Origin of the sequence: Acinetobacter sp. MYb10, from assembly GCF_002980175.2 — a bacterium.
In the GTDB taxonomy this organism is placed as follows: Bacteria; Pseudomonadota; Gammaproteobacteria; order Pseudomonadales; family Moraxellaceae; genus Acinetobacter; species Acinetobacter guillouiae.
On record NZ_CP058272.1, the window covers coordinates 748756 to 806426 of the forward strand.

The 57671-nt window shown below is 37.2% G+C and carries 59 protein-coding genes (2 of these 59 only partly in view); 28 read left to right on the forward strand and 31 right to left on the reverse strand.

Annotation, left to right across the window (positions count from 1 at the left end):
• Positions 1–684: the 3' portion of a cupin domain-containing protein gene (locus CQZ96_RS03570; RefSeq protein WP_105712731.1), read on the forward strand. 480 nt of this gene lie to the left of the window's left edge; 684 of the gene's 1164 nt are visible here — the last part of the coding sequence; its start codon lies beyond the left edge, outside the window; it ends in the stop codon at positions 682–684.
• A gap of 231 nt (positions 685–915) precedes the next feature.
• Here CQZ96_RS03570 and CQZ96_RS03575 read toward each other — a convergent pair whose 3' ends face one another.
• Together CQZ96_RS03575 and CQZ96_RS03580 are read right to left on the reverse strand one after the other, a co-directional pair.
• The gene (locus CQZ96_RS03575; protein ID WP_105712732.1) at positions 916–1371 is read right to left on the reverse strand and encodes a DUF6896 domain-containing protein; all 456 of its coding nucleotides are present in this window, start codon (positions 1369–1371) and stop codon (positions 916–918) included.
• A gap of 99 nt (positions 1372–1470) precedes the next feature.
• Positions 1471–1686, reverse strand: coding sequence for a hypothetical protein (locus CQZ96_RS03580; RefSeq protein ID WP_034610331.1), 216 nt, complete (start codon positions 1684–1686; stop codon positions 1471–1473).
• 186 nt (positions 1687–1872) lie between these two features.
• Between CQZ96_RS03580 and CQZ96_RS03585 the strand changes: the two genes are divergently transcribed.
• The 3 genes from CQZ96_RS03585 to CQZ96_RS03595 all read left to right on the forward strand — a co-directional run bounded on the left by CQZ96_RS03585 (position 1873) and on the right by CQZ96_RS03595 (position 4971).
• Positions 1873–3543, forward strand: coding sequence for an FMN-binding glutamate synthase family protein (locus CQZ96_RS03585; protein ID WP_004720693.1), 1671 nt, complete (start codon positions 1873–1875; stop codon positions 3541–3543).
• 204 nt (positions 3544–3747) lie between these two features.
• Positions 3748–4371, forward strand: coding sequence for a hypothetical protein (locus CQZ96_RS03590; RefSeq protein ID WP_105712733.1), 624 nt, complete (start codon positions 3748–3750; stop codon positions 4369–4371).
• Between the two features lie 12 nt (positions 4372–4383).
• Positions 4384–4971, forward strand: coding sequence for a hypothetical protein (locus CQZ96_RS03595; protein ID WP_105712734.1), 588 nt, complete (start codon positions 4384–4386; stop codon positions 4969–4971).
• Positions 4972–5027: 56 nt separating this feature from the next.
• Here CQZ96_RS03595 and prpC read toward each other — a convergent pair whose 3' ends face one another.
• A complete protein-coding gene (gene prpC, locus CQZ96_RS03600; protein ID WP_105712735.1) occupies positions 5028–6164 on the reverse strand; it encodes a bifunctional 2-methylcitrate synthase/citrate synthase in 1137 nt (378 codons plus the stop codon).
• A gap of 4 nt (positions 6165–6168) precedes the next feature.
• Entirely contained in the window at positions 6169–7053 is an 885-nt protein-coding gene (gene prpB / locus CQZ96_RS03605) for a methylisocitrate lyase (protein WP_105713019.1), read from the reverse strand.
• A gap of 243 nt (positions 7054–7296) precedes the next feature.
• Here prpB and CQZ96_RS03610 point away from each other — a divergent pair, with 243 nt between their 5' ends.
• The 4 genes from CQZ96_RS03610 to ppk1 all read left to right on the forward strand — a co-directional run bounded on the left by CQZ96_RS03610 (position 7297) and on the right by ppk1 (position 11877).
• On the forward strand, positions 7297–7950 hold the full coding sequence (locus CQZ96_RS03610) for a TetR/AcrR family transcriptional regulator (protein WP_004720703.1): 654 nt from the start codon (positions 7297–7299) through the stop codon (positions 7948–7950).
• A gap of 128 nt (positions 7951–8078) precedes the next feature.
• On the forward strand, positions 8079–8999 hold the full coding sequence (argF, locus tag CQZ96_RS03615; RefSeq protein ID WP_105712736.1) for an ornithine carbamoyltransferase: 921 nt from the start codon (positions 8079–8081) through the stop codon (positions 8997–8999).
• Positions 9000–9094: 95 nt separating this feature from the next.
• Entirely contained in the window at positions 9095–9565 is a 471-nt protein-coding gene (locus tag CQZ96_RS03620; RefSeq protein WP_004720706.1) for a hypothetical protein, read from the forward strand.
• Between the two features lie 206 nt (positions 9566–9771).
• Complete coding sequence (gene ppk1, locus CQZ96_RS03625; protein WP_105712737.1) at positions 9772–11877, forward strand: polyphosphate kinase 1; 2106 nt, start codon at positions 9772–9774, stop codon at positions 11875–11877.
• Between the two features lie 147 nt (positions 11878–12024).
• Here the strand turns inward: ppk1 and CQZ96_RS03630 are convergent, their stop codons facing one another.
• The 3 genes from CQZ96_RS03630 to CQZ96_RS03640 form a co-directional block, all read right to left on the reverse strand.
• A complete protein-coding gene (locus CQZ96_RS03630; protein ID WP_105712738.1) occupies positions 12025–13254 on the reverse strand; it encodes a CaiB/BaiF CoA transferase family protein in 1230 nt (409 codons plus the stop codon).
• A 77-nt stretch (positions 13255–13331) separates the two neighbouring features.
• On the reverse strand, positions 13332–14648 hold the full coding sequence (locus CQZ96_RS03635) for an MFS transporter (protein WP_056510935.1): 1317 nt from the start codon (positions 14646–14648) through the stop codon (positions 13332–13334).
• 247 nt (positions 14649–14895) lie between these two features.
• The gene (locus CQZ96_RS03640) at positions 14896–16119 is read right to left on the reverse strand and encodes an acyl-CoA dehydrogenase (protein ID WP_105712739.1); all 1224 of its coding nucleotides are present in this window, start codon (positions 16117–16119) and stop codon (positions 14896–14898) included.
• Between the two features lie 345 nt (positions 16120–16464).
• Between CQZ96_RS03640 and CQZ96_RS03645 the strand changes: the two genes are divergently transcribed.
• The gene (locus CQZ96_RS03645; protein ID WP_105712740.1) at positions 16465–17418 is read left to right on the forward strand and encodes a LysR substrate-binding domain-containing protein; all 954 of its coding nucleotides are present in this window, start codon (positions 16465–16467) and stop codon (positions 17416–17418) included.
• A gap of 234 nt (positions 17419–17652) precedes the next feature.
• Here CQZ96_RS03645 and CQZ96_RS03650 read toward each other — a convergent pair whose 3' ends face one another.
• Complete coding sequence (locus tag CQZ96_RS03650; protein WP_056510926.1) at positions 17653–17988, reverse strand: hypothetical protein; 336 nt, start codon at positions 17986–17988, stop codon at positions 17653–17655.
• Between the two features lie 121 nt (positions 17989–18109).
• Here CQZ96_RS03650 and CQZ96_RS03655 point away from each other — a divergent pair, with 121 nt between their 5' ends.
• The 5 genes from CQZ96_RS03655 (at position 18110) to CQZ96_RS03675 (ending at position 22436) form a co-directional block, all read left to right on the forward strand.
• Complete coding sequence (locus CQZ96_RS03655; RefSeq protein WP_004720720.1) at positions 18110–18538, forward strand: HD domain-containing protein; 429 nt, start codon at positions 18110–18112, stop codon at positions 18536–18538.
• 88 nt (positions 18539–18626) lie between these two features.
• Positions 18627–19526, forward strand: coding sequence for a LysR family transcriptional regulator (locus CQZ96_RS03660; RefSeq protein ID WP_105712741.1), 900 nt, complete (start codon positions 18627–18629; stop codon positions 19524–19526).
• A 152-nt stretch (positions 19527–19678) separates the two neighbouring features.
• On the forward strand, positions 19679–20761 hold the full coding sequence (gene trmA / locus CQZ96_RS03665; RefSeq protein ID WP_105712742.1) for a tRNA (uridine(54)-C5)-methyltransferase TrmA: 1083 nt from the start codon (positions 19679–19681) through the stop codon (positions 20759–20761).
• A 242-nt stretch (positions 20762–21003) separates the two neighbouring features.
• On the forward strand, positions 21004–21234 hold the full coding sequence (locus CQZ96_RS03670; RefSeq protein ID WP_004720727.1) for a hypothetical protein: 231 nt from the start codon (positions 21004–21006) through the stop codon (positions 21232–21234).
• Positions 21235–21368: 134 nt separating this feature from the next.
• Positions 21369–22436 (forward strand): hypothetical protein, encoded by a 1068-nt coding sequence (locus tag CQZ96_RS03675; protein WP_105712743.1) that lies wholly within the window; start codon positions 21369–21371, stop codon positions 22434–22436.
• A 13-nt stretch (positions 22437–22449) separates the two neighbouring features.
• Here CQZ96_RS03675 and CQZ96_RS03680 read toward each other — a convergent pair whose 3' ends face one another.
• On the reverse strand, positions 22450–22803 hold the full coding sequence (locus CQZ96_RS03680) for a YnfA family protein (protein ID WP_004720731.1): 354 nt from the start codon (positions 22801–22803) through the stop codon (positions 22450–22452).
• 217 nt (positions 22804–23020) lie between these two features.
• Here CQZ96_RS03680 and CQZ96_RS03685 point away from each other — a divergent pair, with 217 nt between their 5' ends.
• Positions 23021–23929 carry an alpha/beta hydrolase gene (locus CQZ96_RS03685; protein WP_105712744.1) on the forward strand — a complete coding sequence of 303 codons (909 nt, stop codon included), beginning with the start codon at positions 23021–23023 and terminating at the stop codon, positions 23927–23929.
• A gap of 59 nt (positions 23930–23988) precedes the next feature.
• Here CQZ96_RS03685 and clpA read toward each other — a convergent pair whose 3' ends face one another.
• The 5 genes from clpA to CQZ96_RS03710 form a co-directional block, all read right to left on the reverse strand.
• Positions 23989–26265 (reverse strand): ATP-dependent Clp protease ATP-binding subunit ClpA, encoded by a 2277-nt coding sequence (clpA, locus tag CQZ96_RS03690; protein ID WP_004720735.1) that lies wholly within the window; start codon positions 26263–26265, stop codon positions 23989–23991.
• 9 nt (positions 26266–26274) lie between these two features.
• Positions 26275–26700, reverse strand: coding sequence for an ATP-dependent Clp protease adapter ClpS (clpS, locus tag CQZ96_RS03695; protein WP_004720737.1), 426 nt, complete (start codon positions 26698–26700; stop codon positions 26275–26277).
• 21 nt (positions 26701–26721) lie between these two features.
• A complete protein-coding gene (locus CQZ96_RS03700; protein ID WP_105712745.1) occupies positions 26722–27465 on the reverse strand; it encodes a DUF6776 family protein in 744 nt (247 codons plus the stop codon).
• Positions 27466–27547: 82 nt separating this feature from the next.
• Positions 27548–28597: an N-acetyl-gamma-glutamyl-phosphate reductase gene (gene argC, locus CQZ96_RS03705; protein ID WP_004720740.1), complete on the reverse strand. Its 1050-nt coding sequence runs from the start codon at positions 28595–28597 to the stop codon at positions 27548–27550.
• A 114-nt stretch (positions 28598–28711) separates the two neighbouring features.
• On the reverse strand, positions 28712–29818 hold the full coding sequence (locus CQZ96_RS03710; RefSeq protein WP_105713020.1) for a GGDEF domain-containing protein: 1107 nt from the start codon (positions 29816–29818) through the stop codon (positions 28712–28714).
• A 448-nt stretch (positions 29819–30266) separates the two neighbouring features.
• On the opposite strand from CQZ96_RS03710, the gene CQZ96_RS03715 reads away from it, so the two are divergent.
• Both CQZ96_RS03715 and CQZ96_RS03720 read left to right on the forward strand, forming a co-directional pair.
• On the forward strand, positions 30267–31019 hold the full coding sequence (locus tag CQZ96_RS03715) for an HD domain-containing protein (protein ID WP_105712746.1): 753 nt from the start codon (positions 30267–30269) through the stop codon (positions 31017–31019).
• A gap of 3 nt (positions 31020–31022) precedes the next feature.
• Positions 31023–31844: an alpha/beta fold hydrolase gene (locus tag CQZ96_RS03720; RefSeq protein WP_105712747.1), complete on the forward strand. Its 822-nt coding sequence runs from the start codon at positions 31023–31025 to the stop codon at positions 31842–31844.
• Here CQZ96_RS03720 and CQZ96_RS03725 read toward each other — a convergent pair.
• The 5 genes from CQZ96_RS03725 to rpiA all read right to left on the reverse strand — a co-directional run bounded on the left by CQZ96_RS03725 (position 31834) and on the right by rpiA (position 34619).
• The gene (locus tag CQZ96_RS03725) at positions 31834–32265 is read right to left on the reverse strand and encodes a GNAT family N-acetyltransferase (protein WP_105712748.1); all 432 of its coding nucleotides are present in this window, start codon (positions 32263–32265) and stop codon (positions 31834–31836) included. The two genes, CQZ96_RS03720 and CQZ96_RS03725, sit on opposite strands and share 11 nt — an antisense overlap.
• Before the next feature lie 54 nt (positions 32266–32319).
• A complete protein-coding gene (locus tag CQZ96_RS03730; RefSeq protein WP_105712749.1) occupies positions 32320–32742 on the reverse strand; it encodes a bleomycin resistance protein in 423 nt (140 codons plus the stop codon).
• 28 nt (positions 32743–32770) lie between these two features.
• A complete protein-coding gene (locus tag CQZ96_RS03735) occupies positions 32771–33127 on the reverse strand; it encodes a VOC family protein (protein WP_105712750.1) in 357 nt (118 codons plus the stop codon).
• 52 nt (positions 33128–33179) lie between these two features.
• Positions 33180–33851, reverse strand: coding sequence for a M48 family metallopeptidase (locus tag CQZ96_RS03740; protein WP_105712751.1), 672 nt, complete (start codon positions 33849–33851; stop codon positions 33180–33182).
• 96 nt (positions 33852–33947) lie between these two features.
• Positions 33948–34619 carry a ribose-5-phosphate isomerase RpiA gene (gene rpiA / locus CQZ96_RS03745; RefSeq protein ID WP_035372052.1) on the reverse strand — a complete coding sequence of 224 codons (672 nt, stop codon included), beginning with the start codon at positions 34617–34619 and terminating at the stop codon, positions 33948–33950.
• 115 nt (positions 34620–34734) lie between these two features.
• Between rpiA and ilvA the strand changes: the two genes are divergently transcribed.
• A complete protein-coding gene (ilvA, locus tag CQZ96_RS03750; RefSeq protein ID WP_004821288.1) occupies positions 34735–36273 on the forward strand; it encodes a threonine ammonia-lyase, biosynthetic in 1539 nt (512 codons plus the stop codon).
• 83 nt (positions 36274–36356) lie between these two features.
• On the opposite strand, the gene CQZ96_RS03755 is transcribed toward ilvA, so the two are convergent.
• Entirely contained in the window at positions 36357–36857 is a 501-nt protein-coding gene (locus CQZ96_RS03755; RefSeq protein ID WP_105712752.1) for a hypothetical protein, read from the reverse strand.
• 48 nt (positions 36858–36905) lie between these two features.
• On the reverse strand, positions 36906–37451 hold the full coding sequence (locus tag CQZ96_RS03760) for a hypothetical protein (RefSeq protein ID WP_004720765.1): 546 nt from the start codon (positions 37449–37451) through the stop codon (positions 36906–36908).
• Between the two features lie 245 nt (positions 37452–37696).
• Here CQZ96_RS03760 and CQZ96_RS03765 point away from each other — a divergent pair, with 245 nt between their 5' ends.
• The gene (locus CQZ96_RS03765; protein WP_004720766.1) at positions 37697–38347 is read left to right on the forward strand and encodes a potassium channel family protein; all 651 of its coding nucleotides are present in this window, start codon (positions 37697–37699) and stop codon (positions 38345–38347) included.
• Between the two features lie 8 nt (positions 38348–38355).
• Complete coding sequence (locus tag CQZ96_RS03770; protein ID WP_004720769.1) at positions 38356–39708, forward strand: TrkH family potassium uptake protein; 1353 nt, start codon at positions 38356–38358, stop codon at positions 39706–39708.
• A gap of 210 nt (positions 39709–39918) precedes the next feature.
• On the opposite strand, the gene zapE is transcribed toward CQZ96_RS03770, so the two are convergent.
• Together zapE and CQZ96_RS03780 are read right to left on the reverse strand one after the other, a co-directional pair.
• Positions 39919–41067 (reverse strand): cell division protein ZapE, encoded by a 1149-nt coding sequence (gene zapE, locus CQZ96_RS03775; protein ID WP_105712753.1) that lies wholly within the window; start codon positions 41065–41067, stop codon positions 39919–39921.
• Between the two features lie 108 nt (positions 41068–41175).
• Positions 41176–42186 (reverse strand): AraC family transcriptional regulator, encoded by a 1011-nt coding sequence (locus CQZ96_RS03780; protein WP_105712754.1) that lies wholly within the window; start codon positions 42184–42186, stop codon positions 41176–41178.
• 154 nt (positions 42187–42340) lie between these two features.
• Between CQZ96_RS03780 and CQZ96_RS03785 the strand changes: the two genes are divergently transcribed.
• Positions 42341–43864: a flavin-containing monooxygenase gene (locus CQZ96_RS03785; protein ID WP_105712755.1), complete on the forward strand. Its 1524-nt coding sequence runs from the start codon at positions 42341–42343 to the stop codon at positions 43862–43864.
• Between the two features lie 88 nt (positions 43865–43952).
• Positions 43953–44861, forward strand: coding sequence for a lysine exporter LysO family protein (locus CQZ96_RS03790; protein WP_105712756.1), 909 nt, complete (start codon positions 43953–43955; stop codon positions 44859–44861).
• Positions 44862–45058: 197 nt separating this feature from the next.
• On the opposite strand, the gene pyrF is transcribed toward CQZ96_RS03790, so the two are convergent.
• Both pyrF and CQZ96_RS03800 read right to left on the reverse strand, forming a co-directional pair.
• Positions 45059–45754, reverse strand: a complete 696-nt coding sequence (pyrF, locus tag CQZ96_RS03795; RefSeq protein ID WP_004720776.1) for an orotidine-5'-phosphate decarboxylase — start codon at positions 45752–45754, stop codon at positions 45059–45061.
• Positions 45755–45857: 103 nt separating this feature from the next.
• Positions 45858–46406 carry a helix-turn-helix domain-containing protein gene (locus CQZ96_RS03800; protein ID WP_004720777.1) on the reverse strand — a complete coding sequence of 183 codons (549 nt, stop codon included), beginning with the start codon at positions 46404–46406 and terminating at the stop codon, positions 45858–45860.
• Between the two features lie 116 nt (positions 46407–46522).
• Here CQZ96_RS03800 and CQZ96_RS03805 point away from each other — a divergent pair, with 116 nt between their 5' ends.
• The 6 genes from CQZ96_RS03805 to CQZ96_RS03830 all read left to right on the forward strand — a co-directional run bounded on the left by CQZ96_RS03805 (position 46523) and on the right by CQZ96_RS03830 (position 53541).
• A complete protein-coding gene (locus CQZ96_RS03805) occupies positions 46523–47185 on the forward strand; it encodes an AzlC family ABC transporter permease (protein ID WP_105712757.1) in 663 nt (220 codons plus the stop codon).
• Position 47186: 1 nt separating this feature from the next.
• On the forward strand, positions 47187–47522 hold the full coding sequence (locus CQZ96_RS03810) for an AzlD domain-containing protein (protein WP_105712758.1): 336 nt from the start codon (positions 47187–47189) through the stop codon (positions 47520–47522).
• Positions 47523–48600: 1078 nt separating this feature from the next.
• Positions 48601–49137, forward strand: coding sequence for a fimbrial protein (locus CQZ96_RS03815; RefSeq protein ID WP_105712759.1), 537 nt, complete (start codon positions 48601–48603; stop codon positions 49135–49137).
• Positions 49138–49224: 87 nt separating this feature from the next.
• Positions 49225–49929 (forward strand): molecular chaperone, encoded by a 705-nt coding sequence (locus CQZ96_RS03820; RefSeq protein WP_105712760.1) that lies wholly within the window; start codon positions 49225–49227, stop codon positions 49927–49929.
• Between the two features lie 24 nt (positions 49930–49953).
• Positions 49954–52458 (forward strand): fimbria/pilus outer membrane usher protein, encoded by a 2505-nt coding sequence (locus tag CQZ96_RS03825; RefSeq protein WP_105712761.1) that lies wholly within the window; start codon positions 49954–49956, stop codon positions 52456–52458.
• A gap of 15 nt (positions 52459–52473) precedes the next feature.
• Positions 52474–53541 carry a fimbrial protein gene (locus CQZ96_RS03830; RefSeq protein WP_105712762.1) on the forward strand — a complete coding sequence of 356 codons (1068 nt, stop codon included), beginning with the start codon at positions 52474–52476 and terminating at the stop codon, positions 53539–53541.
• A gap of 140 nt (positions 53542–53681) precedes the next feature.
• Here CQZ96_RS03830 and CQZ96_RS03835 read toward each other — a convergent pair whose 3' ends face one another.
• From CQZ96_RS03835 to tadA, 6 genes are all read right to left on the reverse strand, one after another.
• Positions 53682–54047 (reverse strand): lipopolysaccharide assembly protein LapA domain-containing protein, encoded by a 366-nt coding sequence (locus tag CQZ96_RS03835; protein ID WP_004720791.1) that lies wholly within the window; start codon positions 54045–54047, stop codon positions 53682–53684.
• A 21-nt stretch (positions 54048–54068) separates the two neighbouring features.
• The gene (locus CQZ96_RS03840; RefSeq protein WP_004720793.1) at positions 54069–54371 is read right to left on the reverse strand and encodes an integration host factor subunit beta; all 303 of its coding nucleotides are present in this window, start codon (positions 54369–54371) and stop codon (positions 54069–54071) included.
• A 159-nt stretch (positions 54372–54530) separates the two neighbouring features.
• Positions 54531–56216 carry a 30S ribosomal protein S1 gene (gene rpsA, locus CQZ96_RS03845; RefSeq protein WP_016539437.1) on the reverse strand — a complete coding sequence of 562 codons (1686 nt, stop codon included), beginning with the start codon at positions 56214–56216 and terminating at the stop codon, positions 54531–54533.
• Between the two features lie 118 nt (positions 56217–56334).
• On the reverse strand, positions 56335–57024 hold the full coding sequence (gene cmk / locus CQZ96_RS03850; protein ID WP_004720801.1) for a (d)CMP kinase: 690 nt from the start codon (positions 57022–57024) through the stop codon (positions 56335–56337).
• 11 nt (positions 57025–57035) lie between these two features.
• Entirely contained in the window at positions 57036–57470 is a 435-nt protein-coding gene (locus CQZ96_RS03855) for an SRPBCC family protein (RefSeq protein ID WP_004720803.1), read from the reverse strand.
• Positions 57471–57555: 85 nt separating this feature from the next.
• Positions 57556–57671, reverse strand: the final stretch of a protein-coding gene (gene tadA / locus CQZ96_RS03860) for a tRNA adenosine(34) deaminase TadA (RefSeq protein WP_056510868.1). 409 nt of this gene lie beyond the right edge of the window; 116 of the gene's 525 nt are visible here — the last part of the coding sequence; its start codon lies off the right edge, out of view; its stop codon occupies positions 57556–57558.

Genomic DNA, 57671 nt, shown 5'->3' on the forward strand with positions numbered 1-57671 from the left:
GAATTTGTTGAAGGGCAGCCGTTAAAGCTACTTCCAGAAATGGAGATCAATTTTGATGAAGTTTTAGCGCCAGGTGATTTACTTTATGTCCCACCAGGATTGTCACATTATGGTGTAGCGGAAGACGATTGCCTAACCTACTCTTTTGGTTTCCGTATGCCGAATATTGCAGACATGATGGATCGTGTCAGCGATAAATTTGTCGAAGACCAACAACTACGTAATCCGCTTATCGACATCTTACGGAATAAACAAAACCCGATTGGGCAAGTAACACAATCTGAACTCGATTATTTAAAAACTGAATTATTGGCAAAATTAAACAATTCTAAAGTGTTAGAAGATGCCATTATGAGTCTAATGGCTGAAGCAAAGTACCCTGAAAATATTCCAGATGCTGAAGCGATTGGCACTGGAGATTTAGAAGAAGTTCTTGACCAAGGCTATTTACTACAAATTGAGCCAGCCTCTCGATTAATTTATCTTCAACAGAATCATGAATTATTATTCTGGGCAAATGGTGAATCGATCTGTATTTCTGAACAATTTGTACCCCATTTAAAGCAGATTGCAGATGGACAAAGTGTCAAACTCAATCATGAATTGTCTGATGATGAAATATTAGAAGACATTGCTGGATTGTTGAATGAATCTATCTTGATGCTTGTTCCCACTGACGAATAAAATTTGCAATCTAACTCTAACAATGTAACGCTTAAATAAAGCCTGAAAATTCAGGCTTTATTTCTATCAATTTACTTTCAGCATAACTTTAAGAAATAACTCGCTCATCCTTGCTTAAGCTGATATTTGAGTGAGTTTGAGGACTTAACCAAAGTAAAATTAAACACTTCATCCCACTAGAGATAAAGACTTTGCTGTGACTTTATTGTCCTTTTATCAGACTATTTTTTCTCATAGTTTTCGATAAACTCCGAAATCTATTGTCAATATTTTTTGTCGTTCAAGTTTTTCAAAAAAATCTAAAGTACTACTAAAGGGATTAACGAAGTATTTTGTTAAGTGATTGAATTCAATTGTTGTCTTGAGAAAATTATAAAAGAAATATGGGTCAAGATTACCAATACTTTCTTTGTTTCCAAGCGAAACTTCAAGAATTTGCCCTGTTATTAAATTCTCAAACATACAATGCTCTCCATGCACAAAAAAAGACCAATCTTCCGATAGCGTTTTTTGTCCATTTAAAAAATCAGCATCTTGTATTTCGTAATAGTGTCCTGCATTAATTTTTTCTTTTTCAGGTTGGTCTGTTTCTGTAATTAATTTATCAATAAGCACTTCAGCAATGGCTTTATAGTTGTCCATTGCTGTTAATAATTCCTGTTCTACATCAGAAGTAAGGTCGATCATATAATTACTGTCAAAATTTCAAAGCTAAATAATTAAAACTTATCAAATAAAGCCTGAAAATTCAGGCTTTATTTCTATCAATTTACTTTCAGCATAATTTTAAGAAATAATTCCCTCATCCTTGCTCAAACTGATATTTGAGTGAGCTTGAGAACTTAACTGATGCTTTAATGTCTCATTTTCCTGCTTTAGATTTTTAATTTTAAAAAACTGGAAGAACAGCCCGATATAAGCAATAACAACGATTACAGAAACATAAATGGCTAAAAAACTGATACTTGGGTTTAACAATTTTGTCAGAAACTCTTCAAACATTTTCGATTCCTTTTTGTTTTCATCGCATATTGAATAAATATTTCAGTTAAATTAACTCAAATTGTTTAGAAAATAAATCATTCAATTATTAATCTAGAACCATTCTCAAGTCTAACAAATCATTACTTGAGCTTTTTCATCAATTTGGGCAATTTAGCGCTATATAAAGAATGAGATATTTACTTCATGGCAAGTCCTGCTCAAGCAATTCGACATCAACTTCTCAATACTTTTTTCTCCCGTTATTCCGTTTGGTTCCTTTGTATATTTGTATCTTTATATTTGACTTGGATTATTTTCTTTAACGAAGGTCATTATATTTATTACTTTTTTTCAGATACTGTACTGAATTTAGCTTGGATTATTTCATCCATACTGGCCGCAATTGGCTTTGCTGATATCATCCAAACACAGCATTCTATTTTAAGAAATTACCCTTTAATGGGACATTTTCGATTTTTCTTTGAAGATATACGTCCTGAAATTCGTCAATATTTCATTGAATCTGATGATGATGCCTTACCTTTTTCACGTGCACAAAGAAGCTTAGTTTACCAACGTGCTAAAAATGAAAATGCAGATAAGCCTTTTGGTTCAATTATTGATGTCTATCAAGATGACTATCGTTTTTTAACCCATTCGATGACACCCAAAACACCTGCTGATTTTAATACATTTAGAATTAGTATTGGCAATGATCAATGCTCACAACCTTATAGTGCTTCGATCATGAATATCTCAGCAATGAGTTTTGGTAGTTTGAGTGCAAATGCCATTCTTGCTTTAAATACTGGTGCAAAAAAAGGCAACTTTTATCATGACACAGGTGAAGGGAGCTTAAGTCCTTATCACCTTGAACCGGGTGGTGATATTGTTTGGGAAATTGCCAGTGGCTATTTTGGTTGCCGTACTTTAGATGGTAAGTTTGATCCTGAAAAATTTAAGCAACAAGCAGCTTTGCCTCAAATTAAAATGATCGAAATCAAACTATCCCAAGGGGCAAAACCAGGGCACGGCGGTATTCTTCCCAAAGATAAAATCACCAAAGAAATTGCCGAAATACGCGGTGTTTCTATGGACGTGGATTGTATTTCCCCAGCGACACATTCTGCTTTTAGCACTCCTATTGAAATGATGCATTTTATTCAGCAATTACGTGAGCTATCCAACGGCAAACCGGTTGGTTTTAAATTGTGTATCGGACAACCTTGGCAATTTATGAGCATTGTAAAAGCCATGCTACTGACCAAAATCACTCCAGATTTTATCGTGGTTGATGGTTCAGAGGGCGGTACAGGTGCTGCCCCTATTGAACTGATTGATCATATGGGTACACCTTTACGTGAAGGCCTGCTTTTTGTAAACAATACCTTAATTGGCGCAGGTTTACGTTCTCAAATCAAGATTGGCGCAAGTGGTAAAATTATCAGTGCCTTTGATATCGCCAGTACTATGGCTATGGGTGCTGACTGGGTCAATTCTGCACGTGGCTTTATGTTTGCGGTGGGTTGCATCCAAGCACAAAGTTGTCATACCAACCAATGTCCTGTTGGCGTTGCAACGCAGAACAAAGAACGTCAAAAAGCACTTGATGTGCCATCTAAAGCAGACCGTGTGTTTAGTTTCCAAAAAAACACCTTAAAAGCGCTTGCGGAAATGATTGCCGCAGCTGGTTTACAACATCCTGCTGAGATTAAAGCACATCATTTGGCACAACGAATCAATGACCGTGAAATCAAAAACTATGCTCAATTGCACTTTTGGATGAAAGACGGTGAATTGCTCAGTTGTGAAAATAAAGATGAAGAAAACTTCTATTTTAGAATGTGGAACTTAGCAACTGCTGAACATTTTTAATTATTTGCAAGCGAAATTTCATTAAGGAGATCAATATGATCTCCTTTTTTATATCTAGCATTTATAAAGAAACCTAATCTTGTGAATTTTTATTCTTCTGTTTTTTATTTAAATTTATATTGGAGTTTATTTTTACTCAAACGCCATTTTAATCTAAACAATATTTAAGCAAGATAACTTAAAACACATCAAGAATATTTGCGGATGAAATTTCTAAAACACATAACCGCCACCACTATCCTTACAACGTCATTACATTGTTATGCAACTGTCGGTGGTGGACAAACAATAGAAGTATTGGGTTATGAAGCAAAACAACAAAAACTTTATCTGTTACGACACTATGAAGATGAGCGTGGGCGCTTGCCACAGTTATACTATTATCAGCTCAACAGTAAAACACCTGACAAGTTGATTGAAGTACAATCGTTATATATTAATCCCAAAACGCATCAAATTGACTATGATCAAGATGCTATCCAGTTTGAAAAAGATCTAAACAAAATTAAAAAGCGTTTAACACCGTTACTTATAGGAAATGCCAATACAGCAAAAATTCAAGTGGTGAAAAGTCAAACTCATTACGTCCCTGCTTGGCATGATCAATCCCAAAAGATTCCTCAATATAAAACCATATACAAAGTTACAACAGCTTCTTTAAAAAGCAAAAACCAACAAGCTATACAGTATGCTAAAACAATAAAAATCACTCAGAACTATGTCGTGCCAAATCAGAATAAGCTGCTGATTGTGGTTAAATATTTCGGCATTCCAGAAGAAACAGGCTATGATGTTGAAGATACTGTTTTGCTCTTACCAATACAATAATGAGGATAAATCGTGTTAAAAATAATCACATCGACGCTCTTATTCAGTTTTAGCGCTCTCGCTTTTGCAAAAAGTTATAGCAATATTTCACTTGAAGTCCTCGGCTATGATTCAGATAAAAAAGCGGTTTTAATTCTTGAAAATTCAGCAAGCTATGACATTCCAAGAGTTTATCGCTATTCACTGAGTGAAAAACGCTATGATCTGCTCAAATACGATGAAAATTTTACAGGTATTACAGATCAACAAAGCTTTCAGCAAAAACTTTCAAGCATAAAGACTCAGCTTAAACCGCTTAAAAAGATCGTGCTTCAAGACTTTAACGTTAATCTACTCGAACAAAGACCATCTGATACTGAAAGCTCTGACTCATTTAAAACAATTTATGGCTCGATATTTACAATATCCAGCCCGCAATATCAAAGTCTTCAACAGAATTTAACCAGTTACAGTCCAGAAATTAAACTTAAACAGGCTTTTGAACTGCCAAAAAACAAAGGGGCGCTGATTACTTTTGAATCACTCAGCTTATCTTTTGATGAAGGATATAGCCGTGAAGAAACTGTTGTTTTATTTCCTACAGGTCAGCTTCCTAAATAAATAAAGCCTCTTAGGAGGCTTTATTTTTACTGCTTTTATCAATCTTGATCAATTCATTACGCCGCAGAGCGCTCAGTGATCGGTATAACTTTACGGAGCTCTGGGCCAGTATAATCTGCGCTTGGACGAATAATACGATTGTCAGCACGTTGTTCCATTACATGCGCTGCCCAACCAGTAACACGAGACATCACAAAGATTGGTGTGAATAATTTTGTTGCAATATCCATGAAATGATATGCAGATGCATGGAAGAAATCTGCATTACAGAACAATTTCTTCTCACGCCACATCACTTCTTCGCAACGTACTGATACTGGGTAAAGCACTGTATCACCAACATCTTTTGCTAAACGCTCAGCCCAAATTTTAATGATGCCATTACGCGGGTCATTGTCTTTATAGATCGCATGACCAAAGCCCATGATCTTTTCTTTACGTTCAAGTTTACCCAGCATTTCACGTTCAGCTTGTTCTGGTGACGTCCAGTTTTCAATCATTTCCATCGCAGCTTCATTTGCGCCGCCATGCAAAGGTCCACGCAGTGAACCAATTGCACCAGTAATACACGAGTGCATATCAGACAATGTTGAAGCACATACACGTGCAGTAAATGTTGACGCGTTAAACTCATGCTCAGCATAAAGAATTAATGAAACATTCATCACTTGTTCATGTAATTCATTTGGCTTTTCACCACGCAGTAAATGCAAGAATTGTGCACCGATTGAATCGTCATCGGTATTTTCTTCAATACGTACACCATCATGACTAAAACGGTACCAATAACAAATGATCGCTGGCAAAGTTGCAAGAATACGATCTGCCACATCTTGCTGTTGATCAAATGATTTTTCAGTTTCCAAATTTCCTAACATTGAAACCCCTGTACGCATCACATCCATTGGATGTGAATCAGCAGGAATACGTTCCAACACTTCTTTTAAAGCTTGCGGTAACTGGCGAAGTGATTTTAATTTGGCTTTATATGTCGCCAACTGTTCTGCTGTAGGCAATTCACCAAAGAAAATAAGGTATGCAACTTCTTCAAATTGGCAATTTTCTGCAAGGTCTTGCACATCATAACCACGATAAGTTAAGCCTGCGCCACTCTTACCTACTGTAGAAAGTGCTGTTTTGCCTGCAACTTGACCACGCAATCCTGCGCCTGTAAGTACTTTTCCTTCAGCCATTTTATTATTTCTCCTGGGTGAACAGTTTATCTAGAGTGTTTTCGAAAGTGTGATAATCAAGGAATTCGTAAAGTTCTTTTCGTTGTTGCATGCTATCCAGTACATTAACTTGTGTACCATTTTCACGAATTGAACGGAAAACTTCGAGGGCAGCCTTTTGCATTGCACGTGTTGCCGACAATGGATACAACACCATGCTGATACCCTGTTCACCTAGTTCTTGGGTGGTGTAATAAGGTGTATCACCAAACTCTGTAATATTTGCAAGAACAGGAACACCTACTGCATCACAAACTGTTTTATACATGGTAATGTCCGTCATTGCTTCAGCAAAGATCGCATCTGCACCTGCCTCGACACATGCACAAGCACGATCAATCACGGCTTGCAAACCTTCTTTTTGCAATGCATCTGTACGTGCCATCACAACAAAGTTCGAATCTGTTTTTGCATCAACTGCTGCTTTAATGCGATCAACCATTTCTTGTTGAGAAACAATTTCTTTATTTGGACGATGACCACAACGTTTTTGTGCAACTTGATCCTCAATATGGACAGCTGCCGCACCCGCACTAATCATTTGTTTAATTGTACGTGCAATATTAAATGCACCACCCCAACCTGTATCGATATCAACAAGTAATGGTGTATCTACACGTTCTGTAATACGACGAACATCTTCCAATACGTTGTCTAAGCTGGTCATCCCTAAATCAGGTAAACCATAAGAATAGTTTGCCACACCAGCACCTGAAAGATAGATGGCTTTATAACCCACCTGTTTCGCCATCATCGCTGCATAAGCGTTGACTGTACCAATGATTTGTAATGGTTTTTCCACTTCTAGAGCTTGTCTAAATCTTAAGCCTGCAGACGTCTGTTGTGTCATATTCCCTTCCACAGTGGTCACTTGTTTATTGAGTTTTGAGTTTTGAGTATAGCCATAATTTATATTTCGCATATGACCATTTAGGTATATTACTCTAAAACTTTAGTCAAAGAAAAATGAATTTTGATTCATTTTTTCATTTTTATGCACTTTTTTTAATCATTTTTTCCAATAGCACGTTTGCTAAGAAATTTATTGACATCTTTGATATAATAGTGACAACCCATTTTTCCTCAGTAATTTATGAACGAAGATTTAGCACAAGTTGAAGCTACAGGATGTGATTTTCCACAAACTAAACGTGGGCATGAACGTCGCTTGGCATTACTGATTAGTGCAAACGATCTTTTTTTAGAGCACGGTTATGATGCGGTATCTTTAGATGACATCGTGAATCATGCAGGCGGATCAAAAGCCTCGATTTACAAATATTTTGGTAGTAAAGAAGGTCTATTTACAGCGATCTGTGACTATCGTCGTGATTTATTCTTTAAAGATATCTGCATTCCATTTAACCCCGCGTTGAATGAGCTCAGAGCATATTTGATCAATACCTTGATTAACTTTTATAAGCATATGATCATTCCTGAAAATATTGCTTTTATACGTTTGGTCTTAGAACGTTCACAAAAAGACCCACAATTGGCCGTCTATATTCATGAAAAAGGACCAAAGCAAGTACAACACTCTATTGCATGTGCCTTGGAACGTTGTGTAGAAAATCAAATATTAACCTGTGCAAATCCTTTATTTTCAGCACAATTTTATTTTGGAATTCTTAGAAATTTGGAATGGCGAATTTTAATGGGGATTGAAATCAAAGAATCTGATCAAGAAATATTCAATTGCGTAAGTTATTGTGTAGATCGCTTCTTAGAGGGCCATCAAAAGGTCTAATTTTTTTGCGTTTTCATATTCATATAGTATATTAGCTGATTCTCCTTTTTACTTTCATCAACCACCAACAATGAATTGTTGGTCAATTTCCCTATTGGTTTTGACTAAACAATTATTGTGGAGTAACCATGGCTCTACGACATTTTCTTACTTTACGTGATTTATCCACTGCTGAACTTAACCGTATCATTGAACGTGCTCAAGAGTTAAAGCGAAAACAACACAACAACGAAGTATTTCAACCCTTTGTTGGAAAAGTCATGGGGATGATTTTTGAAAAGTCGAGTACCCGTACTCGTGTATCTTTCGAAGCTGGTATGAGCCAATTTGGAGGCAGTGCAATTTTCCTTTCATCACGCGACACTCAATTGGGTCGTGGTGAGCCAATTGAAGATTCTGCACGTGTGATATCGAGCATGCTTGATATCGTGATGATTCGTACATTTGGTCATGATATTGTTGAACGTTTTGCTGAATATTCAACAGTCCCGGTTATCAATGCATTAACTGACGACCACCACCCTTGCCAGCTACTTGCGGATGTACAAACATTTGTTGAACATCGTGGTTCGATCAATGGCAAAACTGTGGCTTGGATTGGCGATGGCAACAATATGTGTAATTCATATATTGAAGCTGCGCATATGTGGGGCTTTAAGTTAAAAATCGCATCACCGAAAGGTTATGAACCAAAACCTGAATTTCTTTCAGAATTTGCTCATTGCGTAGAACTTTTTGAATCAGCAGAAGATGCAGCGGTCAATGCAGATCTAATCGTGACGGATGTTTGGGCAAGTATGGGCCAAGAAGAAGAACAAAAAATTCGTGAAAAAGCGTTTGCTGCGTATCAAGTGAATGAAAAATTAATGGATTTAGCGCATCCAGATTGTCTATTTATGCATTGTCTACCTGCACATCGCGGTGAAGAAGTTTCTGAAAATATGCTAGATCACAAAAACGCTGTGGTTTGGAATGAAGCAGAAAACCGCCTACATGCACAAAAAGCCTTGGTTGAATTTTTAATCAATGAAAATTTAAACAAAGACTAATTTGTTTTGTTTTAAGATAAATAAGCACCAACTATGGTGCTTATTTTTTGTTTCAGTATAATAAAATCCATATTTTTAATATATGTATAATTCAAATGAAATTTAAAATAATTCCTTTATTCGCAATGTCAATGTACATGCTCATTTCTCAAAGTAGTTATGCAACTGAATTAGATGATTATTTGATTCAAAAGAATTTGATTGGACAGGATTATAAAATTATAGATCAACAAAATTTAGATGATGTTTTAACTGCGTTAAGTGAAGAAGACTCTCGCGTGCTGCCTGTACAAGTCGACCAAAACACAGTGATTGAGAAAATTCATATGTATCATGATCATGTTGATTTGCAAGGTTTAATTACATCTAAAGATTTTAATCAGTTTTCAAATAGCATGGGTAAAGAAAAAACTCAGCAACTTTTAATGGAAGGTATGCTTGAAAATTGTCATTTACTTTTTGAAAATGAATTCCAACGTCAAAATCCTTATTATGTAAAAATAAAACTGATGTCTGAACAGAAAGCATATGAGCTAAAACTCAAAAATGAGCAATGCAAATTTTAATTTGTAATAATATTGTCTTGGTGCATTGTATCAGTTCACATTTTGTCTAAGCAGATTCGTTTTTTTTCAAGTCGATCTAACGATTAAAAAATTAATATTTTTTAATCGTTTAAGATTAAGACAATTTTTAACATTTTAGCTATCTGTAACAATTTTGTCATGTAGAATACTTACTATGCCCTTCAAGGTCGTTAAGACAGTTTCAAATGACGCAGATCATGCCCGCTTCAAAAAGTTTAACCACGCCTGAATTTCAACATAGCTCTAGCAGCTATATTAATCGTGAAATTTCCTTACTGGAATTTCATAAACGTGTGTTAGCCCAAGCAAAAGATGAAACTCATCCTCTGCTTGAACGATTGAATTTTCTCATTATTTTTTCACGTAATTTAGATGAGTTTTTTGAAATTCGTGTCGCTGGATTAATGAAACAACTGGACTTCAAAACCATTACCACAGCGCCAGATGGTATTCCAAACGAAGTTATTCTTGAGCAAATTTCACATAACGCACATCTTGCGATTCAAGAGCAATACGACACCTTAAACCATGTATTATTGCCTGAGTTAGAAAACTATGGCGTCAAATTTATCCAATATAATGACATTTTAGAAAAACACGCGGAATGGATTAAAAATTACTTTTTTAAACAAGTACAACCTGTTGTAACACCAATTAGCTTAGATCCTGCTCATCCTTTCCCACGCTTGGTCAATAAAAGCTTAAACTTTATTGTCACCTTAGAAGGAAAAGATGCTTTTGGTCGCCAGATTGAACTGGCCATTGTACCCGCACCTCGTTCCTTACCGCGTGTTGTACGCTTACCAAACGAGCTCACAGACGGCGCAGAACATTACATTTTATTGTCAGCGATTATCCAACAGCATATCAGTGATTTATTCCCCGGCATGACAGCAACAGGATGCTATCAATTCCGTGTTACCCGTAATGCTGACTTAACTTTGGCAGAAGATGTCGATGATTTGGCAGTCGCATTGAAAGATGAATTATCTTCACGTCGTTTTGGTCGTGCAGTTCGTTTAGAAATCGCAGATAATTGCCCAAATTCAATTAATAATTATTTATTAGAACAATTTGATTTAGATCCACAGCATCTTTATCAAGTGAATGGTCCTGTCAATTTAACACGTCTGATTACTGATTTTGATATTCCAGAATTAAGGTTTAAGCCTTATCAAGCCGTTATTCCCAAAGCCTTAAGAAATTCAAATAAAATATTTGAAATATTAAGCAAGCAAGATTTGCTATTACATCATCCATTTGATTCTTTCCAGCCCGTTATCAATCTACTCAAAGAAGCGGCAAAAGACCCCAATGTTTTAGCAATTAAACAAACCTTATATCGTAGTGGCCCAGACTCAGAAATTGTACAAGTGCTGGCAGAAGCTGCTCGCAATGGGAAAGAAGTTACAGCGATTATCGAATTACGTGCGCGCTTTGATGAAGAGTCAAATATTATCGTCGCAAATCTTCTACAAGAAGCTGGCGCAGTTGTGGTGTATGGTATTGTCGGTTATAAAACGCATGCCAAAATGATTTTAGTTGTGCGACGTGAAGTCGACAAACTTAAACGTTATGTACACCTGGGCACAGGCAACTACCATGCTGGAAATGCACGGATGTATACCGACTATGGTTTACTCACCACAAATGATGAAATTTGTGAAGATGTACATAAAATCTTCCAAGAACTGACGGGTATGGGTAAATTGTTAAAGTTAAAAAAACTCTTCCACGCTCCTTTCACCTTACACTCTCAACTGTTACATTTGATCGAGCAAGAAACAGCACATGCAAAAGCGGGTAAAAAAGCCCGTATCATCATTAAAGTCAATGCATTGACTGAACCTAAGCTCATTACAGCTTTGTATAAAGCATCACAAGCTGGGGTTAAAATAGAGCTGATTATCCGTTCAATCTGTTGTTTAAGACCACAAATTCAAGGGCTTTCTGAAAATATTAAAGTTCGTTCTATTGTCGGGCGCTTCCTAGAACATACTCGTGTTTATTATTTTTATAATGATGCCAATGAGGACTTATACTGCGCAAGTGCTGACTGGATGGGTCGAAACTTATTTTCTCGGGTCGAAACTTGCTTTCCGATTGAAGATAAAAAGCTTAAAAAACAGATTATTGAATATGGGCTACTCAGTTATTTAAAGGACAATATTCGTGCTTGGGAACTCGATGCCAATGATCAATGGCATGCAGTTCAACCCAAAGATGATGAGAAACCTTATATTGCCCAACAGGTGTTGATGCAACAACGGATTATTCCCACTACAGCGTAATTTTTTCATATTGTTATTTTCAATGACTCACCCCCCTTTTTTTTGAAAGGAGGGTTTGGATGATTAATGCGGCATTGAAACACCCCAATTAAGGCATAACTTTGATTGATCCTATGCGTTGATTTCAATATTTTTAAAATTAGCCAACTATAAGCCAATACCCTCAATAACCCCTTGTTGCTTTAACTGTAACAATTCATCATCTGAACAAAACTCTTCTAAAATCGCTTTGGTATGTTCTCCTAAGCGTGGCGGTGCATTACGATATTCAACAGGTGTTCCTGTCATTTTAATCGGTGAACCAATCACATTAAAATCAGGATTATCTGTATGTGGAATATTGACCACCATTTTACGATATTGAATTTGGGGTTCATCTAAAGCATCTGCAACAGAATTAATCACGCCAACAGGTACTTTCACTGCATGAATTGCATCGACCCAATGCTTCGCGGTATTTGATAAAAAATATTCAGACAACAAAGCAACCAATTCTTGACGATATTTCACCCGATCTTGATTACGGAGATAGTTTGATTGATCTAACAATTCAGGTTTTCCAATGGCAATACATAAATCTTTAAATTGTTTATCATTGCCACAGGCCAGAATAAACTCCTTATCTTGCGCTTTAAAAGTCTGATAAGGCACAATATTGGGATGATGATTACCCATTCGTTGAGGTGCGATACCTGAACTTAAATAGTTCATACCTTGGTTGGCGAGCCCAGCAACCTGTACATCTAACAAAGACATATCAATATATTGTCCAACACCTGTTTGCTGACGAGAAATCAGTGCGGCCTGAATCGCAATTGTTGCATATAGCCCAGTCTGAATATCAACCACTGCCACACCAACTTTTTGTGAACTTGCCCCTAACTCACCTTCTTTTTCACCAGTAATACTCATCAAGCCAGACATACCTTGAATAATAAAGTCATAACCCGGTTCTTCTGCACGCGGCCCATCTTGACCAAAACCAGTGATAGAACAATAGATCAATTTTGGATTAATATGCTTGAGGGTTTCATAATCCAATCCATATTTTTTCAATGAACCTGCTTTAAAGTTTTCAATCACAATATCTGCGGTTTTCACCATGTGATGTAATAATCGCTGCCCATCCTGCGTTGCCATATCAATTGCCACTGAGGATTTATTGCGATTCGCAGATTGGTAATATCCAGATTCTCGCGTCGCTCTACCCTGTTGATCAAGCATCCACGGCGGGCCCCACATACGGGTATCATCACCAACTTTAGGGCGTTCAATCTTAATCACTTCGGCGCCTAGATCTGCAAGAACTTGTCCACACCACGGACCTGCCAGTACTCGACTCAGATCTAAAACTCGAATTCCTTGTAATGCACCCATATATTTACCTCTATGTAAGGAGTAAGCGAATACTCCTCAATTTTATGATTTACTGAATCTGTCTAAACAAGCGTTGACTATTGTTGTTGGGGATCATATTGACGATCTTTGATAAATAAGCCAGGTAATACTCCTGCAACAAAATAAGCTGCGCCCATCACGATAAATGCCGTCATAAATGTACCTCCCGAAGCAAGGAAACCAATGGTTGCTGGGGCAATTGCAGCGCCTACTCGCCCAATGTTATATGCACCACCAATTGCTGTACCTCGGACATCGGTAGAAAATGATTCCGCCATATAGGTCGCATTTACACCATAAGGGATGCCATATAAGAAACCAAAAGTGATCAATAAGTACAAAATATTGTCTGGTGTATTAAAGATAATAATCACAGGTAAGAAGACAGCGCTGGCTATGGTACCGAACACAAATACTGCACGACGATTAAATTTATCTGCCAAATATCCCGCTAAGATCTTGCCTAAAATCATCGCTGTATATGAACCTACCATATAACTGGTCATGTTTTTAAAGTTCATATGCACTTCTGTTTCTAGATAACTTGGCATCCAATTGTTGATTCCGTAGTAACCAAATTGTAAGAAGAAGGCCGTAGTCATCCACAATAAAAACATTTTACGGTGCTTAAAGTTGGCAAAAATTTGTTTATAAATACTGCCACTTTTCGCTTTCTCGGGAACTGTGGCTTCAACTGGTTTCTTGCCTTGAAGCTGATTGATTTTGTTGAGCTGCCAAGACTTTGGTTCAGGTACAAAGCGTTGCAAGAAAATATTGATAAATGCTGGAATAACCGTGATAAAAAACAAGACTCTCCAACCATGATCAGGAATAATCGCACCAGCTAATAATGTAGCAACAATATATCCAACGGTTTGCCCTGTTTGTAATGTACCCAATACCGTAGTTCTATACGTTGTAGGAACATATTCAGCCATAAGGGTATTGCATGCCATATAAAGCGCCCCAATCCCTAGTGCACCAATAAATCGTAATGCCATAAATTGTTCAAAACTTTGGGTAAAGCCTAACAAACATGTTGCAACTGAGAAAAACGATACCGAATTGGCAATGGTACGTACGCGGCCAAACTTATCACATGCCCATCCACCTAAAATCCCACCAATCCCCATACCTGCCAGAGAGGCACTGCCTAAGGCGCCAGCCTGAAAAGTAGATAATGCAAACTCACCTTTTAAACTGGTTAAGCTATAGGACAACAACATGATATCTACGCCATCGACGACCATAGCGAAATAGGCGAATAAAAGTGCCCATTTCCAAGTATTTGGGCCTATTTTTTCAAAGGTTCCAATATTGGATGGCATGGATAATTTTGTTGAAGTTGTAACTGATCGAACATCATTGTTCATTTTTCCTCTACCTCATTTTCCCAAATGAGTCATCGGTCACTTTTTATCTTTCTCTCTACTTATTTCTTTGTTATTTTTATTGCATCAATCTAGAGTTAAGTATGAGAGTTAAAAGAATAATCAGATATTTTTCACGATGAATCCTTTTATCATTGATTTATTTTTACCTTAGTTTTTATAAAATTTAAGGCAAAAAATCCTACAAGGGATGCTAGATTTAAGCATCCCTGTTTTAAAACAGTTGATTTTAGTTACTAAAGGCAGCAATACCAGTTTGTGCACGCCCGAGAATTAAGGCATGTACATCATGGGTACCTTCATAGGTGTTGACCACTTCCAGATTGACCAAATGACGAGCGACACCGAATTCATCACTGATGCCATTACCCCCCATCATGTCTCGAGCAACACGCGCAATATCTAAAGCTTTACCACAATTGTTGCGTTTAATCAGTGAAGTGCCTTCAACAGAAGCAATGCCCTCATCTTTCATACGACCAAAACGTAATGCGATCTGCAGCCCTAAAGCAATTTCAGTTTGCATATCTGCAAGTTTCTTTTGCACCAATTGATTCGCAGCCAGTGGGCGTCCAAATTGTTTACGATCCATCGTATATTGATGTGCAGTGTGCCAGCAAAACTCTGCCGCCCCCATCGCGCCCCATGCAATACCGTAACGTGCACTATTTAAACAAGTAAATGGTCCACGCAAACCACGAATTTCAGGAAATGCATTTTCTTCAGGAACAAAAACATTGTCCATCACAATTTCACCGGTAATCGATGCACGCAAACCGACTTTGCCATGAATCGCAGGCGCAGAAAGTCCTTCCCAACCTTTTTCTAGGACAAAGCCACGAATTTCACCGACATTGCCTTCAGCAGAAACTTCTTTAGCCCAGACCACAAATACATCAGCGATTGGACTATTGGTAATCCACATTTTTGCGCCAGTCAGACGATAACCACCTTCGACCTTTTTGGCACGGGTGATCATACTGCCTGGATCTGAACCATGATCAGGTTCTGTTAAACCGAAACATCCAATAAACTCGCCAGTAGCTAATTTAGGTAAGTACTTTTGTTTTTGCTCTTCAGAACCAAATTCATTGATAGGCACCATCACCAAGGAGCTTTGTACACTTGCCATTGAACGATAACCAGAATCTACGCGTTCAATTTCACGGGCAATAAGACCATAACTGACATAGTTTAGACCTGCACCACCGTATTCTTCAGGGATTGTCGGTCCCAGCAAACCTAGCTCACCCATTTCACGAAAAATAGAAGCATCTGTTTTTTCATGGCGGAATTGTTCTAAAACTCTTGGCATCAGTTTGTCTTGTGAATAGGCATAAGCAGCATCACGAATCATGCGTTCTTCAGAACTGAGTTGCTGTTCCAATAAAAATGGATCTTGCCAGTTAAATTGAACGCGTGCCGTTTTTGTAGAATTAACCATTTGATTCATAGCATCCTTTGCTGAACATATCTTGTTGTCTTAGTAGGGATATTAGGTGTGAAAATCCATACTTTCAAACGATTAATTCTCACTCAGATATTCCATTTACGCATATCTTGTGTTTTTATAATATGGCTCGCTCAATGACTACGGTTCAATTATGCGGGTATTAAACGAGGCTTTTTAACAGATTTTTATCATCTTTACATCCTTTTATAAATTTTCATTTGAGGTAAAACCATGGGGTTTGATGGAAGATTCATTGCAAACATCTGCTTTGCTTTAAGTTCTTTTTGCTAGATATGAATAGATTAAATTTAGTCTTAACTAAACTTTGATATTCAAGGAATGAATATGCGTAGAATGATTCCCTCATTACAATCACTAATATGTTTTGAAGCGGCTGCCAAGCATCTAAGCTATACCTTTGCTGCTCAAGAGCTGCATCTTACTCAAAGTGCTATATCTCGCCAAGTACAACAACTCGAAGATTTTTTAGGACTCAATCTATTTAACAGAACACGGCATGGCGTTGAATTAACACAAGCTGGTGAACATTATTATAAAAACATCAAAGCTCATTTATTGGGTATTGAACAAAGCACACTCGATTTAATGAGCCATAAAGGTTTAGGCGGTACGCTAAAATTGGGGGTTGTACCGACATTTGCAACACGTTGGCTGTTACCCCGACTGTATAAGTTCAATGAAATATACCCTGAAATCACCATTCATTTAGAGACCAGTACCAAACCCTTTTTATTCAGTGAGCATATTTTTGATGCAGCAATATATACAGGTACACCTGCACAAATTGAAAATTGGCCGGATGCAAAAGTCCACTATTTAATGAATGAAGATGTTGTTCCTGTGTGTTCTGCTGAGTTAATTTTTAAGCATTTTCCAGAGCTAAGAGTGCCTTCCGGAGATTTACGTCGAAGTTTAACGGCGGAAGAAATTGCCACGCTGCCCTTACTCCAACAAACCACACGCCCCTATATTTGGAAAGAGTGGTTTGAAGTTTCTGGTTATGAGCATCCTTTTGCATTAGAAGGACAACGGCATGAGTTATTTTCGATGCTTGCGGTGGCAGCCATACATCATATGGGGGTTGCGCTTATTCCACAAAAACTACTTGAAAAAGAACTGCGCTCAGGTGATTTAATTATTGCCTCAGAAATTAAGCTAAAAGGTTCACGTGCCTATTATTTTGTCTATGCAGAACAACAGCAAACACCCCTCATTGCTAAATTCATTGAATGGTTATTGGCAGAAGTTGAACGATCACAAAGTACTTTTTTAAAATAACGCGATTTCGAGTTAAACAATAGCTTATACAAGATTTATAGAATATAGCTTAATTTCTATATTGTGATGATAAAACTCAGGTTGTAGGAAGTGAAATGAACAACGCCCACAACAGAAAATTTAAGCCTACTCCGCTATTTTTAATGCCCTTCAGCATTTTAATAAGAATAGGCTAAAAGAAACACATTATTCAATTGAGCAGTGTTTAAACCGAATGGCTACATATCTTAAAATTTAAGTGCTAAATCCAATATAACGATAAAAATCTTGATCCCCTACAACACCTAAGCTTGTTTTATAAATCAGGTAATTAGGATAATTACTCTCAGATAATTCATTGAAAATATTCAGTCCCTGATCATCATGAGCATGGATTTCATCGACGCTACGATGCATGGTCGCTTCAAATTCATCTGAAATATATTCAAAGCCCAAATCCATCGCAATAAACAAGGTATGTATACACGGTTGTAGATATTGTTCTTCATTCCAATCAATGACCGCATGTTGGCAATGTGGGCATGTAACATTTTCTTGAGAATTTTCTAAAGTGATCAGTTGAAATGGCATACGCTTTGGAACAGAATAAAATTGTATTTTAAACGAGTTAGGGAAATTAAACACTCGTTTTAGATAAATCTAAAATTGCTTTTCATATTTTATAAATACACGAAACAAAGCTAAGGATATTATGTCAACGATTGAAAAAGCGATTGCTTTAGCAGCTCGTAAACACGCAGGCCAAAAAGATAAAGCACAACAGCCTTATATTTTTCACCCTCTGAGGTTGATGTTCAAAGTTAAAACACCCAATCAACAGATTGTTGCTGTATTACACGACATCTTGGAAGATACCGATACCACTGTGGTCGATTTAATCTCACTTGGCTTTAGTCAAGAAATTGTCGATGCCGTTGTTGCCTTAACCAAAAAAGAAGGTGAATCTAGAATCGAAGCCGCCTACCGCGCAGTAAAAAATCCAATTGCACGTGTGGTAAAACTGGCAGATGTTGCTGATAACATGGATATCACCCGTATTCCGCACCCGACCACTAAAGACCTTTTAAGATTAGAAGAATATAAGCAAGTTCAAAATATTCTCATGACAGGCAATGCCTAATCTTAGAAAATTTTCACAATTAACAAGTTGACTTGATGCAACAATTAAGTTTAATAGTGCGTCATTGTTGCAATTATGGAATGTATTTATGCTCACTGATTTGGATGACTTTTACTGCTTTGGTTTGGTTGTAGAGCATGGGGGATTTAGTGCGGCTGAACGTGCAACGGATATTCCTAAATCCAAGCTCAGTCGTCGCGTATATAATTTAGAAGAAAAATTAGGGGTTCGTTTAATTCAACGGAGTTCTCGCCATTTCGCAGTTACAGACATTGGTATGAATATTTACCGCCATGCCCAAGTGATGATGAATGCAGCACAATCAGCGCATGATCTGGTCGATCATCTCAGTGAACAACCACGTGGTGTGATTAAAGTCAGTGTACCTGTGACGGTTGCGCAAAGTGAATTGTCCAAAATCCTTCCTGACTTTTTAAAAACTTACCCTGAAATTAGAATACAACTTTTGGTCAGTAATCGTCGTGTAGATATCATCAATGAAGGTTTTGATGTTGCCTTGCGCGTGCGCGCAAATCTGGATGATGACCCGAGCCTAGTGCTGAGAAAGTTTGGGCATATTGAACAGCACCTTCTTGCAAGCCAAGCCTATTTAAATGAATTTGGTATGCTCAAAAAACCAGAAGATTTATCTGAACACCGAATTTTAAGTATGGTTGATGAGCATTTAGATCAACAAATGGTATTACATGATAGTGAAAACCAACAGAAAAAAATTAAAGTTAACCCGATAGTTATGGGTTCAGATTTAATGATGCTTGCTAAATTAGCCAGTCAAAATTGCGGTATTGCCTTACTTCCAGATACTATTGCCAATGATTTTGTCGCCACAGGTGAATTGGTTCGTGTCTTACCCGAATGGAAAGCACCGCATGGGATCTTTCACGCTGTTTACCCATCTCGCCGAGGCTTACTTCCTGCGGTAAGAGTCTTTATTGACTATTTGGTTAAGCACTTAAGTAAGTGTTGAGCAACTTATCTTCATCATCACTAATCCTAGGATTATTTCAATAGACAAGCCGATCTAAATAAATTGACAAAGATGGACTGCAATCTGGTGTCCATCTGGTGCTATTTTTGATACCATCGCTACTGCTTAATTCCAACGTTTTTCTGATTTATATGACTTCATCTTATCAACAACAGCTTGATGCCAAAATTGAACGTATCCAAACTCAATTCGCAGAATTTAATCCACCTTCATTAGAAATATTTGCTTCACCTGAACAAAACTTCCGTATGCGTGCAGAATTCCGAATTTGGCATACTGACGATGATATGTTCTATGCCATGTTTGAACGAGATGAAAATCAACAAAAAACTGTTGCTCGTATCGATGAATTTCCGATCGCAGATCAAAGTATAAATCAGCTTATGCCAGTTTTATTGGCTGAGCTAAAAGCCAATTCAATCTTATCAAAACGGCTTTTTGAAGTGCATTTTCTAGCAACGCTCAAGGGCGAAATGCTGGTTTCATTGATTTACCGTGCGCCACTGAGTGAAGAATGGGAAGTTTTAGCAAAACAATTGGCTGAAAAGCTGAATGTTAAAATCATTGGTCGCAGTCGCGGACAAAAAGTTGTCTTAACCGATGAATTTGTTGTAGAAGAATTACAAGTTTTTGAGCGTAAATTTCAATATAAACAAATTGAAAGTAGCTTTACTCAGCCCAATGCGCAAGTTTGCCAAAAAATGTTGCAATGGGCTTGTCAGTCAGTAGAGGGCGAAAATAAAGACTTACTCGAATTATACTGTGGTAATGGCAACTTTACCCTTCCCTTATCCTTGAGTTTTAACCGTGTTTTGGCAACTGAATTAGCGAAATCTTCGGTCTATGCGGCACAATGGAATATTCAACAAAATCAGATCAACAATATTCAAGTTGCACGCCTTTCAGCAGAAGAATTTACTCAGGCCTATAACGGAGAACGTGAATTCCGTCGTTTACAAGAAGCAGAAATAGACATTCAGGGCTATGAGTTTGATACAGTTTTTGTTGATCCACCACGTGCAGGGATTGATGACGATACGTTAATGCTATTGCAAGGTTTTCAACGTATTCTTTATATTTCATGCAATCCAGATACATTACACGACAATTTAAAAACCTTGCTTAAAACTCATAAAATTGTGAAATTTGCGATGTTTGATCAATTCCCCTACACCCATCATGTAGAATCTGGGGTTCTTCTCGAAAAAATTTAAACAATTTATTACAAGATTAGACTGCTATGTAAATTAGCATGGCAGCTATTTCTTTAAATTATTTATTTATATATCATTAAGTTATAAATCATTTAAAACATGGCCCTTTAACAAACCGTTTAAAACATATCAAATCATCGAAAAAATCAGCCTATAACTCGACCATCTATTTCGCTCAGATCTTGTATTTTATTAAAAAACGGCTATATTTCGAACTATGTTAGGTTGTGTATGAAGGCTCTATGAGTTTTTGGCAAAAGCTGTTTACGGCTGAAGATACATTGCAAAATGAACATAAAAATCAAATTGCATGTGTTGAAAATGATTGCTCTTGTAAATCCAATGATCAACTTTTATCAGCGTTGATGAAAGCGACAGATCAGGATGTGATTACTGGGATTAAAAAGGTACTTATCTCTAGAGGTTTCAGTAAAAAAGAGTTAAACCAATTACAGCATCCACCTATTCAATAGTCATGGATGACCGCTAAGAAAGAAAAAGCATTCAGTTTACTGGATGCTTTTTTAATTCCAATAGAACAACTTTTGATGTTTCTCCTTGCCTTGTATACAATTATTTCAAAGAATAGATAAACGCAGAATCAACAATGAAAATTAAAATTGTTATTTTTTTATTATCACTCAACGCTTCAATTACCTATGCAGATATCAACGATGATGAGATTCAAGCCATAGAAGATTTAAGTGATCAAATATTAGCAACCAAAAATCTTGCCAAACTTGAACCACAAATTAAGGCTCAAATCCAAAAAGCCCAACCCAATGTGCAAAAACTATTAAAAGCCAAAGACATTGAATATAACGATTCTGTCTATTTACACAACTATGCGATTCTGACTTCTGGATATGCTGAATATTTGCTTGAACAACACTGCACCACGCTCTCTCAGCCTTTTCAAGAACTTACTGAACAAGCGTATTTTGCGTTAAAAAAGCGTGATCCTAAAGATACAATCGCAATCAATAATTTAGGGTTATTCTACGCGCAAATGTCGGTGTATTATCGGAAAAACATAGACCCAACGCCACGTCTAAACTATTTGCTAAAGGCTGAACAACTATTTGAGACCTTAATGAAGTTGCAACCAGACAATGAGGAGTATGAGAAAAATTATTATGCTGTACTCAGTGACAAACTGATGCTATTACAGAAATATCATCGTGGTCAGAATGAGCAAAAACGCCTCATCAATATACTTAAAAAGCCTTTATTTCACTATTTATCTGATCCCAATCAAGCTTTCGATGCAGGAAATTTTATTATTTTAGCGCAACAGTATTTTAAATATCTCAATCGTGAAGACCCGAAACTTGCTGAAAAATGGTTACGTGATAATCAGGCTAAAATTGAAGCTGTAGTGAATAAGAATCGTAAGCAAACTCAACGAGAAAAAGAATTCCTCGCTGAATTCTATGCCCTGCTTGGTCAAACGGATCGAGCGCTGTCCTACTTAAAACAATTGGAATTTTCTGATGAGAACAATACAGAACCCTCCTCTTTTGAAAATGAACCCAATCTTGCCAATTTAAGGCTAAATCCTGAATATCAGAAATGGTTTAAACAATATAAACAGGATTATGCTGCATACCGTAAAGCAATTCCCAAAATATGTAAGATCAATCAACTTGAAACAACACAAGATACAATAGAATAATGCTATTGAAGACTTAACGAATCAAGCCTTGCGGTTGCAGAATAATCACCAAAGCCCCAATGATTACAATACAGCCGCCAAACAAATCCCAGCGAGTTAAGCTGACTTGATCGACAAATTTCAGCCACATCAGTGCACTAAAAATATAGATACCGCCATATGCGGCATAAATACGCCCTGAAGCAGCAGGATGCAAGGTCAATAGCCAGACAAATACAGCCAAACTTAAAACGGTAGGTATCCATAACCAATGGCTTTTATTTTGATTCAGAATTAAATAAGGAAAATAACAACCTAAAATTTCTGCAACAGCTGTGACAAGAAATAATAAAATCGTGGTTAAAATTTTAGTAAATGCAATGTCCATTGATACTCAAAGAATAATCATGAAGTTAGAGTATATGTGATTTTCACGCGAGCTAAGCAATAAAATTTTGAGCATACTAAAACGGCTAAGCTTTTATCTATAAATTGTAGTTGTTGTTTGCCTCATCCACAAAAACATACATATTTAAATATGCTGATCATTTTGTCATGTTAAAAATAGAATAAAATATCAGCATCTACAATCTTTGGTTTTATGAATGAAAATAAATCATTTCTTGTTTAATTCCTTCATTTTCCTATGGCTTAGCCAAAATGTAGATGCAGCAACACTAAGTCTTCCATTGTGGCCCAATACCGCAACACTAGCACCATCCAGTGAACAATATACGCTAATTAAGCACGGCGCTATTCGCCATATCACTTCCCCTCAATTGCGTGTATATCCCCCCAAACAGAGCAATCACATCGCTGTTTTAGTCATCAGTGGTGGTGGTTATGCCAGAGAGGAATTGGCCAAAGAAAGCACGCCAACTGCACAGTTTTTACAAGAACAGGGATTTACTGTATTTGAATTAATTTACCGCTTACCAAATCAGGATGGCAATAATCTGCTTGCACCCTTTCAAGATGGCCAAAGAGCCCTGCGTATCATTCGTTATCAAGCACATCAATTCAACATTGATCCAGACAAAATTGGTGTACTGGGTTTCTCCGCAGGTGGACATTTAGCTGGAATCATTACGACACAATGGCAACAACAATTTTCGAATTTAAATGATCCGATTGATCAAATTTCTGCTCAGCCTAATTTTGTGGCGCTACTCTATCCAATCATTAGTATGCAAGCGCCGCTTGATCATACCCATGCTTATAAAAGCTTATTTGGCTCAAAACATGATTTAGCCAAACAAATCTTGTTTTCTGTTGATTTACAAGTCAAACAGAATACACCTCCAACCTTTTTAGCCCATGCCATAGATGATCCGATTTCACCTGTTCAGAATAGTCTCAATATGCAAACCGGTTTACAGCAACACAAGATCGCTTATGAAATACATCTTTTAAAAAATGGTGGGCATGGTTGGGGCTTAGGCAAAGCCAATACTGAAACAATGCAATGGCCCACATTATTCCTAGCTTGGTTAAAGAAAATTGATATTTTATAAGCGTATAATTCAAAAAATAACCCGCAATCAATGCGGGTTATTTTAAAGTTCATTCACAACTATGCTGGTTCAGCAGTCTGATCTTCAAAGACTTCTAATGTAAGCCCTACCGCCTTACCATTTTCTTTCTTCACAGAAACAGCAACATTACCACCATGATCTGCAAGCTCACCAAATAGAATCATCTCAGCAAGAGGTTTCTTCAAATGTTCCTGAATCAAACGTTGCATTGGGCGAGCACCCATTAAACGATCATAGCCATTCTCAGCCATCCAATCGCGAGCAGATTGATCAACTTCCAATACCACTTTTTTGTCATCTAACTGCGCTTGAAGTTCGGTTAAGAATTTATCAACGACAGACTCAATGACTGTGGTAGGTAATGCTTTAAACTGAATTACACCATCTAAACGGTTGCGGAATTCTGGTGCAAATGCACGTTTCATCGCTTCCTGATTGTCATTACTATTGTCTTGCTCAGTAAAACCGATACTGTTACGAGAAATACTTTCAGCACCGATATTGGTGGTCAATACAATAATCACATTACGGAAATCAGACTTACGTCCATTGTTGTCGGTTAAAGCACCATGATCCATGACTTGCAATAACAAGTTAAAGACATCTGGATGTGCTTTTTCAATTTCATCTAATAACAAGACACAGTGCGGATTCTTATGAATCGCGTCAGTCAGTAAACCACCTTGATCATAACCAACATAACCTGGAGGCGCACCAATCAAACGAGAAACCGCATGTCGTTCCATATATTCAGACATATCGAAACGAACAAGCTCTACACCCAGCAATTTTGCCAATTGTTTGGTCACTTCTGTTTTACCAACACCTGTAGGCCCTGCAAAAACAAAACTACCCACTGGTTTATCTGGCGCTTTCAAGCCTGCACGTGACAGTTTAATCGCCGAGGCCAAAGCTGTAATCGCTTCATCTTGACCAAATACCACACGTTTAAGATCACGCTCTAGATATTCAAGTACCGATTTATCATCTTTAGATACTGTTTTTGGCGGGATACGTGCAATCTTCGAAATAATATCTTCGATATTTTCAACTGTAATCAAAGTATCATCTTGTTCAGCTTTTAAACGACGTTGTGCACCAGCTTCATCAATCACATCAATCGCCTTATCTGGCAAGAAACGATCATTAATAAATTTAGCAGACAACTCAACCGCTGAAACTAGCGCAGTATCTTCATATTTAACATGATGGAAATCTTCAAACTTGCTTTTCAAACCACGCAAAATATCAATTGTCTCTGAAATAGAAGGCTCATTCACATCAATTTTTTGGAAACGACGTGATAGTGCATGATCTTTTTCAAATACTTGGCGATATTCTTGGAAAGTGGTTGAACCAATACAACGTAAACTACCATTCGCCAACGCAGGTTTGATTAAATTCGATGCATCCATGGTACTGCCCATACTTGAGCCAGCACCAATGATCATATGAATTTCATCGATAAATAAAATTGCTTCTGGTTTCTTTTTCAAAGCATTGAGAAGCTGTTTCAATCGTTTTTCAAAGTCACCACGGTATTTTGTACCCGCAACCAATGCACCGATGTCTAAACTAAACACTTCAGCAGTCGCAAGTGGCTTAGGCGCTTTACCATTCACAATCAACCATGCCAGACCTTCAGCAATCGATGTTTTACCCACACCAGGATCACCCACAAGCAATGGGTTGTTTTTACGGCGACGGCAAAGAATTTGAGCAGTTCGTTCAATTTCTTTTTCACGCCCGATTAAAGGATCAGTTTTGCCTTTTTGCGCTTCAATATTCAAATTCAAAGTATAAAGTTCAAGTGGTCCAGCATTTGCTGAAGCATTTGATTCACCTTCTAAATCATCAGATTCTTCTTCAACTTGAATTTCTTCTTTACGCGCACCGTGTGACAAATATTGGGTTAAAGTCAAACGATTGATTTGATGTCGTTTTAGCAAGTAAACGGCAAAAGAATCTCGCTCAGAGTACATCGCAACCAGTACATCTGCACCCTCTACTGTGCGATCACCGCCACTTGATTGAACGTGGAAAATTGCACGTTGTAAGATACGGTCAAAACTTTCAGTTGGATGAGGGGCTTGGTCGTTGTTTTCTCCTAGTTTAGGGGTATGTTGTTCTACATACTCCTCTAACTCTTTGCGCAAACTGATAATTTCAGCGCCGCATGCTTTTAAGGCATTTACCGCTGAATCGTTATCAAGTAAAGCCAATAATAAATGTTCAACCGTAAGAAACTCATGTCTCTTTTGACGAGCCATGCTAACAGCCAAACGGAGTGAAACTTCTAATTGACGACTGAGCATGAAACCCCCTTATTCTTTTGGCTCAATCTGACAAAGCAATGGATGACCTTGAGATCGAGCGTAGTTATTAACTTGGTTGGCTTTAGTCTCCGCAATGTCTCTTGGATAAACACCAGCTTCACCTTTTCCTTCATAATGTACTGTTAACATTACTTGAGTGGCTTGGTCAAGATTCAAAGCAAAGTATTGTTGTAAAATTTCAATAACAAAGTCCATCGGAGTGTAATCATCGTTCAATAAAACGACAGAATACATCGGTGGTCGCTTCACTTCAGGTGGCGCAGTTTGTACTGCAACATCTGCTTGATCATGGTCTGGATGGTTTGGATCTTCTGAATTACTTATACGAATACTCAAGTGCCAATCTATAAATCCTGAATCACGGAATGATGATTTCACTTCATTTAAACTCATTTGACGTTTATTAGTTCGCATATTTTTCAAAATACTTATGATTTATTGAGAATTAGCCGCAGCTTGAGGAACCTCTGCAGCAAACGCAGCTGCACTGTCTACAGCTTGCCCACGTGACCAACTAAAGCGTTTAACCACTGGCGTGGCACCATTTAGGCGGATTTCGATAAATTGTGGATTAAAGCCCTTAGGCATGGTCCAACGTCCAGTTAAGCGCTCATAATCAGTAAAATTATAATTCGCATCTGCCATTGGCACTGTTAACACCTCAGTACCACTAATCAAACGAATTTCAACAGAACCCGTCGCACGTCTTGGACTGACTTGAATAAGATCAAGCTGATATTCATAAGCGTTTTCTGGTAATGGCTTAACGGCCAAGTTTTGAATAGTTAAACTCAAACCGCCACGTTGTTTTAACACTTCACGATAAATCGTACTCATCACATCAACTTGTGATTTTTCAGCATTGGCTTTGTTCAATGACTCTAACAAATCGTTAGAGTTCGAAACAGCCACATCTCGTTCCTGTACAGCAGCATTTAAGCTTTTATTTAAATTAGCCAGCGTTGTTTTTTGTTGCTTCACAACTTCTACCAACTGTTCTGCATCTGCATCAAAACCGACTACCGTTAGCCCTTGGCGATGTCCAACCGTATAACCTAAAAGTACACTGCCAGCACATAATACAACCCCACCGATCACCAAAGGCATATTCCCTTTTAAAAAAGGCTTTTTCGGTGCTTGAGCTGGTTGTGACGCGGTATTTGTTTCTGTGTTCTGCATCATCATCTCTAAGTATTATTGATAGAATCAAAACACACATTTAACCGCAAAGTTATATGTGTGTGAAGCCATAAAGCGTTTTTTATGGTAATAATCCGATACCTTGTAAACCAGCATCTTCAGCAAAACCAAACATTAAGTTCATATTTTGTACAGCCTGTCCTGCCGCACCTTTGACTAAATTGTCTTGAACAGACAAAACAATTAACTTGTTCGGATGCGGTTTATACAGTGCAATTCTGAGTTGGTTTGCACCACGTACAGAACGTGTTTCTGGTGAACTATTTGCAGGCATTACATCTACAAATATTTCATTTGCATAAAATTTTTCATAAATACTTTGTAAATCTGCTGCTGCGCCTTGCTCTGTCAAATCAACATAGATCGTACTGAACATACCACGAATCATCGGAACTAAATGCGGTACAAAAAGAATCTGATCAAATACATTTTTTTGACCTGAAATATTTTCTAATGCTTCTACAATTTCAGGATGATGACGATGTCCAGCAACGCCATAGGCTTTAAAATTATCAGCATTTTCTGAATAAATCATGCCTAGACTAGCTTTACGCCCCGCACCTGATACACCAGATTTCGCATCAATGATAATACTTTCTGGTTTAACCAATGTTTCAGCTTGCTTAAAAAGTGGCGCTAATCCTAACTGTACAGTGGTTGGGTAACAGCCAGGATTACCGACAACATTGGCATTTTTAATCTGTTCACGATTAAGTTCAGATAAACCATATACAGAATCTTTCAGTACTTCTGGACAAGCGTGCTGCATCCCATACCATTTTTCAAACTGTGCTAAATTCTGCAAGCGAAAATCAGCGGCTAAATCGATAACTTTGGTATTTGCTGCCAAGAGTTGTTGCGCATGTTGCATTGCCACACCATGCGGGGTCGCAAAAAACACAACATCACATTTTTTTAATTCATCAATGTTTAAATCTGAATATTTAAGCTCGGTGTGTCCACGTAAGCTTGGAAACATATCATCTACACGGCGACCATCTTCGGTACGTGATGTCAGTACATTCACTTGAACATTTGGATGTCGTAGTAAAAGACGCAACAATTCAACGCCTGTATAACCTGTTCCACCGACAATACCCACTGAAATCACGTTTTTTACCTCGATTTAAAAGTATCCATTTTGTAGTGCTGTAGTATGACAGGAAGTTGATGCTTTCTAAACTATTTTACTGGGTTTTTATGATATTTTAGCATTATGACAAAGTTAAATTCGCATAAGTTCGATTGATGCATCTTGCGCAATACAGTTGCGCCCTCTACGTTTGGCGACATACAAAAGTTTGTCAGCAGCTTCTATACCGCTGGCTAAATTACGATGTCGCACTTGTGTTAAACCAAAGCTGGCTGTCAATAAGATGGGTTGAGTTAAAAATTGCTCAGTTTCAATAGCAGTCCGCATACGCTCAGCAATTTTATAGGCATCACTGAGATCTTCAACTTGTAATAAAACAATAAACTCTTCACCACCAAAACGCCCCACTAAGCCCTTTTCACTAACATGCTGACTGACAAGACGACCTACACTCTGCAAAATCTGATCACCCACCAGATGTCCATAGGTGTCATTAATTTTCTTAAAATGATCGACATCACACATCAACAAAAAATATTGCTTTTCTGGTAAATCGATTAAATTTATTTTAGCTGCGTCATAAAAGCCACGACGATTGAGTAAATGTGTTAATGGATCTCTGCAACGTTCATCATTTAATTTCAAAATAATATCTCGAACTAATGTTCCCAAAAGTACGATCGCAAACCACATGCTCAGGATAATACTGGCAGCAAGCATCATTAACCACCATACAGAATTTACAAGCATACTGGCTTCAATATTTTTCAAAAAAAAGAAAATAATAATGACACGGACAAAAGTATATACAACGATAAAAAGATAGGAATAATCGACCAGCTTATTTAACCAATCACTTTGCTTATCATCTTTAAAAATAGATACTAAAACTAAGGATTCAACTGTGGCAATGCTCAGGTTTAAAATCAGCATCCGGATCCATAGCTGTTCATCAACAAAAGCATAATAGACCAACAAGCATATTGTGATAAAGATCAAGAAAAAAGCGACTAAAGCGTGTGAACTAGCATTCTTTCTCAATGCCATAGTATATGCACTGGCCCACGCGCCAAATAGGTATAAACCACCTAAAAGTGGAGCAGAAAATGTTAATTGTAGGTTAGACATAAAACTTTGTGCAGTTAAAGAAAAAGATGGCACGATATATCCAAGACCCAACCAAAATAAATAAGTAGGTGCTTTAAAAAAATAATGGCAGATCAAAAGTAAACCGCCCATTAATATCAGGCAGATCGGTACAATCAAAATAAAGTAATGAGTATCTGCAAAATTCACGTCTGATATCTTTATGATAAGAAATAGGAAATATTGGCAAGTCGCAAGTTTAGTGTATTTTTTAATTCACTCCCAACTTATGCTTAAAATAATCAGACTATTTTGTAATTTAACTGCTTTTATTAAGAAATACTTTTAAAGCATTATACCATCACTTAAAATTCATGATGATAAATACACAAATAATCATGTAATTTAATGACATCGCCTATAAAATCATCAAATTAAACCTCTAAAAAAAATGATAAACAAACCTTTTCATTTTAATGCTCGTTTTTGGCATAAAAGACTATTCAAACAAATTCAAAGAAAACGGTCTTGTCTTGCTAAATGATTTATGCATAATAATTTAGAGTAATTACTCTAAAATCAACAAAAGGACGCATTGGTCATGATTGGATCACGAGCGTGGATGAATACAAGTAATGGAAAACTTAGCTTTAAAGAAAAAACTCAGCTTATAAAACAAGTTCTCATCCCTGTCACATTAAACTATGGCAACACATTTCTCAAAGCACATCATGATTCAACTTCATTTACACTGGATAGTTTTCAGATTCCTGACACAGCAATTGTCAAAGAAGCGATGAACGAATTAGAACAAACAGCTTCTCAAGCGATCATCAATCATTCTTGGCGGAGCTATTTTTGGGCTATTGCTATTGCCCACACCAAACAATGGCAATTTGACCAAGAGAGTCTTGTTATTTCATGTTTGATGCATGATTTAGGATTGGTTAATCATTTGGATCAATATGCATGTCAATGTTTTAGCTTTGAAAGCGCCTTAAGAGCAGAAACCCTCTGTACCAAACACTATTATCCCATAGACAAAATGGATAATATTTCAAATGCGATTTGTTTACATATGAATGGCAGCTTAGATGAAAGTGATCACAGCCTTTCTAAAGAAGTGCTATTACTACAAAAAGCCACTTCATGTGATGTAATTGGGACTGATCTCAGCTTATTTTCAAACAGTTTTAAAAACAAAATTTTAAGCCAATATCCGCGGGTACATTTTAATTCAGAAATGCGTAAACTTATCTCAATTGAAGCAAAAAGAAACCCTCAATCACGGACTGCTTTAATGCATAAACTCGGACTTTCAAGCATGATTCAAATGAATATTTTTAAGGACTAAATCATGAAAAACACCTCTTTTACCCAAAAGAATATTGATTTTGGGCAATATCCAATTGTAGTCGATATTTATTCAAACCCTGAAAACAGCCATAGTATTATTTTGCTGGCTGCGCTAGGCATAGCAATCAGTAAATACGAGGTGCTCATTACCGCTTTAAGCCAAAGTGGCTTGAATGTTATTGTGGCTGATTATCCTCATTGTGGGCGTAATACTCCGCCTGTTTCAGCAAAGATTGATTATGGTTATGCTGATTTACTCAATGACTTTATTCCTCAACTGGAAAAGCTGGCCTTAGAACTAAACCAGCAAGTTCCAATCTTATTTGGACATAGTTTAGGTGGGCATTTAGCAACACTTTATGCACAAAATCATGCAAACAAAGTCATTGGTGTTGCCACAGGCAATATCGGTTTAAAAAATTGGGACTTAAAAGGTAAAATCAATATTTTAAAAGCAGTCACAGTGATCAACGCCATGATTTTAAAAGATGGTTATTTTGCTGGCTATAAAATTGCTTTTGGGAATAAAGAGACAAAATCCTTAATGCGTGATTGGTCTAAAGTTATCTTTACAGGAAATTATGCACATATTATTGGGCAAGAAAACATGGTGAATAACGCTGCCTTATTTGTCTATTTAAATGGCGATGATTTTGCACCAATGTCTTCAATGCTTGGCCTAAGTGGTTATTTTAAAAACCCACAAATAAACACGCTGGATTTAACCCATAAAACCCAAGGCAATCAACATAGCGCATGGATTAAACAGCCTGATGAAGTCGTCGAAATAATTATAGAATGGATCAATAGTTTTACTGAATAAGTTTTGCTTTTGACATCAATATATATCTACCTTCTTCACTTTCTCCAGTGCTGATTGCTTCCCAGCCATAACCTAAATAAAAAGACAAAGCTTGTTTATTTTCTGATAAACATTTGAGATAGCCTGTACCCGTAAACAGTTGTTCTGCTGCGTCTAGCAATGCTGTTCCTACACCCTGATTTTGAGCATTTGGGGCAATAAATAGATGATGTAAAAAGTTCTCTTGCAGAAAAATAGATGCAAATCCCAAATATTCTTGGTCTTTTTCAGCCACTAAAATCATTTCATTTTCGGTGTATTTTTCAAAATCACTCAGCCCCCATTTTGAAGAATCTAACCACGACCAACTTAATTTTCTGGTATTTAAAAAAAGTTCACTCAATGGTGCTCGGTCATGATTTTGAAAAGATCTGATGTGCATCGCTGTATCTCAATTAAAGTCCCTATAACCTTAGCTTATTTAAGCCAGCCTTATTTAATCTAACGTTATTGCTCTTTCTCCAATCACCTCAACAATTCGTAATAAATAACCATCTGGATCTTGAACTAAAAATTGCTTTTGTCCATGCTCTATAGTTTTTGCACGGTACCAACGTTCTTCTAACGCTGCAAATAGCGGCCATTGTGCGACATCCAAACGATTTAAAATACTGTCGAGTTGGTCTACTTCGAACTGAAAGTTAATCCCTCTTCCCAATGGGTAGGCCAATACTCCGGTTAACCATTGCCCTTCTTGTTGTTGCTCCAACATAAACTGAACACCATCAAGTTCCACATAGATAAATTTTTCTTCAGTCCGTTGATACATTACAGAAAAACCCAGTATTTCCACCCAAAACTGATAACTCCTCTTCAAATCGGTGACGATCAATTCTGGAACCAATTTATTCCACTGCATTTTAAAATCCCACTTAACTCATTAATTTTTAATATTCAATATGTTGTAAAATATTTACAACCTTTCCAAATGGATCTTTGACATAGAATCGCCTAACACCCCAGTCTTCATTGGCTAATGGATAGAGAATGTCTAAATCTAATTTTTTGGCTTTTTCATAAAGCTCATCCACATTGTCGACCTCGATTGAAAAATCGGGTACATCTGTATTATTTCCCCCTTCCGAAGCAATACTGATTTGTGGATGCATGATTTCCTGACTGGCAAATGTTTTGATCCAGCCATGATCCATCACCAAGTCCATCGCTAAAAAATCACCATAAAAAGCTTGGGCACTGGCTAAATCTAAAGCTTTAATATTACTTATGATTCTTTTTACAGTCATACGCTTTTCCTCATTTTTTATTTTAATGCAATCTAGAAATTTACTTATTTTATTACGCCCACCACCAAGGCATTACACTACTTTTTAAAACTTTACGATGCTGCTGATAGTGTTGATCATGCTTTTCAACTTCAGACCAAAAAGCAGCGCTATGATCAAAATGTTTGGTATGTGCCAATTCATGTACACAGACATAACGGGTAATGTGTTGATCACATAAAACCAAGGCACTATTGAGCATAATATCATGACGGGCTGTACAACTTCCCCAACGCGTTTTCGGGTGTCGAACAGCACACTGCCCAAATTTTAAACGGGTTTCATCACTGACTTGCTTTAAATAGATTGGTAAATAATGCTTTGCATAAGCAATCACAAAAGCTTTTAAATAGCTTTCCGGCTGACGCTCGCTGACAAATAACTGATGCTTTTGCTCATCTAAAATATAGCTATTTTTTTGAGTTTTATAAATAATTTCTAGGGGCAGTTTTAAATTAAACAGTTGCAAGCTTGTCGGTAATATCTGATCAACCTGCTGTATTTTTTCCTGCTGTTTATGCCATGTCTCAATCATCCATTGTTCAGACTCGTGTAAAAAATGCTGAATTTGACGTTGGGTACAATACTTAGGCACAGTTAAGCGAATCTGCGTCGGTTCAACACGTAAACGTAAGCGTGTTGCCCGTGCATGATGTGTGATTTTTATTTCAGGAAGATTTGCCATCTTAATACGCTTATTTTTAGAATCTCCCCCAACCTTTCTTTACAAAGCAAGGAAAAGCCTTGTCTTTACTCAAGCAGAAGTTAGGGGAAATTTTTCTTATCCTGCGGTACGCTCTTCAATACCATGATTGGTGGCAACTACAGCAACATCAGCTTTATTGATCGCAAAAATACCATTACACACCACACCAGGAATATCGTTAATAGTTTTTTCGACCTCTAATGCATTCAAAATATTTAAGTTATAGACATCTAGAATGACATTACCGTTATCCGTTACCACACCTTCACGATAAACTGGGTCACCGCCTAAAGATACGATTTTACGTGCAACGGCTGAACGTGCCATAGGAATCACTTCGATAGGCAATGGAAATTCACGGCCTAATTGATCGACCCATTTCGAGTCATCAACAATACATACAAACTTTTTCGCAATAGATGCCACGATTTTTTCACGTGTGAGTGCAGCACCACCGCCTTTAATCATATGTAAATGACGGTCAATTTCATCAGCACCATCTACATAAGCATCTAAACCACCAACATGGTTCATATCAACCACTTCAATGCCTAATTTCTTAAGACGTTGAGCTGTTGCTTCTGAACTGGCTACGGCTGCTTCAAGTTGTAACTGAGGTAATAATTCAATTAAGAAGTTCACTGTACTACCAGTACCGACTCCCAAAATGCCCCCTCTTGGTAAGTGTTTTAAAGCGGCTTGGGCTGCAGCTTGTTTTTTCTCGTCCTGGGTTGCATAAAGGCTCATGACATCTCTCAATAAAATTTCAATTTCCTGCACATTTTGCATAATTTTAAAACGCAAAGGTACAACGGTTTGTTACAATGAGCGCTCATTTTAAACTGTTAGATGGAAAATTAACATGCTGTCTCGTTTGGTTCGACAAATATTACAGGCAACGGTGTATGACGTTGCAATCGAAACCCCACTCGAAGCAGCGCCACGAATTAGTGAAAAACTAAACAATAACATTCGCTTTAAACGCGAAGATTTACAACCTGTCTTTTCCTTCAAACTACGCGGTGCGTATAACCGTATTAGTCAATTACCGAAATCTCAGTTGGAACGTGGCGTTATTACTGCTTCAGCAGGTAACCATGCTCAGGGCGTGGCTTTATCTGGTCAAAAGTTAGGTATTCGCGCCATTATTGTGATGCCAAAAACCACCCCTGATATTAAAGTTCAAGCAGTAAAACGTTTGGGTGGTGATGTTGTGCTTCACGGCGACTCATTTGATGTTGCTAACAAATATGCCATTCAACGTGCAAATGACGAAGGTTTAACCTTTATTCCGCCTTATGATGATGAACTGGTTATGGCCGGCCAAGGTACAATTGCCAATGAAATATTGCGTCAATGGCGTGATGTTGAATACGTATTTGTTGCTGTGGGCGGTGGTGGTTTAATTGCAGGTGTAGCGGCATATCTTGGTGATGTTGCCCCGCATGTCAAAGTTATTCCTGTCGAATATGATGAATCTGCATGTTTAAAAGCAGCATTTGAAGCCAATCAACGTGTAATACTCCCTTCTGTAGGATTATTTGCAGATGGTACAGCTGTTGCTCAAATCGGTGAAAAGCCATTTGAAGTGATTCAACTACAAAAATCTGATAACTCAGGTCCAATTGTTGAACGTGATGTGGTACTGGTCAATACAGATGAAATCTGTACGGCAATCAAAGACACTTATGATGAATGTCGTAGTATTGTTGAACCATCAGGTGCTATGGCACTTGCAGGTATCAAAAAGTACGTCGCTGCACATGGTCTTGAAGGCAAAAACATGGTGTCAATTGTTTGCGGTGCCAACATGAACTTTGACCGTTTACGTTATATTGCTGAACGTACCGAACTCGGTGAACGTAAAGAAGCCATTTTTGCAGTGACCATTCCAGAAGAAAAAGGTTCTTTCCTGAATTTCTGTCGTGCTTTGCAAGGCCGTAATATCACTGAGTTTAACTACCGTGCCAGTGACGCATCTGCAGCTCAAGTCTTTGTCGGTATTAGCTTAAAGGCTGGTGAAAAAGAACGCCATGACATCTATGAAGCCATGAAATTACATTATGATGTCGATGATTTATCGGATGATGAAGTTGCAAAATTGCATATCCGTTATTTGATTGGGGGTCATGCCGATATTGCCAATGAACGTTTGTTCCGTGTTGAGTTTCCAGAACGCCCAGGCGCTTTATTAACATTCTTGGAGCGCCTTGGTCCAACCCATAACATTAGCTTATTCCATTATCGTAATCACGGTGCAGCAGAAGGACGTGTTTTGGTTGGCTTGGATGCAGAAGATGCTGTACAGAATCCAGATGGACTGATTGAGACTTTGGAAAATATCAATTACCCATATCAAGAAATTACCAATAACTTAGGTTATCAACGTTTCTTAAAATAGAAATAGCTTCAAAATCGAAATAGCCTATAAATTTTTTTATGGGCTATTTTTTTATAAAATCAGAACAATTCGAAAAAGTTAACTTAATAAACCGCCATATTTAAATCACCATCATCATTAAATGCGTCATTAAAAGCATCCACAATTTGATTTAATTGTTGCTCATCTTGTGAGGGTACAAGCATCCAATACGGATTTTCACGATATATAACCAATAAAGAAAGCTGATACTGATTTGCAACCAGTTTAATTTTATCGAAAATGATTTCTTCTGTTTGTTGCATTGTGTCCATTTGATCATCAAATGAGACCTCATCATCTTCTTCATCGTATTGATCAAATACTTCAGCTATTGCAACTTCAATCTCATTTTGCAATTGCTCAGTATCAATATTGTGCTGGTTAAAGTAGAAATCATCTTCAACTCCATTGTCATAATATTCTTTTAATTCAATATAATGCAGAAAATCATGCTGTTGATTCAGCCATTCACTAAAACTATAAAATTTAGTATCTTGAGGAATTTTTTGTGCATTTAGCTCTGGAATTAAATGTTGAAGCAATGAATATATTTTCTGTGACATGGATATCTCTCTATTTTATTATCAATATGTTGAATTAATTGCAAAAAACTAAGTCGATCTTGAGCAATCAAATAATGCATAATGTTCTATACTGACATCTTCATCGTGAAATTGTTTATTAAAACACTTGCAGAATTTTTCAATTTTATATTCATGATTTGGTACGATCAACCAATAATAATCTTCAGCATAAATCAGCAACAGTTCATGATCATGTTGTCTGGCTTGTTTTAATATCTCCTCGAATACAACATCATAAACTTGATCTTGAACATTGTAATAGCGTCCAATAACATCTTTGTGTACTTCATAATGATCAAATAAAGGCTTCGCTCTTTCACGAATTTGAGTTTGAATTCCCAAGCTATCTACTGCATATTCATGAAAAACCGCACAACGCTCAATCTCATTTTCATGAAATTGCATACGATCAATTTTCATTAAATATCCACGAAATCGCCCACCAAACTTTTCAGCTTCGATCCAATTGAGAAACTCCACAAAACGTTTACGATGTTTCTTTTTAGGAATATCTCTTTGCTCCAACGCTGGGAACCAATGTTGGAGAATTTTAAAAATTTTCTTATCGTCCATTTTTTTATCATCCATTTTTTATTCTTGGATCGAAAGCCCAATCTTGGCTTTGCATTTTGAAATTTCAAAGCAATGATATCGGATCAATTTTAAGTTTTTATGACATAAATCTGGTTTTATTTACATTTATCGCTTTTTATTCTCAGTTTGTAGATTGGCGTTGCAATACTTTAAAGATAAAATATATAAAAATTGAATATGATCATACCAACACAAAATCAGTGTCGGGATAAGGACTTTGTAGAATGGCGCAATTCGCTGTCATCGGTTTAGGCAGTTTTGGTGAAGCAGTTGCACTAGAACTCACCAACTTAAATCACGATGTAATAGGTATTGATACATTAAAGAAAAATGTAGAAAACATTGCAGATAAAATCAGTCATGCAGTTATTGCAGATGCTACCGATGAACATGTGTTAGATGAACTGAATATCAAAAATTGTGATGCCGTAGTGGTTGCCATTGGTGAAGATATTGAAGCCAGTATTCTATGCGTACTGCATTTAAAAAATTTGGGTATCGAAAAAATCTTTGTAAAAGCCAAATCTAAATCGCATCATATGATTTTGTCTCATTTAGGCATTACAAAAATCATTCACCCTGAAGAAGACATGGGGATTCGTGTTGCACAATCACTCAGTTATCCAATGGTGAGACGTTATATGGCGTTAAATAATGATCGCTATATCGTCAAAATTGAAATAGGTGCAAATTTACAAGGCGCACAATTTCAAACGGTCATGGAAAATACCCCCGAACTTACAACCTTGTTATTACAACGCGGCTCGCATGTACTGTATGATATTGCACCGGGGACGATTTTACAGGAAAAGGATATTTTAATCCTTGAAGGACCTGTAGAAATGTTAAGACAATTTTCGATTCGTTTCTTATAGTCATAACTATGCGTTTATCTAAAAAAGAACTAATCAACAAAAAACACAATAGTATTAATCTCAGCCCACCGAGCTTACTTGCTTTAGGTTTTTTAAGCTTTATTATCATCGGAACATTGTTACTTAAACTTCCTTTTGCTAATCAAGGCAATTTGACATGGCTAGAGGCCCTGTTTACTGCCACGTCTGCTGTAACCATCACTGGGCTGTCTGTCGTTAATATTGGAGACTCCTTAACCACCTTCGGTCAAGTTGTGGTGATGATACTGATCCAATGCGGTGGCTTAGGTTTTATGACATTTGCGATCTTAGCTGCTTTGAGTCTTTCCTCAAAAGTTGGTATTCGGCAGCAAGTCATGGCACAAGAAACCATTGGTCAAACCAGTTTGGCCAAAGCGACCTTTACTGTAAAAGGGGTTTTTCTTTACTCCTTGTTCTTTGAAGCGATTGGTACAGGGATTCTAACCATGGCATGGTCACATCACTATGACCTTGAACATGCATTTTTTTATGCGCTTTTTTATAGTATTTCTGCTTTTAATAATGGTGGGTTTTCTTTATTCCCCAATAGCTTAATGAGCTTCTCTGACCAGTATATGGTGACATTTACCATCAGTATGCTGTATATCATCGGTGGGATTGGTTTTGTTGTGTTGATGGATATTAAAAGAGCCAAGCGTTGGAAGAAACTCTCCACCAATAGTAAGTTAATTCTGTCTACAATTGCGGGCTTAAACCTTTTTGCCTTTATTGTTATTTGGGCAATCGAAGCATCCAATCCTTTAACATTGGCTCCAATGTCTGTTGGTGACCAAGCTTTAAACGCGTGGTTCCATGCTACCGTACCTCGTTCATCAGGTTTTAACAGCTTGGAAGTCAGCAGTATGACCAATGCATCAACCTTAATTACCATGGTATTGATGTTTATTGGTGGCGGTTCTTTAAGTACCGCTGGTGGAATTAAAGTTGGCACATTTATTATCATGATTTTAAGTGTCATTACCTTCTTAAAACGTTCAGATGAGATTACCATTTTTGGGCATTCTGTTTCTCATCAGGCGACCTTTAAGGCAATGGCGGTCATTTCAATTACTTCACTGTTGATCCTGATTGGCTTTTTTACCCTACTGATCCTTGAGCCTGATAAAAAGTTTTTAGACCTATTATTTGAAGCCGTTTCTGCGGCTTGTACTGTCGGCTTATCACGCGGAATCACTGAAAATTTACATGCTGGTAGCCAAATCGCTTTAATTTGTCTAATGTTTGCTGGACGCTTAGGACCACTAACACTGGCTTATTTGATTGCTACACCGAATAAAAGTCGTGTTCGTCACCCAAATACTGAAATTCAGGTGGGTTAATTGTTTTTAGTCATCAAGCGAATACAACTGAAACAGCTTTGGTTTTATGAGATTGTTTAATCTTATCGTGTGTATTTAGAATAGGATGAACACCCTTAAATAGTTTGCTCACACAGTCCTTGCAAAATGCATACTGATGGCAGTATCCCCCTCATAAAAAAGCGATCTTATCAATAATAAGATCGCTTTTTTACATCTTTCTAAGGATGATTATTCTACTTCTAACTCACTATTGCCTTTAATCAAACGATGCTCTGACTGTAAATATTCATCTGATTGCATTTCGAGTAAACGAGAACGTGTACGTTCAATTTCGAAAGCCAGCTTCTCTCCGTCATAAATCTCAATAATCGAGTCTTGAGATGTTAGTAACAGTTTTACGCCACGGTCATAGAACTCATCTACCAGATAAATAAAACGACGTGTACCTTCTGACAGCAAATCAGTTAAGTGCGGAACATTACTCACCAAAACGGTATTATAAATATTGGCAATTTCAATAAAGTCCGATGGGCTACGCGGTTTCATACAGAGTTCTCTAAACTCACACCACAATACATCTTCTGTATGGCTTAAAGTTTCAACAACACGGTTATTAATCGTAATTGGTTCTTCTGACACTGTTTGCGATGTGGTTAATGCATTAAAACGCTTTGCCATCCAGACTTTATTGTCATCTGTCAGTGGCGATTTAAACAATTGTGCTTGTTTTAATACCCGTAAACGATAGTCAACACCCGCATCAACATTCAATACCACACAATGTTTTTTTACCATTTCAATCGTTGGAATAAAACGATCACGATGGATTCCATTTTTATATAAACCATCTGGGGCAATATTTGATGTGGCAATCAAGGTAATGCCACGGGTAAATAATTTTTGGAATAAATCACTGAGAATCATTGCATCGGTTACATTCGATACAAAGAACTCATCAAAACAAATCACCACAGCTTCTTTATAAATTTGATCTGCAACGATATCTAAAGGATTACGCTGTCCAGAAAGCTTGTTTAACTCTTTATGCACAAATTGCATAAAGTGATGGAAATGCATACGGGTTTTACGGCGAAAAGGAATCGAATCGTAAAATTGATCCATGAGCCATGTCTTTCCACGCCCTACACCACCCCACATATATACACCTCTCGGTGCAGTTTGACGGCGGAAACGACGAAAAGCTTTTTTCGATGCTTTATAACGATTGATCAATTCTTGCCATACCCGCTCCAACTCATGTACTGCTTGAGCCTGAGCATCATCTGGTAAAAACTGTCCAGATGACAATGCTTTTGCATAACGCTCAGCGGGTGATACGGGAGTAAATGCTGTTGAAGTTGTATTCTGATCTAACATATCATTTTGTTACTTTTAAAGGCTAAAGGAAGTATATCGAATATTCATTTTTGATAAATAAAACTTTGGGATAATTCTAACTCTATATCTCATATCAGCACTACCTGTTTATTTACCATATTGACGCGGGCTTTGCCCAAACCAACGTTTAAAAGCATGATTAAATGCAGCGGGTTCTGAGTAGCCTAGTAATTCCGCAATCACCTCAATTGAATATTCCTTATATTCAATCAAGCGCAATGCTTTGTGTTTAATCAACTGTTCCCGAATTTGTTTATAGCTGGTATTTAATTGCTGCAACTGGTGGCGTAAGGTTCTTTCAGGCACATTCAATGCCTGTGCCACTTCGGCCATCGACGGAATAATCCCTTGCTGTAATTCTAAATAATCATTTACCCGTTGAATCAACGGCGCTATTTTCTGTTCTTCGGCATTCAATCGCTCGATTTCAGCAATACACTTGGCTTCGTAAACCCGATGTGTAATCGGATCTGCGGATGGAATCGGCAGTTGCATCACATCTTCATTGATCCAAAAAGCGGCTTTTTCACAATTAAAATGTAAATCTGAACCGTAATAATCATGATATTCCTTTAATACACTTAAATCCTGAGGCTGCTGAAAGGGTAACTCGATTCTCACGCTGGGCGCTGTAAGTCCCATCATTTTATAAATATCATCCAGAAATTTATAAGTTCCAGAGATTTCACATTGCGCTCTCAATAAACCCATTTCTGTTTCTAAATCTACTGGTTTGTAAGTTAACGCAACTTGATGATCGCCTTTCTCAAGTCCTAAGACACCGTATAAATAGGTTAAACCCTGATAATGCACACCATTTTGAATCGCATCACCAACATTACTACATGTCACCAAGAGCATAAGCAACGGACCATAGCCCGCCAAAGAATAATGCTGACCGATAAACAAGCCTGTTTCTGGCTGTACACCCTGCCCAATCACTTTTTGTATATCCCACTCTAAACTGGGATGAATGATAGAGCTCGGATCAAGTGCATCTGCTTTGATCCCAATACTTGCAAGTCGTGAATCTACATCGATTCCAGCATTACGCATACCATGAATTAAATACATTAAACCGAGAATCGAGCGTTTCATTGGATCATCATTTGATTTCTACCCAAACTTTGTACTACAAAGATGGTTTTTTGCAAATTGCCGAATATATCAATTTTTGTGTCAGTGCAATCATATTTCAAGCTCTGCATTTCCGATATTCTATGCAAAACTGGAAAAGTCAGAGCGAACAAAAATGAGTACAGCCCCTACGACTGAAGCAAAAACCCAATCTACGCAAGTTGCAATTATTGGATCTGGATTTGGTGGTTTAGCCATGGCAATCCGCCTATTGCAAGCCAATATTCATGATTTTATCATTTTAGAAAAAGCAGATGATGTTGGTGGTACATGGCGTGAAAACCAGTACCCAGGTGCGGCTTGTGATGTTCAATCACATATGTACTCGCTTTCATTTGCACCAAAAACAGATTGGTCAAAACGTTATGCCGAAGCGCCTGAGATTTTTGACTATATTCAAGATTTAATTCAGCAATTCAATTTAAAGAAATACATCCAATTTAATCAAGAAGTGGTGTCAACACGTTATGATGAGCACAATTTCAATTGGCATTTAACACTAAAAAGTGGACAAAAAATTGAGGCTCAATTTGTTATTTTTGCATCAGGGCCATTGCATGTAGCACAGATTCCTAAAATTAAAGGGATTGAAAAATTCAAAGGTGAAGTTTTCCATTCATCACACTGGAAGCATGACTATAATTTAAATCAAAAAAATGTAGCATCCATTGGTACTGGGGGTAGTGCAATTCAATATATTCCTGAAATTGCTGCAAAAGTTCAAAATCTTTATGTATTTCAAAGAACCCCTGCTTGGGTGATTCCTCGTGATGAACGTGCCTATAATGCACTTGATAAAAAACTATTTAGTCGCTTTGAATGGTTTAGAAAATTACACCGTGCTCGTTTGTACTGGTCAAATGAATCACGTGTCGTCCCCATTGTAAAACCACAAATCATGAAATATGGTCAGAAACTTGCGGAAGCTTATATAAAATTCCAAGTCAAAGACAAAGAAATCGCCAAAAAACTGACCCCTGACTATATTATGGGCTGTAAACGCATCCTGATTTCCAACAAATACTTTCCAACATTTAATCGTAAAAATGTTGAATTAATCACCGATGGAATTCAGGAAATTACAGAAAATAGCATCATCACTAAGGATGGCAAAGAACGTCAAATTGATTGTTTAATTTATGGTACTGGTTTTATTACAGACCCACGGATCTATTTAAAATCATTTGATTGCTATGGTGAACACGGTGTTGAATTAAAAACGGCATGGAAAGATGGTGCAGAAAGTTTTTATGGGATCAGTACTAAAGGTTTTCCTAATCTATTTCAATTGCTTGGTCCGAATACCGTACTGGGTCATAACTCTGTAATTTTCATGATTGAATCTCAAGTGAATTATATTTTGCAATTGATTCAAATGGTTGCAAAAACACAGACGCAAGCAGTAACGGTAAAAGCTGAAGTACAAGATCAATTTAATGAAAATGTACAAAAACAGCTTGAAGGTACGGTATGGCAATCTGGCTGTGTCAGTTGGTACCAACAAGATGGCGGTAAAAACTTTGCATTATGGCCAACCTATACCTGGAAATTTTGGCTCAGCACTCGCAAAGTAAACCCAGCAGATTTCCGCTTATTAGGCCGTGAGCAAAGCGCAAAGCAAAAATCAAAAGCTGCATAAACTTGGTTGATATTCTTCTATAAATTTTCAACCGCTTTTCTGCGCTTCGACTATAATAGATAGGTATCCATTGCCTATCTATTTTTTCATGCAATCACTTTGGCTTATTTTCCAACTTTTATTTTGTTTATGTTTAGGGTTTATTTTAGCCCGCAGAATTCCACAATCCATTGAAAAAATATCTTTTAAAATACTGCCTTATTTTACCTATATTCTTTTAATTGCGATTGCAATGGAGTTTTCTCAAACAATTCATAACATTGCCAGCCCTGCACAGATTCTCACCAGTTCAATCACGATTGCATTCACCACATCATTGGGTGCATTTTTCTGTTGTTATCTGGTATTTACAGCGATTGGCTATAAACCATCACAAGGTAAAGTTTCTGCTGAATTATTGATGGGTTCATTACTCAACATCAGCTATGCATTTATTGCCCTGGCTGTAGGTTATGGCTTAGCAGAGTTAACCCACCTTTTTCATGTTCCTCTACATGTCAGCACATGGAATTTACTTTTAGTTTACATGTTACTGATCGGCTTGGATCTGGCTTACTCGCCACTGGATCGTTCTTGGTTAAACTGGAAAATTATGCTGGTACCGATTGCCTGCGTGATTGGCTCACTATTGGGTGCTGTTGCGGCATTTTTTTTGATTCAAGATATCAGTATGAAAGATTTAATCATGCTATCGCAAGGTTACGGCTTCTATTCGATGACAGGGATTGTGGTGACTGAATTAAAGAATGCCCATCTGGGAAGTATTGCGTTAATGAACGATTTATTTAGGGAGATTTTTGCCATTTTATTTATGTATATGATTGGATGGCGTTATCCACGTTCAGCAATTTCTTCTGCTGGTGCAACCGCAATGGACGTCACCTTACCCATGGTGAAACAAGCTTGCGGCAATGATTATATTCCACATGCTATGGTCAGTGGTTTTGTTCTGTCGGTATTGGCGCCAATTGCGGTAAGTGTTCTGGCTGCACTTTAAAATTAAGTTCTGAATATCGTGCTTTATCTGACGAGATAGTAATACTGTTCAATAGAATCATTGGAATATAAAAGATTATTTAAACTATTGAAGAAAAGATCTAGTAGCGCAGGTACACTACAGTGTATATACATCAATTTTTATTATATAAATCAAAGAAATCACCCTCTTGATCAACTGAAAAAGAGGGTTTATTTTTATAGGGTAGCTAAAATATCTTGCAGGGTTTTACTTGGATGCTCTGATTGAGTAATTGGACGACCAATTACTAAATGAGTAGAACCATCAAGCATGGCCTGCTTAGGCGTTACAATACGCTTTTGATCATCTGCATTTGCACCAGCCGGACGAATCCCTGGTGTTACCAAAGCAAATTCAGCACCTAACTCCTGACGTAACATCTTGGCTTCCTGAGCCGAGCATACCACGCCATCTAGACCACTCTGTTGAGTCAAGTTAGCCAGACGTTTCACTTGTTCAAATGGCTCAATGTCTAAACCAATTTCACGCAAGTCTTCACGTTCCATTGAAGTAAGTACAGTAACCGCAATCAATTGGGTTTTATAGTTACCTGCTTTTAAGCGTTCTACACAAGTTTCCATCATTCTACGCCCACCTGAGGCATGGACATTGACCATCCATACGCCCAAATCGGCCGCAGCACAAACTGCCTGCGCAGTTGTGTTAGGAATATCATGAAATTTTAAATCGAGGAATACTTCAAAGCCCTTATCATGTAGTGCTTTCACAACCAGAGGGCCTTCATGGGTAAATAGTTCTTTACCGACTTTTAAACGACATAGTGATGGGTCAAGCTGATCAGCAATTGCTAGGGCGTCATATTGGCTTTTTGCATCTAAGGCAACAATAATACTCACGAATCTCAGTTCCATCACATAAATTTGCGCTCATTATAAAGTGATTCACGCCATGTACAAAGCCAGAAAATCGACTTCATCACAAAACAATCAACTATTCTTACATCTTGCTTATGATTTATCTCTGCTCTGAAATCAAAATTGCACGTGTGTCTTGCTCCAGTGCTTCAAAAATATGCGCTTGATCTGCTGGATAGGAAATATAGTCCCCTGCTTGAAGCAACTCAGCACTGTCTAATAAACCGACTTTGGCAGAGCCCTGCATAATAATAATATGCTCCACACTGCCAATAGGATGTGGTTTACTGCAACGCGGCTCACCCGGTTGAGTTGTAAGCATATACACATCTCGTCGTGCATTGGGTGGGCATGTCGCCAACAAAACAGCCTGATAATTTGATATTTCAGAAACAACTGAAGCACCTTCGCCATAACGAATTACTTGTGTGGCTTGAGCTTGTGCTTCCATAAGTTTGGCAAAAGGAATATTTAAAGCCACGCAAAGTGCCCATAAAGTTTCTAGACTCGGATTGCCCTGCCCAGATTCAAGTTGTGAAAGTGTGGATTTCGCAATGCCTGCACGTCGAGCAACTTCTCCCAAAGATAATGCAGCACTTTTTCTTTCTTTTTGCAGATTATTTGCAATGATTTCAATTGGTATAGACATTACCCTTCCAAAAAATACGATCGTTCGATTTGACGAACAACAACAATAAAACTATTATAACAAATGATCGTTCATTTTGTCGAACAATCTTATTACCCCAAGCAAGGCTCATCTCAATGAAGTATAAAGAAATAAAAAATTTACCCAAGCCCCTGATAAAATCAATCATGATTCTCTGCATCGCAACCGCATTGATCGGGATTTCATTAGGTACGCTTGCAGTCAATTATCAACTGCCGATCTGGATACCTTTACTACTTTCAATCTGTGTCTTGGCTGGTGCTGCCGAGTTTACTTTCATTGGCATGATTGCTACTGGAAGCAGTCCGATTACAGCTGCGATTGTCGGATTACTGATTAATTTACGACATCTGCCTTTTGGTTTAGCGATTACCCATTTTATAGAAAAAAATAAATTAAAATATTTTGCTACACATATTATGAATGATGAAAGTGTTTTATTTGGTTTAAGCCAATCTTCAAATGAACTAAAACTGAGTGCTTATTGGCTGTGCGGTGTCGGAATTTTATTTGCTTGGCCGATAGGCGTTTTAAGCGGTTATATATTGGGAAGTCATTTAGCTTATGCAAAATTACTGGGTATCGATACGATTTTTCCTGTCGTACTGTTTGCACTTACCTTTAAAGCATTAAAAAGAAAATCTGCTCGAAAATCGGCAATGACTGGTGCAGTCATCAGCCTCGCTACTTTTCCATTTCTACCCTTAGGGATTCCGATACTTATGTCATTATTTGGCTTGCTTGTAGGAAGAAAATAACATGCATCAGCAATTTATCATTTTGATCGGGATCATGCTGCTGGCGATGGGTACTTATCTGATCCGATATGCAGGACTTTCACTCAACCAATATTTCACAATCGGCAAACAACATGAGCAACTCTTTAATGATGCCGCAACAACTTTACTGTTTTCTATTGCGATTCTCAGTACTTTTTTTGAAGGTACGGATTGGGCAGACTTAGGCAAAATCATGGGGGTATTGGTGGGCTTATTTCTGATTTGGAAAAATCACTCACTTATTACGACGATTGTAATTGCTATGCTGATCACCACAATATTCCGATTTGTAGAATTTTTCTGGTTAGCCCAATAGAACTGTTAAAGCTTAAAAAAGCGTTTTACAACAATCAAAGCGCTTTTTTTAACAGCATAATGCAAGTGACTACGTGTGCTTAATTATTGATTGAAGATAATGTTTTAATCTCTATGCTTATTTTTATGAATACTTAATCTATCATAAAGCGCTTAAAATTCATTTTATATTGATCATTTTGAAGCACTTCACTTACTCCACCAAATAAAAATTTTCAAAACACTGCCTTCTATTTATCTTTATCCTTACAGCAGATAAATTCTTTTTCAAGTAATTAAAAACCAGTAAAAGCTTAAATGAATATTAAATTAAATAAAAATTATACTTTTATTTAATTTATTGATTGCATGTACCCATGTTTAAGCTCGCGTTTTTTAATAAATCTATTTGCTTTATTTCTAAATATATTCTTTATGACTAAACAAACATTACATAACAACTAAACAATAAATCTTTTTTTTAAATCAAAATTTAGTCATACTAAGTGAAGTATAGTCGCATTAAAACGTCTTCTGCTTTCAAAATCAGCCTAGGATGAGCGCGATTTTAACTTGATCTATTCTTTTAAAAATAATTTATAAAGAAGTTGAATGAATATTAAAAAATTCCTTAAATTCAACACTATAAAATTATTGATAAAAATGCTCAATTACAGTGCAGTCTATTAAAATAAAAATAATATCTGATTAATAATGATAATAAAGTATTTTAGAAAAACTTAAATAAGACCTTATACTTAATATAAGCAGATCAAAATAGTTTGCTATAATATGACGTTATTCACAAAAAGTGACATTTTTTGTCACTTTTTAGTAAACAGAAACAAATCCGCTTTAAATTAAATAAACATGTTAATTATAAATATAATCTTGTATTTAAATAATAAAAAATAAATCTAAAATAAATAATGTTATATTGCTTTTATAAGATAAAAATAATGTGATATTTGTCTCTTTTTTTTGTTGTTTTTATTTAGAAAAAATTTATAGTAGCCCTTATTGTTTAGCTCCTAAACACTTCCCCTTTATTAGGAAAGTACCAGTAAAGGGCAAATCAACGCAGTATTGAGAGAAATTCTATGAAAAAAATTCAATTGGGTTTAGCGATCATTGGCTTAGGTTTAGCATCTTCAACAGTTTTTGCAGCTGCAGATGGTACAGTAACAGTTACAGGTAAAATCGTTGATCAAACTTGTACAGTTGGTGGTAATGCTGGTAACTATACTGTTGTTTTACCAACTGTAGGTAAATCAACTTTAGCGACAGCGGCGACAACAAATGGCGACACTAAATTTACCATTAATTTAACAGCATGCCCTGTAGGTAATGTGGGTGTTTATTATGACAACACCAATGCAAATATTAATACTGCAGGCCGTTTAAACAATACCGTAACGACTGGCGGTGCAACAAACGTAAATATTCAATTATTGAACTCTGCAAAAGCAGTGATTGACCTCACTAAAGATCGTACAGGCCAAAACATTGTGACTTCAAATGTTGCAACTGCAAACGGTTCTGCAAATCTTGATTTTTATGCACGTTACTATGCAACAGGTGCAACGACTGCTGGTGATGTAAGCACGACAGCAACTTACTATGTTGTATACCCATAATTAAAAATTTGGATCTGTAAGTTTTCAAACAAGTCTGCGTTAATTTCTACACCTTAACCAGACTTGCTTCTCCCCAAGGGTCTTTCGATGAAAAAACCATTTTTTATTTCTAGCTTGTTAATGCTCAGTACTTTGATCACATCCGCTCATGCTGGTATTGTGATTACAGGTACCCGTGTAATTTACCCAAGTGATAAAGAATTTGTATCTGTGCAATTAACCAATGTAGGTGATCAAGTTGCATTAGTACAATCATGGGTGGATAGTAAAGACATTATTGCAGATCCAACCACAACCCAAGCCCCATTTATTGTTACCCCTCCAATAACCACGATTGAAGCTGCTAAAGGTCAATCTTTACGTGTCATTTTCAATCAAAAACAAAAACTTGCTACTGATCGAGAAACATTGTTTTGGCTCAACGTACTTGATATCCCAGCCAAGCCAACAGCTGAAGCAAATTACTTACAATTTGCGATTCGTAACCGCTTAAAACTGTTTTACCGACCAACTGGCATCAAAATGGAACAGCAACAAGCGTTTCAAAAAGTTGAATTACAACGTGTAAATAACCAACTACAAATCAATAATCCGACACCTTATTACTTAAATTTTGGTAAATCGAATCTGGTTTTAAAAAATGGTGCGCCAAGCGAAATTAAAAATCTAAGCTTTATAGAACCATTTTCAAAACAACAAATTGAGGTCGAAAATTTATCAGACGCCAAGTCCGTCCAGCTTTATTTAATCAATGACTACGGCAGTTTATCGACAATAGAGAAACAGTTTTAATCTAAATTATTGGGAGAATTGTGCTTGAAACATTTCACACTTAGGTATAGTGTTTTGGCGCTAAGTCTATATCTATGCAATCAAAATGTTATAGCGCAAGCACCACAATTCGATAATAGTTTTTTATACGGTAAAAATTCTAAAACAATTGATCTTGAAAAATTTGTTTCAAGCGATAAAGTCGCGCCAAATGATTACATCCTCGATATTTACCTAAATGATCGTTATATCACCCGCTCTATTGTGCATATTTCAGATGATCCTGAATCACCTGAAAAGCAACGCTATTGTATTCCACGCAGTACTGTTAAGCAGCTTGATTTTAATCATAAACTTATCGATTTAGATAAAGTCACTGGTGACTGTATCGATACACGCTTAATGAATCATGTCGTGTTCTGGAAGCTGAATATAGCGGAACAACGCGTGGATGTTTCAAGCCCTCAATCAATGTTAAATGAGCGACCATTTGGCTATATAGATCCATCACTTTGGGAAACTGGTGGAAATAGTGCTTTTCTCAAATATTACTACAATTACTATAATTCAGATTATGGTCAGGACAACAAACAAGATTCTAGTTTTCTGAATATTAATTCTGGTATCAATATTGATGATTGGCAATTCCGTCATTCTGGTAGTACCAGTATGGGAGACAGCAATCATTCAGGCCAATATACCAGCTATGAAAACAAGCTTATGCGAGTACTGCCTAGTTTAAAAACTCAGCTTAGCCTTGGTGATTTCTATACCAATACCAAAACCATCAATAGTAATTCGAGTATCGCCATTCGTGGGGTACAACTTGCTAGCGATGACAGAATGCTTCCGATTTCATTGCAAAGTTATGCACCTACAATTTCAGGTTATGCAAAAAGTAATGCTTTAATACGGGTACGCCAAAATCAACAAATTATTATGGAACGCACTGTTCCTGCCGGTGCATTTAACATTACAGATCTCCAAACACCTGGGACGGGTGGCACATTAAATGTAGATATTATTGAAGCAAATGGTGAAATCCGCAGTTTTGATTTGCCTTATAATAATTTTATTCAGTCTATCCGCGCGCAACAGTATCGTTATCAAATTGCAGCAGGTACTATTCGTCAAAATAGCAAATCCTATGATGAGAAGTTAATCAATGCATCTTTTGATTATGGATTAAATGATTTTATGTCAGTGAGCAGCTCAGCACTGGTCAGTGATCACTATCAATCTTATATTCTTGGAACTGCGTTAAATACCAAGCTCGGTGGTATTGCCCTAGAAAGCAATTATGTTAAAGCAGATATTAACCAATCCAACCAAAATTTAAACAGTTCTTTGCTTACGCTGCGCTATAACCTTGCTCTAAACGGTGCAAAAACAAATATCAGTTTAAACAGTACTGTTTATGGAAATGATCAATATTATTCCTTTGATGAAGCCATGCAGAATCGTTATATCCAAAACAACAGTTCTGCGCTGGTGCTTAATGGTCGTCCCAAGTCATCAAACTATATTCAACTAAGCCAAAACTTAGGTCATCAGTTTGGTGCTGTTTCAGCCAATTTTTCGCAATATAAATTTTGGCATCAAATCAATACACAAAAGTTTTATCAAATTAGCTATAGCAATAGTTATAAAGGCATCAGTTACTATGTCGGTATGCAACATACTCAAAATGATCAATACAAATTAGATAAAGACACTCAATACTTCGTGAATGTGAATATTCCTCTATCGTTTAAAAAGAAAAATAGTAATTTACGTCTAAGTAGTGAAGTCTATCCAGATAATAATGCACTCAATACCAATCAAGTCGGCATATTTGGAAATTTAGGTGAAAATCAGCAGTTCGGCTATAACTTCAATTATTCAAATAGTAAAGATAAAGATCTCTTCAGCAGTTCTTTAAGTTATCGAACCAATCCGGTTTATTTAGCATCGACTTATGCAACTGACTTTGACCAACAACGTCAATACTCTTTACAAGCACAAGGTGCTATCGTTGCACATCAGCATGGTATCACCTTAGCCAATGATTTAAATGATACTTTTGCAATTATTCATGCCAAAGGTTTAGAGGGAACCAGCCTTTCAAATGGAAATAATATTAAAATTGATCGCTGGGGCAATGCGATTATTCCCTATCTAAATCCTTACCAATACAATAGTATCAACTTAAACCCAAATACAATTCCATTAAATACCGATGTTGATGCAACCCAATTACAAGTTGTACCCAAATCAAACGCAAGTATTTTGGTTGATTTTAAAGCATTAAAAACCACAAAAGCCTTAATCGAACTTAAAAACGCAAATGAGGTGCTCATTCCAATGGGTGCTCAAGTGAAAGATACTTTGGGTAATGCTGTTACTACAGTAGGACAAGGTCAGCAAATTTTTATGCAAAATATAAATCCTGGACGCTATAGCGTCTATTGGAGTAATACTGATTCTTGTCAATTCGATATTTCTAAAGAAATATTGCAACAAAGTAAAAATCAAATCCCTTTTGCAAGCTTTAGCCTAAACTGTAAATAAGCACGGAGTAATTTTATGCTGAAATATAAATTGTTATTTATGTTATCTACACTCCCCGCAAGTTTTGCAGCATTTGCAGATTGTAGTGTAGGCAGCAATTTCACTGGCGGTTATAGCATGCCGACGATGAATGCCAGTACCATGAATATCAATAAATATGAAGGGACATCGGTACAGTCCAATGTCTATTCACGCGAAGTTGCTTCAGCAAATTTTGATATTTTCCGTGTCTATAGTGGATGTACTGTTGGCACAAATAGAACCATTTTTGGGAATGTTTTTGCCACCAATGTGATTCCTTATGATGCCAATATTTCGCGTTTAAATGCTTACCCAGCTTTAGGAATTAAAGTTGAAATGGGCGATGCACCTGCAAGTGGCACATTAAAAACGCTAAATACCACTGAATTAGCCATTTATAGTTATAGTGGTGATACACATGGTGTAAAAATGAGAGTGACATTATATGTTTTGCCCAGAACATCAACAATGACCTCCTATCCTGCAACAATTAATGTGTCTAATCTACAAATAGCAACTATCAGTTTAAGACGTGTAAGTGATAATGGTCTCATCCCTGCAAATAGACAAATTCCCGTATATTTAAATGCAACAGTGAATATATCTGAATCCACATGCTCACTAAGTCAAAGTAGCTACACTATTGCGTTACCTGACGTCAGTGTACGAAACTTGGGTTTAGTCGGAAATGAAACTGCATTAAGCTCAAGTAATACAGCAACCCTCAGTATTAATTGTGCAAATTTAAATGATGGTGCAGGTCGCGAAATAAAGGCTTATACCACGGATGCCTTAAATCAATCCAATGCGACAAATATATTAGAAAATCAAGTTGGTGCTGGTTATGCGACAGGCATAGGGATTCGTTTACGTGATAAAAACAATGCGATAATTAGTCTAGATCCAAACCAATCAAAGAGTACCAACAAGTGGACCTTTGGCAATTTAAGCACTTCTCAGTTGATTCAACATGTAATTAAAGCCAATTACGTAAGAACAACAAATACAGTGACACCTGGTCTGGTCAGATCTCAAGCTTATTTAAATATTGTATATGATTAAAAAAAGCGAACTTATGTTCTTTTATTTGTTTGATAATATTGAACAAAGTTTCTGGTATTGAATAATTGACACAATCAACAATCAGTACAAATAAAAAAGCGCTTTACAGTGATGGTAAAGCGCTTTTTTTATCATAATGATTAAAGCGGATTGATATTCTTATTTTCTGGTTGAATATCTAATACCGTCTTTTCATGACGAGCACTTGCAGCAGCTTCAGCAGCAGCCAATTGTGCTGTCTGTATTTGTTCTTTTCGGAGATGATCGATATCTTTACGAAGACGCTTAACTTCCCATGCATTTTGGAATACACGGAAAACCTGTACACCAAGCAACAATCCAAGAACAATCCCGAGTACCAAAGTTAATAGTAGCAATAACCCTAAACGCATTGCTGGTACTTGAGTAAACAATAAATCTACAGGTAGTTCAGCTGGATTCTGCAAGACTAATGCTAAAGCATAACCAAAGACTACCAGTAGTAATGCAACTAAGAAATAGCGCATACTCACCTCATTCGAATTTTATTAATTAGCAGATTCGTTTACTGCATCACGGAGTGCTTTACCAGGTTTAAAGTGAGGTACAGCTTTTGCTGCAACTTCTACTGATTTACCTGTTTTAGGATTACGACCCACACGTGGCTCACGGTGATGTAAAGCGAAACTACCAAACCCACGAATTTCAATACGGTCATCTGAAGATAACGATGCAATCATTTGATCGATCATAATCTTAACTGCTTCTTCGACTAATGGCTCTGCTAAATGCGGATTTTTAAGAGCAATTCTTTCTATTAAGTCAGACTTATTAAGTGCTTCAGTTGTCATTTAAGACCTCATTAATTTTAATGCTAATTGATATACACCAGATAATATCCTTTTTAAATACAAAAAGGTAGCGCAGTAATCATATACTACGCTACCTTTTACACTATTTGAATAAAAAATATTAATTAATTACATTAAATAATACTTCTTAACAATCACTTAGTGGTTCATCTGTGCTTTGATCAAATCACCAATAGTCTTAGGACCATTGTCTTGACCTGCAGGCGCAGTTGTAGTTGTTTTCAAGTTTGCTACAGCTTCTTTCTCTTCAGCTTCGTCTTTCGCTTTAATCGACAAGTTAATAGAACGTGATTTACGATCTACATTGATGATTTTAGCTTCAACTTCTTGACCAACTTCTAAGAATTTAGTTGCATCTTCAACGCGATCGCGGTTGATTTCAGACGCTTTCAAAGAAGCTTCAACTTCGTCAGCTAACTTAATTGTTGCGCCTTTAGCATCAACAGCAGTTACTGTACCTTTAACCAACGCACCGCGTTCGTTAGCAGCTAAGAAGTCATTGAACGGATCGCTGTTCATTTGCTTGATACCAAGACTGATACGGTTACCTTCAGCATCTACAGATAAGATAACCGCTTCAACTGTATCACCTTTCTTGTAACGACGAATAGCGTCTTCGCCTTGTTCGTTCCAAGAAATATCAGACAAGTGAACTAGACCATCGATACCGCCAGGTAAACCGATGAAGATACCGAAGTCAGTGATAGACTTGATCGTACCAGAAACTTTTTCACCTTTGTCGTGTGACTTAGAGAACTCTTCCCATGGGTTCGCACGAGTTTGCTTGATACCCAATGAAATACGACGACGTTCTTCATCAACTTCAAGAACCATAACATCAACTTCATCACCAATCTGAACAACTTTAGATGGGTGGATGTTTTTGTTTGTGTGATCCATTTCTGAAACGTGTACTAAGCCTTCAACGCCTTCAGCGATTTCAGCGAAACAACCGTAGTCAGTTAAGTTTGTAACACGTGCTTTAACGATAGAACCTTTAGGATAACGGTTCATGATCGCTAACCATGGATCTTCGCCTAATTGCTTAAGACCTAAAGATACACGATTACGTTCTTTGTCAAACTTAAGTACTTTAACAGTAACTTCTTGACCCACTTCAACAACTTCTGAAGGGTGTTTGATGCGTTTCCAAGCCATATCTGTGATATGTAGAAGACCATCAATACCGCCAAGGTCAACGAATGCACCGTAATCAGTAAGATTTTTGATCGTACCAGTAACTGTTTGGCCTTCTTCCAATTGAGAAAGAAGCGCTTCACGGTCAGCTGAAGATTCAGCTTCCATTACAGCACGACGAGATACAACAACGTTGTTACGTTTAGCATCAAGTTTGATTACTTTGAATTCTAACTCTTTGCCTTCAAGGTGAGTTGTATCACGAATAGGGCGAGTATCTACCAATGAACCTGGTAAGAATGCACGAACTGGACCGATGTCAACAGTGAAACCGCCTTTAACCTTACCAGAAATAACACCAGTAACGATTTCGCCGTCTTCAAAGATTTTTTCAAGTTTAGTCCAAGTTTCAGCACGTTTCGCTTTTTCACGTGATAAAACTGTTTGACCCATACCGTTGTCAAGCGCTTCAACAACAACATCAACTTCATCGCCAACTTGAACTTCAAGTTCGCGTTGTTCGTTTAAGAATTCTGAACGTGCAACAACACCTTCAGATTTAAGGCCAGTGTCAACAGTAACCCAGTCAGAGTCGATGCTAACAACGATACCTTTAATAACGGCACCTTTGTCGATATTGAGAGTTGATTCGCTTTCTTCAAAGAGGGCTGCAAAAGATTCGGTCATGATATACCTAGTAAAGTCAACGGTCTTGGATCAGACAAGGCCGGTTTAGTTAAGCCATCCACATAGTCCGTATAAACTGATCAAGCTATGCTTTGGCTAATATTTGGTTAAATATTCTTTATTTAGCTAAATGTAACTCGACATAATCAGTCATCAGTTTAAACACTTCATCGATGTTCATTTCTGAGCTATCAATGATATAAGCATCTTCTGCTGGCTTGAGTGGAGCGACGGTGCGTTCCATATCTCTTTTATCTCGAGCTTGTATATTTGCTAAAATGTCGCTTATTTTAACATCCAGCCCCATTCCCTGCAACTGTTTTACACGACGCTCTGCACGGGACTCGGCTGAAGCAGTGAGATAAATCTTCGCTTGTGCTTGTGGAAAAATAGAAGTACCCATATCACGCCCATCGGCAACCAAGCCAGGCAACTGAGCAAAAGCATGTTGTCGATCTACCAATGCCGCTCTAAGCGCTGGAATTGCTGCGACTTTTGAAGCAAATTCACCAACACGTTCAGTACGAATCGTTTGTGAGACATCCTCACCATCTAACAAAATCATGATTCCGTTGTCAGCACTCTTAAATACGATATCTAAATTTGTTGCAATCGTCACACTTTGTTGCAATACAGATTCAGTATCTAATGCGTCCAACAATTCTTTTTGATGCAATGACAATCCAAGCAAACGATACAGCGCACCAGAGTCTAATAAATGGAATTGATAGTGATTCGCAAGTTTTGCTGCAAGTGTTCCTTTACCAGAACCACTTGGCCCATCGATTGTGATAATTTGAATTGTCATTGAATTTCCAATTAAGCTACAGACTTAGCAAGTTTCTTAAATCCAAGTGTAATCGCTAGTTTAAGCTGTGCAAGTATTAATTTACTCACAAATGGTGCACGTGCTTGTAATTCGATCGTATAGTCAACACGGGTTTTGTTTGCATCAAGCGCTGTAAACTCAATAATTCCAATATGATGTTTAATCAATGGATTGTTAATTAACTTATATTCAATACGTTTATTGACATCCAGATGCGTAATTTTCTCTTGAATCGGCTTGATCGGACCAAACCCCATACGACGGATAGAACCCAATCCATCTGGGCGTTCAGGATCAGCAGCATCTTTTACCCGTACAACTTGAATGGGAGCAAAAGCCACATTATAGGTTGAATGCTTTGATAACAAGTCAAAGACCTGATCGATTGGTGCATTAAACTCTTGTTTTACTTGAATAGAATTCATTGTTATACCCTTTTAAACTTTAACTATATTTTTAAACCCTTATTTTGACAATTTTCATTGTCACTAAAATCTTGTGTATTCTAGATCATTTTAATGAGTCATTTAAGGTCTTTTGTTGTAACTTTAATTGTTTTTTTTGCTCACGACGCATTTTAAAAAAATCAGACAGTTGGCTTGAGCACTGCGTTTGTAAACAACCGC

Coding starts and splice junctions, on each gene's coding strand:
- CQZ96_RS03710 (WP_105713020.1), bottom strand. CDS start 29,818: ATGGGCGGTTTACTTTTGATCTGCCATTATTTTTTTAAAGCACCTACT.
- CQZ96_RS03580 (WP_034610331.1), bottom strand. CDS start 1,686: ATGTTTGAAGAGTTTCTGACAAAATTGTTAAACCCAAGTATCAGTTTT.
- CQZ96_RS03820 (WP_105712760.1), top strand. CDS start 49,225: ATGAAAAAACCATTTTTTATTTCTAGCTTGTTAATGCTCAGTACTTTG.
- CQZ96_RS03585 (WP_004720693.1), top strand. CDS start 1,873: ATGGCAAGTCCTGCTCAAGCAATTCGACATCAACTTCTCAATACTTTT.
- CQZ96_RS03675 (WP_105712743.1), top strand. CDS start 21,369: ATGAAAATTAAAATTGTTATTTTTTTATTATCACTCAACGCTTCAATT.
- CQZ96_RS03650 (WP_056510926.1), bottom strand. CDS start 17,988: ATGCCATTTCAACTGATCACTTTAGAAAATTCTCAAGAAAATGTTACA.
- CQZ96_RS03780 (WP_105712754.1), bottom strand. CDS start 42,186: ATGAAACGCTCGATTCTCGGTTTAATGTATTTAATTCATGGTATGCGT.
- clpS (WP_004720737.1), bottom strand. CDS start 26,700: ATGCGAACTAATAAACGTCAAATGAGTTTAAATGAAGTGAAATCATCA.
- CQZ96_RS03735 (WP_105712750.1), bottom strand. CDS start 33,127: ATGACTGTAAAAAGAATCATAAGTAATATTAAAGCTTTAGATTTAGCC.
- CQZ96_RS03855 (WP_004720803.1), bottom strand. CDS start 57,470: ATGAATTCTATTCAAGTAAAACAAGAGTTTAATGCACCAATCGATCAG.
- CQZ96_RS03770 (WP_004720769.1), top strand. CDS start 38,356: ATGCGTTTATCTAAAAAAGAACTAATCAACAAAAAACACAATAGTATT.
- CQZ96_RS03810 (WP_105712758.1), top strand. CDS start 47,187: ATGCATCAGCAATTTATCATTTTGATCGGGATCATGCTGCTGGCGATG.
- CQZ96_RS03680 (WP_004720731.1), bottom strand. CDS start 22,803: ATGGACATTGCATTTACTAAAATTTTAACCACGATTTTATTATTTCTT.
- CQZ96_RS03715 (WP_105712746.1), top strand. CDS start 30,267: ATGATTGGATCACGAGCGTGGATGAATACAAGTAATGGAAAACTTAGC.
- CQZ96_RS03575 (WP_105712732.1), bottom strand. CDS start 1,371: ATGATCGACCTTACTTCTGATGTAGAACAGGAATTATTAACAGCAATG.
- CQZ96_RS03725 (WP_105712748.1), bottom strand. CDS start 32,265: ATGCACATCAGATCTTTTCAAAATCATGACCGAGCACCATTGAGTGAA.
- ilvA (WP_004821288.1), top strand. CDS start 34,735: ATGCTGTCTCGTTTGGTTCGACAAATATTACAGGCAACGGTGTATGAC.
- clpA (WP_004720735.1), bottom strand. CDS start 26,265: ATGCTCAGTCGTCAATTAGAAGTTTCACTCCGTTTGGCTGTTAGCATG.
- CQZ96_RS03800 (WP_004720777.1), bottom strand. CDS start 46,406: ATGTCTATACCAATTGAAATCATTGCAAATAATCTGCAAAAAGAAAGA.
- CQZ96_RS03805 (WP_105712757.1), top strand. CDS start 46,523: ATGAAGTATAAAGAAATAAAAAATTTACCCAAGCCCCTGATAAAATCA.
- CQZ96_RS03755 (WP_105712752.1), bottom strand. CDS start 36,857: ATGTCACAGAAAATATATTCATTGCTTCAACATTTAATTCCAGAGCTA.
- rpiA (WP_035372052.1), bottom strand. CDS start 34,619: ATGAGCCTTTATGCAACCCAGGACGAGAAAAAACAAGCTGCAGCCCAA.
- CQZ96_RS03840 (WP_004720793.1), bottom strand. CDS start 54,371: ATGACAACTGAAGCACTTAATAAGTCTGACTTAATAGAAAGAATTGCT.
- CQZ96_RS03700 (WP_105712745.1), bottom strand. CDS start 27,465: ATGCAGAACACAGAAACAAATACCGCGTCACAACCAGCTCAAGCACCG.
- CQZ96_RS03785 (WP_105712755.1), top strand. CDS start 42,341: ATGAGTACAGCCCCTACGACTGAAGCAAAAACCCAATCTACGCAAGTT.
- CQZ96_RS03610 (WP_004720703.1), top strand. CDS start 7,297: ATGAACGAAGATTTAGCACAAGTTGAAGCTACAGGATGTGATTTTCCA.
- ppk1 (WP_105712737.1), top strand. CDS start 9,772: ATGACGCAGATCATGCCCGCTTCAAAAAGTTTAACCACGCCTGAATTT.
- pyrF (WP_004720776.1), bottom strand. CDS start 45,754: ATGGAACTGAGATTCGTGAGTATTATTGTTGCCTTAGATGCAAAAAGC.
- CQZ96_RS03630 (WP_105712738.1), bottom strand. CDS start 13,254: ATGGGTGCATTACAAGGAATTCGAGTTTTAGATCTGAGTCGAGTACTG.
- CQZ96_RS03730 (WP_105712749.1), bottom strand. CDS start 32,742: ATGCAGTGGAATAAATTGGTTCCAGAATTGATCGTCACCGATTTGAAG.
- trmA (WP_105712742.1), top strand. CDS start 19,679: ATGACTTCATCTTATCAACAACAGCTTGATGCCAAAATTGAACGTATC.
- CQZ96_RS03635 (WP_056510935.1), bottom strand. CDS start 14,648: ATGAACAATGATGTTCGATCAGTTACAACTTCAACAAAATTATCCATG.
- CQZ96_RS03830 (WP_105712762.1), top strand. CDS start 52,474: ATGCTGAAATATAAATTGTTATTTATGTTATCTACACTCCCCGCAAGT.
- CQZ96_RS03670 (WP_004720727.1), top strand. CDS start 21,004: ATGAGTTTTTGGCAAAAGCTGTTTACGGCTGAAGATACATTGCAAAAT.
- CQZ96_RS03655 (WP_004720720.1), top strand. CDS start 18,110: ATGTCAACGATTGAAAAAGCGATTGCTTTAGCAGCTCGTAAACACGCA.
- CQZ96_RS03790 (WP_105712756.1), top strand. CDS start 43,953: ATGCAATCACTTTGGCTTATTTTCCAACTTTTATTTTGTTTATGTTTA.
- CQZ96_RS03640 (WP_105712739.1), bottom strand. CDS start 16,119: ATGAATCAAATGGTTAATTCTACAAAAACGGCACGCGTTCAATTTAAC.
- CQZ96_RS03660 (WP_105712741.1), top strand. CDS start 18,627: ATGCTCACTGATTTGGATGACTTTTACTGCTTTGGTTTGGTTGTAGAG.
- prpC (WP_105712735.1), bottom strand. CDS start 6,164: ATGGCTGAAGGAAAAGTACTTACAGGCGCAGGATTGCGTGGTCAAGTT.
- CQZ96_RS03720 (WP_105712747.1), top strand. CDS start 31,023: ATGAAAAACACCTCTTTTACCCAAAAGAATATTGATTTTGGGCAATAT.
- CQZ96_RS03685 (WP_105712744.1), top strand. CDS start 23,021: ATGAAAATAAATCATTTCTTGTTTAATTCCTTCATTTTCCTATGGCTT.
- prpB (WP_105713019.1), bottom strand. CDS start 7,053: ATGACACAACAGACGTCTGCAGGCTTAAGATTTAGACAAGCTCTAGAA.
- argF (WP_105712736.1), top strand. CDS start 8,079: ATGGCTCTACGACATTTTCTTACTTTACGTGATTTATCCACTGCTGAA.
- cmk (WP_004720801.1), bottom strand. CDS start 57,024: ATGACAATTCAAATTATCACAATCGATGGGCCAAGTGGTTCTGGTAAA.
- CQZ96_RS03620 (WP_004720706.1), top strand. CDS start 9,095: ATGAAATTTAAAATAATTCCTTTATTCGCAATGTCAATGTACATGCTC.
- CQZ96_RS03760 (WP_004720765.1), bottom strand. CDS start 37,451: ATGGACGATAAGAAAATTTTTAAAATTCTCCAACATTGGTTCCCAGCG.
- CQZ96_RS03835 (WP_004720791.1), bottom strand. CDS start 54,047: ATGCGCTATTTCTTAGTTGCATTACTACTGGTAGTCTTTGGTTATGCT.
- CQZ96_RS03590 (WP_105712733.1), top strand. CDS start 3,748: ATGAAATTTCTAAAACACATAACCGCCACCACTATCCTTACAACGTCA.
- zapE (WP_105712753.1), bottom strand. CDS start 41,067: ATGTTAGATCAGAATACAACTTCAACAGCATTTACTCCCGTATCACCC.
- CQZ96_RS03645 (WP_105712740.1), top strand. CDS start 16,465: ATGCGTAGAATGATTCCCTCATTACAATCACTAATATGTTTTGAAGCG.
- CQZ96_RS03765 (WP_004720766.1), top strand. CDS start 37,697: ATGGCGCAATTCGCTGTCATCGGTTTAGGCAGTTTTGGTGAAGCAGTT.
- CQZ96_RS03815 (WP_105712759.1), top strand. CDS start 48,601: ATGAAAAAAATTCAATTGGGTTTAGCGATCATTGGCTTAGGTTTAGCA.
- CQZ96_RS03740 (WP_105712751.1), bottom strand. CDS start 33,851: ATGGCAAATCTTCCTGAAATAAAAATCACACATCATGCACGGGCAACA.
- rpsA (WP_016539437.1), bottom strand. CDS start 56,216: ATGACCGAATCTTTTGCAGCCCTCTTTGAAGAAAGCGAATCAACTCTC.